The organism is Thalassospira profundimaris (assembly GCF_003326755.1).
In the GTDB taxonomy this organism is placed as follows: domain Bacteria; phylum Pseudomonadota; class Alphaproteobacteria; order Rhodospirillales; family Thalassospiraceae; genus Thalassospira; species Thalassospira profundimaris_B.
Genome location: NZ_JPWH01000001.1, coordinates 115,344 through 170,998 on the forward strand (window position 1 = coordinate 115,344; position 55,655 = coordinate 170,998).

Genomic DNA, 55,655 nt, shown 5'->3' on the forward strand with positions numbered 1-55,655 from the left:
AACCGATGCAAACTGCATCGGGGCCGGATCAATCGCCCAGATATGCCCCAAAAGGTTCCAGGGAAAACCGGTCAGAACATGCCCACGGGCAAATTCGGCAATGGCCCAGAAGGATGCCAGCAAAAAGGCCCGGGCGATCGGCCCCTTGCCCAACTGCCAGCTCCCCCATACCGCCAGCATGGGGAAAATCGCCAATCCGCCGCCAAGGCCAAGCAAAGCAAAGGGGATCATCCAGCCATAAATTTCGGGTTGAACCAAAAAGGCATGGCTGATCCAGTAAAACCCGGCGGCGAAATGACCCGTCCCGAACCACCAGCCCGCCGCCAGCGCACTTTTGCGGGTTTTAACCCCCTCCAGTGACCAAAGCAAAATGGCAAAACCCAGCGGCAATGCAGGAATAATAAAGAAAGGCGGCAAAGCCAATACTGCCGCCGCCCCCGATAACAGCCACACCAAACGGCGCGGCCAGCCTGTTAAAGCGGCCACACGGTTGGCCAGGCGATTCATCATTTAAGCAATTCCTGAGAATTTTCCCCTTCCGGAACAGAAGGAGTGGAGGGATCGGTTCGATGCAAATGAATGCGCAAACGCCGAACACGGCGCGGATCGGCATCGAGAACCTCGAATTGCAGCCCCAGCGGATGTTCGATCAACTCACCGCGCGCCGGCACCCGGCCCGCCAGCGAAAACACCAACCCGCCCAGCGTGTCGATATCCTCGTCCTCTTCTTCGTCCAGCAGGCCAAAACCCAGCTTTTCCTCAAGATCTTCAATCTCGTAGCGGGCATCGGCAATAAAACAGCCATCCGAAAGACGAATCAGCTTTGGCGTCTGGTCCACATCGTGTTCATCATCAATTTCGCCAACAATTTCCTCGACCAGATCCTCGATGGTGATCAGGCCGTCAATGCCGCCAAATTCATCAACCACCAGCGCCATATGGGTGCGCGACAGCCGCATTTCCGACAACAGATCAAGTACGCGAATGGCCGGTGAAACAAACAATACCCGGCGCAACAGGGCCGACAGCCGGTAATCCCGGCCCGCAGCATGGCAGGCCAGCACATCCTTGATATGAACCATGCCAACAATGTCATCAAGGGTATCGCCATAAACCGGCAGGCGCGAATGCGCCTTTGTCACCATTTCATTAACAAGATCGGGCAGGCTGATTTTTTTCGGAACCGCAACAATATCGGTGCGCGGAATCATCACGTCCTCTGCCGTCATGTCGCGCAGGGCAATGATATTTTCAAACAGCGACCGTTCGTGCAGCGACACCGGTTCGTCGTCTTCTTCGGTGCGTTCGGCCAGTTCTTCCAGCGTATCGCTGAGCGAGGCCTCGCCATTGCGGGCGCGCGGCTTGCGCAGCCCCATCACCGAAGCAACATTACCCCAAAACGAAGCCCCATCGGCTTCTTCCTGTAACTCCCCACCTGTGCGGGGCGTCATACTGTCCTTGTCTTCGTCGCGTTCACTTATGTCGTTCATTGTCCTGTTTCGACATCCTGATCTTCGATAGGGGCGTAGGGATCATCAATTCCCATCCCGGCAAGAATATGGCGCTCAAGCTGCTCCATATGTTCGGCTTCATCATCAACCATATGATCATAACCGACAAGATGAAGAGTCCCATGCACCGATAAATGAATAAGATGATGCAAAAGCGGCTTGTTTTGTTCGATCGCCTCACGTTCGCAGGTTTCGCGCGCAATCACAATATCCCCCAGCATCAGGGGCATATCGGATGCCATCGCAAAATCGCTCGCACCCTCGTCACTTTCAAGGGCGGCAAAGGATAACACATTGGTCGGCGCATCCTTGCCACGATAATCCCGGTTCAAATCGCGCACGCGGGCATCGTCCGACAGCGTGACACTCACCTCGATCACACCGGCCTGATCGAGCAGGGATTGGTCACACGCCTCGTCCCACAGGGCGCCATCTTGCGTCGCCGCGCGCAAGGCTGCTTTAACGGCACCCATGATGGCTTCCTGCTCGGCGTCACTCCAGTTTCCCGCCTCAATGGCAACATCAAGATCAAGCTGTGCTGTCATCACCGGCAATCTCTTGTGCATCACGCGGGCCATGCCCCTGACGATAGCTTTTGCCAATCCGCTCGCGTAGGGCATCGGCGGCGTCATAGGCCTTGACAATCCGTGTCACCAGGGCGTGGCGCACCACGTCGCGCTGGTCAAACTGAATGCGCCCCACACCGTCAACATCTTCCAGCGTTTCCATCGCATCGCGCAGACCCGATTTCACACCCGAGGGCAGGTCGATCTGCGTCAAATCGCCGGTAATCACCATGCGTGACCCTTCGCCCAGGCGGGTCAGGAACATTTTCATTTGCATTGGCGTGGTGTTCTGGGCTTCGTCAAGAATGACAAACGCATGTGACAGGGTACGACCGCGCATAAAGGCCAGCGGTGCCACCTCGATTTCACCGCGTTCCATGCGTTTGATCACCACATCGCCCGGCAACGTGTCATGCAGCGCATCATATAGCGGCCGCAGATAGGGATCGACCTTGTCTTTCAGATCGCCAGGCAAAAACCCCAGATGTTCGCCCGCTTCCACCGCCGGACGTGACAGCACGATCCGGTCCACATGCCCCTGGGAGAGCATCTGAACCGCCATTGCCACCGCCAGATAGGTTTTGCCCGTACCTGCCGGACCGACACCAAAAACCAGTTCATGCTCCAGCATCGCCTTGACATAGTTTTTCTGGCGTTTGGAGCGCGGGGAAATCCGGCGTTTTTTGGTCTGAATCACCAGTTCCGACCCGCCAAACATGCCTGCCCCGGGCGATGCCGGGTCATCCCACGGATTACCTTCATCAGGTTCCGACAGGCGAATGGCCGCATCCACCGTTTCTCCATCCACGCGGTCAATTTCCTGATCGCGCAAACGGGCATAAAGCTGGGAGAGCACAGTTTTGGCCTGACTGACCTTTTGCGGCGCGCCGCGCACCACAACAATCGATCCCCGGCTGGAAATTTCCGTTCCTGTGCCTTCGGCAAGGCGCAAAAGGTTCTGCGCCTGCGGCCCGTACAGCAACTGAGACAGGGCGTTGTCGGCAAATTCTATCTGATCGGTATCAAGCGGAGTCTGTTTTTGTTTCCTGATCGGGCCTTTTGCTTTTTCCGTCGATGCACTCACGCAACATTCCTTTCCGAACCGCCCTCTTCAACCAGTTCCCCGGCCAGGGAAAACGGCTTGGCGGCAGTAATTTTCAAACGCACGATGCGGCCCAAATCGGCCTCGGTCAGGCCATTAACGTGAACCGGCTGCATATAGGGGCTGCGACCCACAAGCTGGCCTTCAAATTTGCCGGTGCGATCAAGCAAAACATCCATTTCACGCCCGACACAGTTTTGATTAAAGGCAAGCTGCTGTTCGGCCAAAAGGTCCTGCAAACGGGCCAGGCGTTCGGCCTTGACCTCTTCGGGGACCTGCAATTCCATTGCGGATGCCGGGGTGCCGGGGCGCGGACTGTATTTGAAACTGAAGGTCTGGATGAAGCCAACCTGGCGCACCAGATCAAGCGTATCTTCAAAATCCTTTTCCGATTCACCGGGGAAACCGACAATAAAGTCCGATGACAGGGCCAGATCCGGCTGGGCTTCGCGCAGACGTTTGACAATATCAAAATAGGTCTGACGGTCATGTTTGCGGTTCATCGCCTGCAAAACACGGTCAGAGCCCGATTGTACCGGCAGATGCAAAAACGGCATCACCTTGGGCAAATCGCGATGGGCAAAGATCAGGTCGTCATCCACGTCACGCGGATGCGAAGTGATGTATCGAATGCGCTCCAGCCCGTCGATTTCCGAAAGTTCACGCAACAAACGCCCAAGCGTCCATTCATCCCCGTCGGGCCCCGCCCCATGATAGGCATTCACATTCTGGCCCAGAAGGGTCACTTCACGGGTGCCCTGTGCCACGATCTGGCGGGTTTCATTAACAATATCCATGCCCGGACGCGAATATTCCGCCCCACGGGTATAGGGCACCACACAGAAGGTACAGAATTTGTCGCACCCTTCCTGAATGGCGATAAAGGCGGAATAACCCTGTTGCGAAACCTGGGCGGGCAGGTGGTCAAACTTTTCCTCGACCGGAAAATCGGTATCGATAATGCGGTCATTGCCAATCGCCCGGTTGGCGCGCGCCACCATTTCAGGCAGGCGATGATAGGTCTGCGGACCAAAAACCATATCGACAATCGGTTCACGACGCATCAATTCCGCGCCCTCGGCCTGGGCAACACACCCGGCGACGGCGACAATCATTTTGTCGGTTCCGTTTTCTTCCTTGGCCTTTTTATGTTTGCGAATGCGGCCCAGATCGGAAAAAACCTTTTCGGCGGCTTTTTCGCGAATATGGCAGGTGTTCAGAATCACCATATCCGCACCCTCAGCTTCATCGACCGACTGATAGCCCAGCGGTGCAAGTACATCCTGCATGCGCTGGCTGTCATAGACATTCATCTGGCAGCCATAGGTCTTTACAAAAAGCTTTTTCGTCGCGCTCACTTTAATGATCCGTTTCCGCTCGTTTCATACGCCGAAAGCGGCGTGAACCTCACGCCGCATGTCGAACATGACTGATATCTGAGATCAGGTGGCACAATTTTGCGTTCATGCAACCCGTTTTTCGGCGGAACGGTAAAAAAGCCGACATCGCAACGCGTCAGGGAACCTAGCCAAACAGGCGAAAATCTTCAAAAACAATTGCCAAAGGACAACTGCCAATCAAGTCACCAGATCGCCGCTCTTCAGAAAACGGGACCGGAACCCCGCCTGTAGCACCCGATAATGCCGCCTGATGCCCCTGAACAACCAGCGACTCGCATTTACGGGCCATTTCCTTGCGCGATCCTGCCTGCGCCAGCGTCATTGGCGGATGAACAACCACTTCCACCGTAACCTTGCCGAGGGCGAGAAACTGCCACAAATGCGGCACCAAGTCCATATCCCCATACCAGGAATAAAAGGCCCGCAAATCACGGCCCATCGGTGCCCCGTCCAAACGGGTGGCCGCAATTGACACCGGCTGAACCTTCACTTGGGATCCATCGGGCAAAACCGTCTCGGCGACGCCAAACAAAGTCGATTTGAAGGGCAGCACCCGGTTGCCGTCATTGCTGGTTCCTTCGGGAAACAGGATCAACTTGTGACCATCCGCCAGGCGCTGGCTCAGTTCCGTGGTTTGCTGTTTGGCCCGTGTGGCACGGCGTTCAATAAAACTGCACCGCTGAAGCTTTGCCAACAGGCCAAAAACCGGCCAGCTTGCCACTTCCTTTTTGGCAATAAAGCCGCCTTTGGTCATCGACCCCAAAATCGGTATATCCAGATAAGACGCATGATTGGCAACGATGATACCGCTATCTTCCATCAGCGGTACTCCCGAATAACGCACTTCAATGTGCATGATCTTCAGGCACAGCCCGTGATAAAAACGCGGCAGGCTGTCGGCCAGCTTCAAGCGCAGGGCAATTGCCACCATTTGCACCGGAATCAGAACCAGCGTCAGCAAAGCATAGATCAAAAGTCTGATAGCGGCACAGGGATAGCAGCTCACGACACCCTCGCGGTCCGTTCATAATGCTTGTAATAGCGTTCGGTCACTTTTTCCGTCGGCAGCACGATACAAATATCGGTCGTATTGAACTGATGATCCACCACGGCACCATCGCCCACATAACCGCCCAGTCGCAGATACCCCTTGATCAGCGGCGGCAGATCCCGCAGCGCCTGGCGGGCGTCAATCGCATCAATGCTGGCGCGCGCCATGCTTTCATAGCGTTCGTCCACCGCACGCGGGCGCATGTCTTCGGGGGCCAGATGATGATGATGCAGATAGGTCAGAACATCGCTGAAATCATCAGGGTCGGTACCATGAAAGGACGCACAGCCAAACATCAGCTTGATGTCGTGATCAAAAACATATTTCGCAATGCCCTGCCACAGCAATTGCAGGGTTGGCATATTGCGATAGCCTTCCTCGACACAGGAACGGCCCAGTTCCATGATCTCGCCGGACTTGATGGCCGCAAGCATCGAGTCGATCTGATATTCATCGGCACTGTAAAAGCCGCCATTTTGATTGGCAACAGACTGGCGCAACAAACGGTAGGTTCCAACAACCCCGTCGGCACCGTCACCTTTGCCATGATCAATCACCAGAAGATGGTCGCAAATCGGGTCGTAATGGTCAAAATCCCGTTTGGAGTCGATCATCTCAGCAGAGGGCTGTGCACCGCGTTCTTCGTAAAACACTTTATACCGTAAACGCTGGCTTGCCAGAATTTCCGCCTCGCTTTGCGCCAGACGGACTTCCAGTCGCTGCTGTCGAACGTCGCTCATCGCAACTCCCTTTCGTTTGATCGCGCCAATCTTGCGCAAGAAAATCCTCAAGAGCGAGTGAAGGCTTTGTTAAGAACACGTAACAAAAATGTGAAAAGCCACCCGCACTGTAGCACGGATGGCTTTTATATACACCTATTGTACGTAAACAGTCAGTAAACTGTCATTTTCCGTCTTTAACAGGCACGCCATAAAGTTCCAGCCGATGGCCGACAAGCTCGTAACCCAGCTCGCGGGCGATCTCTTCCTGCAACTTTTCGATTTTTTCGTTTGAAAATTCGATGACCGTACCCGACCGCATGTCAATCAGATGATCATGATGTTCTTCGGTCAGTTCCTCGTACCGGGCACGACCGTCGCCGAAATCGTGCTTTTCAAGGATATCCGCCTCTTCAAACAGGCGCACCGTCCGGTAAACCGTGGCAATCGAAATTTTCGGATCAATCTCGGTGGCCCGACGATATACCAGTTCTACATCCGGATGATCTTCGGACTCCGACAATACCTTTGCAATAACACGGCGTTGCCCGGTCATTTTCAGGCCTGCGTCAATGCACTTTTGCTCGATGGTTGATTCTGCCAACATACTCTTGTTCTCGTTTCCGGTTCCGCCTGTCCCCAAGGCCCGCAGGCAACTTACGCTCTGATGCCCTAAATATCGGGAAATCTTCGCCCGGTCGCAAGACCGATTTCACGAAAATACCCTGGCACGCCTTGCCGTTTTCTTCATTTAACGTTACCCCGTCACCAGATGCCCTGATTACCGAGGTTGGAATGTCCAGCAGCAGCCAAATTTCGACGCCAGATATCACAATAGACATCACAAATGATGTCTGTCCCATGACCTTTGTCAAAACGCGTCTGAAACTCGAAAAAATGACACCGGGTCAAATTCTGGAAGTCCTTCTTTCAGACGGCGAAGCACTTCAAAATGTTCCGCGTTCCGTTACAGAAATGGGCGACGACGTTCTGGACCTGACAAAAATGGCAGATGCCACCGGCATCTACCGGCTGACAATCCGAAAAAATTAAGTCTCCGGACCCCTGAAAACAGGAAAGCCCGTCATGATGATCGGGCAAATATTATAACAATTTCAAGATCAAGACCACACCCTTTATGTGGTTTATTTTACCAATAATATCATATAGTTATTCAAAAACTTTGTGAAATTCAAATCATCCCGGATTTATCTTGGAGACAGGGCCTTACACCCGTTCCATCACCAGTGCGTCCACAGCGGGCCGGTCCTTACGGCGGTAATATCCGCGTCTGCGCCCGATTTCGGCAAAACCCAGCTTGCGATACAGGGCAATGGCAGCGGCGTTATCAATGGCGACTTCAAGCAACAAACGGGTACTGGCCTGATTTTGCAACCGCGCAAACACGCCCTGCATCAAAACGTTCCCCACCCCATGACGGCGGGCTTTTGCATCAACAACAATGGTGTTGATTTCGGCTTCATCCAGAACGGTCTGCACCAGCACAAAGCCCAGCGGCATATCTGACACAATCGTTTCACCCTTAAACAGGTTGCCCTGGGGCACAAAAGCCAGCAAACCAAAGGCCCCCGGCACGGCCAGCAAATCGCAAATTGCCGTTTCATCCCAGCATTCTTCAAACCCTGTCTGATGCAGGGCAGCGGCAACAGCAGCATATGCAGGCGTCAGTTCCACAATTTCAAAAGCGGCCGTTTGCGTTGTCATGATCCATTTCCTTCAATGGCGCGCTGGCAGACACCTTAAACAGGCCTGCCTTCGCGATACCTGCATGCCAGCCTTTGGCGCTGTCAGGCATCATCCTGCGATTTGGCTGCTTTTTCCCGGGCCAGTTCATCCATGCGTTTGGCATCGGGCGCGCGTAAATAAAGCGGCACAGGTGGCAGGTTTTTGCCATTATCCCAGCGTTCGGCAGCGATACGCGCCACATTGCCCGCACGCGGCAGGCCCGGGGCGGTCCCGGCAAAAAAATCACCCCCACTATGTGTTGCAGGCGTCAAAAGCCGTGCGGCCCCATCCCCGACCAGCAGGGTCGGGCCGGGGGGCGGCAACAGCAGGGCCTGGCGCGGCCCCACACATTCGGCCGCACTGATCGGATTTTTTTTTGCATCAAAGGCCTGGGCAAAAATCTCGGTCCGTTTGCTATCCAGGGCGACCAGAATATTGCGGCCCTGATGGTCGCGTTCCTCGACCCCGTAGGCCACCGCCTCAAGCGAACTGACCCCGACCACCGGAATTTTGCGCGCCAGGCCCAGCCCGCGTGCGGTTGCCAGGCCAATGCGCATCCCGGTAAAGGCCCCCGGCCCAACCGTGACGGCAATGCCGTCAATATCGGCAAATTCAACCCCGGCCTCGCGCAGGCTTTTCATAATGAAGGGCAACAGCGACTCGGCCTGTCCGCGTTCCATTTTTTCAAACAGTTCACCGCGTACCTCGCCATTGACCAGCACAGCCGTTGCCAGCGATGTCGATGCGGTATCAATCGCCAGCAAAGTCGGCCCGGCGGGCGTTTGCGCCATTTCCTCGCTGCCGGTTTGCGCCGTGTCGTGATCTGCGCTATGCGATGACTTAATCATCTCGCCGGTCAGCATCTTTTTGATGTAGTCGGTAAACGTCAAGAACAGGGAGCCTCCGCCAATGGCGCTGGTTGAAATTACGCCGCAAGAATATGATGTCGAGATCGACATCGTCTATGCCACCGATCGAAATTTTACCGGGGCACCAATCTATTTGCGGCCAGCATGTTATCTGCATCAGGATGCGGCTGCCTGCCTGAAAAAGGCAAGCCTGATGGCGCGGCGCCAGGGCGTCAAACTTCGGCTGCTTGATGCGTTTCGCCCGCAGGAAGCCCAACGTGCCCTGTGGAACCACACCCCGAATGCCGATTTTGTCGCCAATCCCGATATCGGATCACCGCATGGCCGCGGTGTCGCCATTGATCTAACGCTGTTGGATCAAAACGGCAAGGAACTGGATATGGGAACCGGTTTTGACGAAATGGATCCCAAATCCTATCACGGGGCCGAGGGCATCTCCAAAACCGCAGAATCCAACCGTTTATTGCTGCTTGGCATCATGGTCAGCGCCGGGTTTGAATTTTATCATGTCGAATGGTGGCATTATCAACTGCCCAATGCGCGCACCCGTTATCCGCTCTTTTCCGACAGTTCGCTTAAATACCCGATGATGCGTGCCGCCGGTTAATACCGGCGGCCGGCCTGATCCTTTACCTGCCATTAAAGAGTCATTTCGCCCCGGCTGGTGCAAGCAACCCGGTCGCCAGCACACGAAAGGCCTCTACCGCCTTTGGCAGAATTTCTGCCGGTTTTTCACTTGCCGCAATCCACAATGCCGCATTCAGCGCCGTCCCCGAAAGCAGGCGGGCGGCGGCCTCCGGATCAACCGGCTTTAAAAAGCCCGACGCGACCAGTCTTTCAACCAGCTCCTGTGTTGCCACCAGGCACTGGTTCTGGCTGGGCCATTGCGATGGATCCCCCAAAAAGGCCGGCCCATCCAGCAGCACAATACGCTGCACTTCGGGTTCCAGTGCCATTTCAATATAGGCTTCCGCCTCGGCCAGCAGCCCTTCCCACGGGTCATCCCGGCGGGCACCGATGGCGCGGGCGCGCGCTGCCATTTCACCGTCAATACGGTTGACGACGGCGGCCAGCAGGCCGCGCTTATCCCCGAAATTATGATACAGCGCACCGCGCGTCAGCCCGGCTTCCGCCGTCAATTCATCCATCGAGGCTGCGGCAAACCCCTTTCGGGCAAAGGCCTTGCGGGCAGCCGCAATCAGCTTTTCACGGTTTTCCGCCATCGTTTCCGCACGCTTTTTGGCTGCCAAGTCATCCCCTCCATTCACATACGGGGCGTATATTAATTTGACATACGCCTCGTATTTCGATTATTTAACATACACACCGTATGTCAAAACAGCCCGGAGGGCAAATACGGTGGTGCCAACCGGGCTGTTTTTTTAAATGATCAAGGATTTTACTATCATGACCCAGCGTGAAGCAATTATTCCCCCCGGCCGCGACGCCCTGTATGAAAAACACGGCTATTCGGCCGCCATCCGTTCTGGCGACCTGTTATTTGTTTCCGGCCAGGTGGGCAGTCTGGAGGATGGCAGCCCGGAACCGGACTTCAAAAAACAGGTCGAACTGGCCTTTGAACGGCTAAAGGCGACACTGGCCACAGCCGGGGCGACATTTGAGGACCTGATCGATGTCACCACCTTCCATACCGATCCGGAAAATCAGTTCGATACCATTATGGAAGTCAAAAACAAAATCTTCCCGCAAAAGCCCTATCCCAACTGGACGGCGGTTGGTGTGACCTGGCTTGCCGGGTTTGATTTTGAAATCAAGGTCGTGGCCCGTCTGCCCCAGGCTGCATGACAGCAGCACATCCAAAACTGCGCCGGAACGGAAACCATCCCGTCCGTTCCGGTCAATCTGTTTGCGCCACAATGGCTAAAACGGCACATCCTTACTCATCGTCACGGGCAGCCTTCGGATCGCCCCCAAACATGCGCACCAGAAAAAGCTCGACCGGTTTTAAAACGATCAGCACAAAAAAGGTCAGGATACTTGCCACCAGCACAATGTGCCACGCGGCCAGCGCGCAGGCGATGCCCAGGGCCGCCGTGATCCAGACGGTTGCCGCCGTGGTCAGGCCGGAAACTTTCATTTCTTTTGGCTGACGCAAAATTACCCCGGCGCCAATAAAACCGATGCCGGTCAAAACACCCTGCAAAATGCCCTGCACAACGCGCGACAACGCATCGGGATGATCAATCAGATCCTGAAAATGCACGGCCACAACCGACACCACCGCCGCGCCGAGCGAGACCAGGGCCAGGGTTCGCATTCCGGTTGGCTTGTCATTAATGTCGCGGTTAAGACCAATCAGCATCCCCATGACAGTGGCCGCGACCAGCCGCAAGATCAGGTCAATCAGGCCGATGTCAAAATAGTTTTTGGCTGTTGCAAAATAGGGCATGTCAAACATGTGTTCAGGCTTTCCCGCTTAAGAACCTGAAACCCTAACGTGAGATATTTACCCAATGTTCCATATTGAAACATGCTGCCTGCAATTCAAAACCGCCAGACGATCAATGGCGAGGGGAATTATCAACCATCATCGGGCAGGGGAAACAGCCGATTTGCCTGCGCTGCCGTCTCGGCTGACTGATGCGACAGCCACGTGGCAAAACGGGCAATACGGCCATCCTTTTTCGGGGAATCCAGGGTCAGCATCACATAATCATTGCCCGTCGGGGCCATGCCCAGTGGCGCACATAACCGCCCGGCTGCCAGATCATCAATCACCAGCGGCAGGGAACCAATGGCCGTGCCCAACCGGTTGACCGCCGCCTGAAGGGCAAAAAAGAAATGATCAAAATACTGTTCACTGGCCGGGCGGCCTTCATAGCCGCTGGCTTTTTTCCAAATTTCCCACGCTTCAGGCCGGGTGCGGCTATGAAGCCAGCGGGCCTTGCCCAAATCGCGGGCCAAAATGGTTTGCCAGCAGTCCGGGTCGCAAACCGGGCCGGCCAGTTCCGCCCATAACGGGGTCACAACATAATCATCTGGCACACCAAAATCCTGGCGGCGAATGGCAATGTCATAACCCGATGCCAGTAAATCCACCGGCCCGCCCGCCATGTGCATTTCAATATTCAAATCCGGGTTATCCTCGCGAAACCGGCCCAGACGCGGCATCAGCCAGCGCATCGCCAGGCTCGGCTCGCATGATACCGACAGGATCGGCGAATGCACATCATGGCGATGGATGTCCTCGACCGTGCGATCAAGGGCCGCCAGCATTTCATTGGCCGTTCGTAACAAACGCTGACCGGCACGGGTCAGGTAAACCCGCCGGTTTCGCCGCACAAACAGGTCAACACCCAGCCGATCCTCGATCTGTGCTACCGCCCGGCTGATCGCGCCATGTGTGAGGTTCAATTCCTCTGCCGCGCGCGAAAAACTTTGATGACGGGCGGCGGCCTCAAAGGCGGGCAGGGCGGCCAGGGGCAAGAACCCGCGTTTTATGTGAATATTATTCACCATAAATCCCATTTTATTTCGATTTTCCGGCGCATATTTCGCCGTGATAATTGATTTTCTCACAGATCAAGGAAAATCAAAATGGCCGATACTGTTTCTGTCGAAATGATTGCGGTGGCCGTGATCACCGTCCTCGCCGTCATCAGCCCCGGCCCCGATTTTGCGATGGTAACACGCATTGCCCTGTCACGCGGGCGCAAGGCAGGGGTTTTATGTGCCATAGGCATTGGCACCGGCATTTCGGTGCATGTGGCCTATACCATGATCGGCCTTGGCGTCATTTTTGCCAACAATGTCTGGGTGCTCAATACCATTCGCATTCTGGGTGCGTGCTACCTGATCTGGCTGGGTATCAGCGCCTTTTGGCCCGATCTGGCCAAAGTTCTGAAACGGCGTAAAAATGACAGGGCAAAAAATATCGAAATCGAAACAACAAAGAATGCCAAAACCCCAACGGCAAAAGGAAGTTCAGCGTCATTCTGGAGCGGCTTTGTCTGCAATGCCCTCAATCCCAAGGCGATGCTGTTTATTGTATCCCTGTTCAGCCAGGTTATTTCCAGCGACAGCAGTGCCGTACTGCAAATCGGCTACGGCGTATTCATTGCGCTTTGCCACATGGTGTGGTTTGCGATTGTTGCCCTGGCCCTCACCCTGCCTGCCATACAGGCCCGCATCGAAGGGGTAAAAAGCTGGATCGAACGCGGGGTAGGGGCATGCCTGGCGGGCTTGGGTATTAAAATCCTGACCAGCAACTAACCGGCACAGTCCCTGATCATCACGTCAGATAAACAGCATATCCCCGTCCTGGCGGGCATCATTTAAAAATGTCACCACACCGCCCACTTCAATATCCAGATCATGACGGCGTTTTTCATGTTCCAGGCCCAGGGCGCGCAGACCCATTTCACAAACCATGAATTTGGCCCCCAAATCGCCACAGGCCGACAGCAGCTCTTCAAAAGTGGCAACACCGCGTTCGGAATAGCCAAAATCAAGGCTGGTGGCCGTGGCCCCCTGGGCATCGGTGCGTAAATGCCGCCAGCCCGACGGGGCCAGCAGGGTGCGGCTGGCCTCCATCGTGAAAAACAGGGTCACATCGCGCCCGGTTGCCAAAGCCGCACTTGCCATTACCAAGGCGTAATGAACTTTTTCATAGCTGCCGGAAAACACCACCAGCGACAATTTTGCAACGGAAGCCCCGGGGCCGGTCTCAGTGCTCATGACAGCTTAAATCCTTGATTGTTGCCTTTTCAGAACAAATTGGGCATCCCGGATCGCGCGGGACGCGAATTTTGCGGAAACTGGCAGACAGGGCATCCACGATCAACAGTTGGCCGCTCAGGCTTTCGCCAATGCCCATCAGCTCCTTAAGCACCTCTGTCGCCTGCAAGCCGCCAATGGTACCCACAACCGCGCCCAAGACACCGCCTTGCGAACAGGAGGGAATGGCATCCGCCGGGGGCGGCGCATGATAAATGCAACGATAACACGGATTCGGTGCGCCCAAATGGGCCTTAAAGGTTGAAACCTGCCCGTCAAAGCGCAATGCCGCCCCGCTGACCAGGGTTTTACCGGCAAAATAGCAGGCATCATTCAGCAAAAACCGGGTTTCAAAATTATCTGAGCCATCGGCAATCACATCATATTGCGCAATCAAATCCAGCACATTGCCCGCCGTCAACCGCATCTGATGGGCCTGAACCGTAACTTCCGGGTTCATATTGATCATGGTCTGCCTGGCACTTTCAACCTTGGCGGTACCAAGGTCGCGCATGCCATGTGCGATCTGGCGTTGCAGATTGGAAAGTTCCACAACATCGTCATCAATAATGCCAATGGTGCCAACCCCGGCCGCTGCCAGATACATCGCCAGGGGCGAGCCCAGTCCGCCAGCCCCGACAATCAGCACACGCCCCTGTTTCAACTTCATCTGACCCGTTCCGCCCACATCCTTTAAAACGATATGGCGGGCATAACGCTGTATTTCGCTATCACTAAAGTCAAAATCCATCTTCAGGCCTCACTGGTTACTTCCCTAGAGATAGGGTGCAAGACCCTGTTGCTCAATCATAAAATTGCCGGATAACTGTTTTATAAAACGGCCAAACAAGCGGACATTTATCCGGACATAATATACGCATCATGCCGATCAAGCATTTGTAATATAAAGATATTCATTCGATGATGAAGCGGACATAGAAACGGCCCGAAACCATGAATGCTCCGGGCCGCCTTATGAAATTTGAATCACATCTGAAAATATCAGGCTGTCTTAAAGCCCTTCAAACAGCGGGGTCGAAAGATACCGTTCGGCAAAGGACGGAATGATCACGACAATCCGTTTGCCTTCATTTTCCGGCATCTGGCCCAGTTCGATGGCGGCAGCCACCGCCGCGCCCGACGAAATACCGGTCGGAACACCTTCAAGGGCGGCCAGCTTGCGCGCTGTCGAGAACGCGGTTTCATTGCCAATCGTCATGATCTTGTCGATCAGTTTGGTATCCAGGTTGCCCGGAATAAACCCGGCCCCGATACCCTGAATTTTGTGCGGTCCCGGTGCGCCACCGGAAATCACCGGGCTATCTTCGGGTTCAACGGCAATCACCTGCACGCCAGGATTTTTTTCCTTCAGCACACTGGCAACCCCGGTCAAAGTGCCGCCTGTGCCCACACCGGCGACAAAAATATCAACCTTGCCATCGGTATCCTTGAGGATTTCCTGGGCCGTGGTGTTGCGATGAATTTCCGGGTTGGCTGGGTTGTCAAACTGCTGGAGCATGATGGCCCCGTCAATTTCATTTACCAGTTCTTCGGCACGGGCAACCGCCCCCTTCATGCCTTTGGCCGCCGGGGTCAGGTCAATTTCCGCCCCCAAAAGCATCAGCATCTTGCGACGTTCCAACGACATGCTTTCAGGCATGGTCAAAATCAGCTTATAGCCCTTGGCCGCCGCAACAAAGGCCAGTGCAATGCCGGTATTGCCCGAGGTCGGCTCAACCAGGGTTGCGCCCGGTTTAATGCGCCCGTCTTTTTCAGCAGCCTCGATCATCGCCAGGCCAATGCGATCCTTGACCGATGCCAGCGGATTGAAAAATTCCAGCTTGCCGAGAATTTCGGCCTTGGCCCCTTCGGCATCGGCGATACGCGACAGGCGCACCAGCGGTGTGGCCCCAATGGTATCAATGATGCTGTCATAAATCTTGCCGCGAAACTCAGTCATGATTTCCTCGCATTTTTGTGTGTATTACAAGTCAACACATATTGTATTTGTATTTAATCCGAGTTTACCCCAAGTCAAAGAGTCTACAAGGAATATTTACATTTCTGCGCTACCGCATCGCCACTTGCCAATGTGCAATCTCTACAAATTGCCAAATATTTCTGTGATTTAATGGCGTGCGACACCATAGCCGGACAAAAAGTCAGATAATAAAGTCCGGCGATTCTTCGATCCCGCTGCGCAAACCGGCATCGCGCGCCCGGTTACACAAATCTTCAACCGTAATATGTTCCAGTTGCTTCATCATGGTTTCCTGAAGCTCGCGCCATAGCGGCCGTACCACTTCCTTGCCCAGCGGCGATCCTGCCGGATCCTCGATCGGATCTTCCGATGTTTCCATTGACCGAATCACCGCAACAATATCGGCAAGGGTAATACGGCGGCGTTCGCGCGCCAACCGATAGCCCCCGCGCGGGCCGCGCACACCGGTCAAAATATCGGCCCGCACAAGCTGTTGCAGGGTCTGTTCCAGATAGCGTTTGGGAATACCCTGTCGGGCTGTAATATCCCGGCTCTGGACGGGTTCACCCGCCGCATTATAGGCAATGTCCACCACAGCTTCGATGGCAAACAGCATCTTTTTTGAAAGTTTAAGCATCGTTTCTCGTTTGCTCCCTCGATTATGCCTGTCATCGCAGCCACGAGATCTGCGCTGAACATATTCAGTCAGGTTTCGGGTCAGGCCACACCTGTTGACCCGAAACCATCTGCACCGCGCTCGGTGGCGTCAAGGTCCGCCACCACATTCCATCCAACCTGGGTCACGGGCGCGATCACCATTTGCGCAATGCGCATGCCCCGTTCAATGCGAAAATCCCCGTCGCCAAAATTGACCAAAATGACTTTGATTTCGCCGCGATAATCCGCATCAATCGTGCCCGGGCTGTTTAACACCGTCACACCGTTTTTCGCCGCCAGCCCCGAACGCGGGCGAACCTGGGCTTCAAACCCGGCGGGCAGGGCAATGGCAATGCCGGTTTCGATCATGGCGCGCTTGCCCGGCGCAATCACCACATCGGCCTCAATGGCGGCCAGCAAATCCACCGCTGCCGCCTGTGCCGTGGCATAGGCGGGCAGGGGCAAATCCCGGCCATGATCCAAAACCTTCAAATCAACCGACAAAGTCGTCATTCATCAATCCTGTTTCATCATTACATGTTCCGCACACGGCACCAGACCGCGCCGGGATATATTCCGGGCCATATTTACGTGTCAAAATGCCGGGCAATGCGAGAAACCAGTGTTCTTGCCACCGCGATCTTGCTTTGTTTGGGCCAAAGCTCGTCACTTTGCACATCATTTCCGGCAATCAGATGGATCTCATTATCCTCGCCGCCAAAGGTGCCGCTATCAGGCGCAACATTATTGGCCAATATCCAGTCACATCCCTTGCGCGCCCGTTTGGCACGCGCATGGTCAACAACATTTTCGGTTTCGGCGGCAAATCCCACCACCAGCGCCGGGCGCAGCGGGCCGCTCTGGCTGATGGTTGCCAAAATATCGGGATTTTCGGCAAATTGCAGAACCGGCAAGGCCCCGTCACCGGCCTTCTTTATTTTCTGCCCGGCCTGGTCCTTAATGCGCCAATCGGCAACGGCAGCGGCGAAAATGGCAATATCGGCCGGCATGTGCGCCTGCACCGATGCCAGCATATCGCGCGCCGTTTCCACCCGTACCACATTTACACCAACAGGGTCGGGCAGATTGACCGGGCCGGAAACCAGCGTTACATCGGCCCCGGCACGCGCCAGTTCGGCGGCAATGGCATGGCCCTGCTTGCCCGATGACCGGTTGGCAATATACCGCACCGGGTCAATTGGCTCGTGGGTGGGGCCGCTGGTCACAACGGCCTTTTTCCCGACCAACGGTTTTGGCCCGTCCTGACGGGCGAAAAAATCCTGCACGGCAGCAATAATTTCGGCCGGTTCGGCCAGCCGCCCGGTGCCGGTTTCCCCACACGCCAAATCGCCGCCAGCCGGGCCAATCCGCAAAATGCCCCGGCTTTCCAGCGTGGCAATATTGGCCCGGGTGGCGGGGTTGTTCCACATTTCGACATTCATGGTCGGCGCGACCAGAACCGGTTTGTTGGTCGCCAAAAGGGCGGTTGTCGCCAGATCATTGGCCATGCCCGCCGCCATCTTTGCCAGAATATCCGCACTGGCGGGTGCCACCAGCACCAAATCCGCCTCGCGCGACAGGCGGATATGGCCCATTTCGGCCTCATCGGTCAGGGAAAAAATATCCTGATATACCTTGTTTTCGGTAAGCGCGGCTACTGACAGGGGGGTCACAAATTCGGCCCCGCCCTGGGTCAGGATGGCCCGGATCGAGGCCCCCTGATCGCGCAAACGGCGGATGACTTCCAACACCTTATAGGCGGCTATCCCGCCCGAGATGATTAAAAGGATGTTTTTTCCTGTCAGCACTGTGGATAGCCATTATTTACGTTATCAAACTGTGGATAACCTAGCGCGTTGCGGTTCAACACGCAATAGGCGTTATTCAGCCACAAAAAACGAAAATGATACGTAAATAAGGGAAAACCCCGGAATTAACCGGGGTTTTCAATGCCTTTGGGAACGGTATAAAGCATCCCGAGCCAGCGCCAGCGGCCATCCGGGCCGGCAGCGGTACAATTAATCCGCCAGCGCCCCGGTGACACCGGACCGTCAAGGCGGACTTCCACCCGTTCCTCGCCCAGACGGCTGAGGGTTGCGGTCCCGTCAGACGGATAACATTGCACATCCCTGGCCGGTTGCAACAGGGTAAAGCCAAAGGCGGGCGGATTGCGTTGCAGGGTATAATCCGCCGGGGTCACATCGGAAACATCCAGCGGCAGGGAATTTGCCGCCAGTTCAAACCGGTCGAGTGACCCGTAATGTTCATTAAGGGCAAAGCGCGGCAGATAGAACATATCAGCGGTTTTATCAAACCCGCCGCTTTGCTGGCCAAAGGCGGCCTTATAGCCCGCATCGCGCACCGCCTGCTGCACATCGCTGCTGGCTTCGCCATAGGGGTAAGCAAACAATTCAGGCACAAAGCCCAGCTCCTGTTTGAACCGCTGGGCCGATTTTGCCAGTTCCGCCTTCACATCCGCAATCGGGATAGAGGATAAATGGGCGTGGCTGTCGCTATGACCGCCAATTTTTACCCCCTGCTTGACCAGATCGCGCACCATGTCCCAGGTCATGTAGCTTTCATAACCATCATCAAGCTGGCTGGTGGAAACAAACACCGTGACCGGCAACCCCGCCTTTTTGAACATTGGCCAGGCCTGGGAATAAAAACTGCGATAGGCATCATCCACCGTAATGCCAATGGCACGATCTGGCAGGGCCTTGCCATCGGCAATCGCTGCAACGATGTCTGCCACATCCATCACATGATATTTGGGTTTTTCCAGTTCGGCGATATGGGCCGAAAGCTGGTCCAGCGTAATATTGGTCGAGGGATAATCACTTTCGCCAAAACGGTGATACATGAAGACCACCGCCGAGGAATCGTCCTTGCTCGCGGAGGGCTTTGCCTGCACATCGCTGCTGGCACTGCCACCAGAATTGGCGCTGACATCCGCCGCCTTTTGCGTCGCCGTATCCGACTGCGCCCAGGCAGGAACCGCCAAAGCGAAAACCAGCACACCGGCAACGCCCCAAAATGCGTGACGCATTTTGGCATAAGGACGTTTTTCTGCTTTTGCCCGTGCGTCAAGCCGCAACGTATTTTTAGTCATCTGCATTGGTTTTTCCATGCCATTCAATAATATGTGCATCGATTGGCGCCATGAAACAGCGCCATTATCGCGATATTGTGGCAAAGCACGATGACGCCCTTGCCGGTCCCCCAAATGTTTTTTGGTTTTCGGCATTTTCCTGCCGTTGAATATTGTAAAACCTGTATTCATGACATTTGACACAGGCACCTTTACACTGGCACGGATGTTGCTGTCCTGTTCATTCCAGAACCAAAACAGGTGCGGCCTCTGGGGCATCACGGGTCCAGCCTTCTCATTGCCATGTAAATTGCATAGGCTATTCTTAAGAGGTTGATTACTCTTGAATTCTGAACAATCCGGAAAGTTTTCGCAATGATTGATCAAAAAGCGCTCGATATTCTGTTTCATGACGCACGCAGCCATAATGGCTGGCTCGATAAAAAGGTGGACCGCGCCCTGTTGAAACAGGCCTGGGATATTGCCGTGATGGGCCCTACCAGCGCCAATTGTGAACCGATGCGCGTTGTGTTTGTCGAAAGCAGCGACGCCAAGGCACGCCTTGAACCGCTGATGGCGGAAGGCAATCGCGCCAAAACCATGACGGCCCCGGTAACGGCGATTATCGGCCAAGACATGGAATTTTATGAAAAGCTGCCTGCATTGTTCCCCCATGCCGATGCCCGTTCCTGGTTTGTTGGCAATGAGGAACTGATCCAGGCCACCGCCTTTCGCAATGCCAGCCTGCAAGGGGCCTATCTGATTATGGCATTACGCGCACTTGGCCTGGATTGCGGGCCAATGTCCGGCTTTGATGCCGATGGGGTTGACCGCGAATTTTTTGCCGGTACCGCCGTCAAAACCAATTTCATGATCAATATCGGCTATGGCGACCCTGCAAAACTGTTTGATCGCAGCCCCCGCATGAGTTTTGACGACGGGGCCAGCATCATTTAACGGGTTTTACGATACGACTCGGCCCAATGCCGCCCCGTTTTCAAACGCGGCGGCATTTTTCACATGAAAAATCCGATATTTTTCAACGAATTGAAAACTGTCATCTAAAGTTGATTTGATATTCACTCTTACATCATCATGGTAGGCCAAATTTATATCGCCATTTTAAGGCTGGCGTTTTGATCTGGAGAAACCCTTGGGCTTTCGGCAACTGCTCGCAACCGCGTTTGCACTCAACATTCCGCCTACGGCCATTCTGGTATTGCTCGCGGCATCCGACCAGATTGCCTGGGGGCTTGCCATTATTGCCGCCGGGGCGTCCTGGCTGGGCGTTGTCGGACTGCTGCGTATCTATTTCAAGGACTTGCGGGCCGTGGCGCGCTATGCGGCCACCCTGCGCGATCATTTTCGCGGCACCCCGCCCCAGCGCATGACATTCGAGGCCGCCGCAGAGCTTTCCTCGCTTTATACCCAGATCACAACCGCCTTTCGCGAACGCATCATCACGCTGGAAGCGCAAACCAGCACCGATGCCGAAATTCTCGATCATTTGCCCAATCCGGTGATTATGGTCAATCGCCAGCGCACCGTTACCGGCTTTAACCAGGCGGCAAAGTCGCTGTTTCACAATCTGGAAACCGGTTATGACCTGACCCGCTTTATCCGCGATCCCATTTTGCTCGATGCCTTTGATACGGTATCATCGGGCCGTCGCAAAATGCAGCATACCGAATTTGTGATGTCGAGCGACGCCCAGCGCCATTTTGATGTTCTGACCGCCCATTTGCCCGCCGAAACCGGCAACCGCAATTTCGTGCTGTCCTTTAGTGATTTGACCGAACTGCGCAAGGTTGAACAGATGCGCGCCGATTTTGCCGCCGATGCCGGGCATGAATTGCGCACCCCGCTTTCGGTCTTGCTGGGTTTTATCGAAACCCTGGAAGGCCCGGCCAAGGATGACCCCGATGCCCTGGGGCAGTTCCTGCCGGTGATGCGTGATCAGGCGCAACGCATGCAAAGCCTTGTTGAAGATCTGCTCTCGCTGGCCCGGATCGAGCTGAATGAACACACACCCCCCTCGAACGATTGTGATGTCAGCACCATTATCGACAAGGTGGCAATGGCCCTCAAGGTCAAGGCGGATGCCAAAAACATGGATATCCGTGTCACCACCAATCTCGAAAACACCCACACGATTGGCGAAGAAAAGGAACTGATCCAAGTTTTCCAGAACCTGATCGAAAATGCCATCAAATACGGGCATCAGGACAGCACGGTCGATGTCAAAATTGATCTGGCGAAAAACCCGCCTGCCGCTCTGGCGCGCTATCGTCACAGCCGCATCATGTCGGTTTCGGTCTGTGACCAGTCCGATGGCATCGCCCGCGAACATTTACCCCGCCTGACCGAACGTTTTTACCGGGTTGATACCGCCCGCTCACGCGCAGTCGGCGGCACCGGCCTTGGCCTGGCGATTGTCAAACACCTGGTTCAGCGCCATCGCGGCACCATGACCATCGAAAGCGAAGTGGGCAAGGGATCGGTCTTTACCGTCTATCTGCCTGCCCGGACCGGCGATAATGTCCATAAACTTCATCGGGCGTGACAAAAACACCTATCGCGACAGATCCGCATCGTAGGTTGTCAAAACCCAGTTTGGCAGGATCGGCGCAGCCTGCACAAGGCGGCCATCGGCAAACAGCAAAACCTGCTGCGGCGGCTGATTAAGCCTGGAATTATCAAAAACCATACCCCGATCCGCCCGCAAAACGGCATCCCTAATCAAGGGTTTCCCCCGATCATAGCGCGCCCGGATTTTATCCTCGGGCACATCATGTCCGCCTTCCCGGGTGCGTTCCCTGACCCGTGCCACCGAAAGATCGGCACTCTCCACACCCACATGTGCAACGATAACGATATAACCCCGCCCTTTGGCGTCATCGATAAACTGCAACTTGGAGGGATGGGAAAAAACGGTTTCCGTTGCGAAACTTTTGCGCAGTTCCAGCATTCGGGATCGACGATCATCCGCAATCCTTGCCGCATCGTAAGAAGCTTCAGGCGACCGATCCTTTAGCTCGTCACGCTGAATAATATCGGCATTGATAAAAGGACCGGCAAAATGCGGCGCAATACGGGTTTGATAAAAGGTGGACTTGCCCGCACCGTTTGGCCCGGCCAACAAAACAAGGCTGGGTTTCATGCCACATCATCATTTTTGGCAAAACACAAATTACCGCCTGCATCCAGGCCGACACCCTGTCCCAGCTTTCGGCGTTTGGCAAAAAACGCCTGTTCCGAATCAGAGGGTTGCGCCATTTGCGTGACAAAACCATCAAGCCAAAATGCTTCTTCTTCGCTGCTCAATTCGGTTGTATCGCGGGCACCCTCAAGTGCTGCCGTAATTTTGGCATGGTCAAAACTGCCGGAATGTTCAATTGCCCGTCCGATTTTCAGCCAATGAGTGATCTGCCCGGCAACAGAACGACTGTGAATATCCGCCTCATGCCGAACCAGGGCCATAATCTCGTCAGACAGTTTCACAGATTGCGGCATGATCACCTCCTTGCGCTCATCTGACCAAAAGTGGCAAAATGCCACCTGAATAAAAGGTAGCAAAATGCCACCTCCCTATCAAGATTTCGGCACGCCGTTCGCCAAAAGTGCTTTTTTAGCAAAAGCAAACGCAAAAGGCCGACGCGATAAATGCGCCGGCCTTTTAAAGTTAATCATGCAGGTCGAAAAACCCCGACCATTACGGTTAGAGAATGAATTTCGATAGATCGGTGTTTTTCGACAGTTCCTCGACCTGATCGCGCACATATTGTGCGTCAATCACCACCTTTTCACCCGAACGATCGGTGGCGGTGAAGCTGATATCATCAAGCAGCTTTTCGAGAACCGTATGCAGGCGACGGGCCCCGATATTTTCAACCGTTTCATTCACCAGCGCCGAAATGCGGGCGATTTCGTCAATCGCATCATCGCTAAATTCCAGCGACACATCTTCGGTGCCCATCAGGGCGATATATTGCTTGATCAACGATGCTTCCGGTTCCAGCAGGATGCTGCGGAAATCGGCTTCCGTCAGCGCCTTCAGCTCAACCCGGATCGGCAAGCGTCCCTGCAATTCCGGCAACAGGTCCGACGGTTTTGCCAGATGGAACGCCCCCGAGCAGATAAACAGCACATGGTCGGTTTTCACCGTGCCATGCTTGGTGGAAACCGTCGTACCCTCGATCAGGGGCAGCAGGTCGCGCTGTACGCCTTCGCGCGACACATCTCCGCCGCGTTCGGACCGCGCGGTGATCTTGTCGATCTCGTCCAGGAAGACAATACCGTTCTGCTCGACATTCTCGATGGCTTCGGCTGTCACCTTTTCCATGTCGAGAAGTTTGTCGGATTCTTCCTCGATCAAACGCTCAAAGGCTTCGGCCACGCTCATGCGTTTGGCCTTGGTCTGGCCGCCAAAGGCTTTGCCGAACATATCGGACAGGTTCAGCATCCCCATCTGCGCGCCCGGCATACCCGGCACATCAATGGTCGGCATCGAGGTCGAGGCACTTTCCTGCACCTGAATCTCGATTTCCTTATCCTGCAATTCGCCTTCACGCAATTTCTTGCGGAATTTCTGGCGCGTCTCGGCAGAGGCATTTTCACCGACCAGGCTGTCAAGGATCCGTTCCTCGGCCTGGAGTTCCGCCTTGGCGGTAACTTTGCGTTTCATCATCGAGCGGGTCAGATCGATGGAAACTTCCAGAAGATCGCGAATGATCTGTTCGACATCGCGCCCGACATAGCCGACTTCGGTAAATTTGGTCGCTTCGACCTTCAGAAAGGGGGCGTCGGCCAGTTTGGCAAGGCGGCGGGCGATTTCGGTTTTACCCACCCCGGTCGGGCCGATCATCAGAATGTTTTTCGGCAGAACTTCGCCGCGCATCGGCTCGGTCAGTTGCTGGCGACGCCAGCGATTGCGCAGGGCCACCGCAACGGCGCGCTTGGCCTCTTTTTGTCCGATGATATGGCGATCAAGTTCTGAAACAATTTCGCGCGGGCTGAATTGCTGTGTCATGTATTTTGGTCCGGTTTGTAACGCGATGATCCCCATAATGGGCAATCACGGCGCGGATGACAGACGTCTCGCTCAGGCGACGTCCTTTGCCTCATCAAGTTTTTCAAGGGTGATACTGCCATTTGTGTAAACACAAATATCACCGGCAATTTTCATCGCCCGGCGGGCAATTTCCTCGGCATCCATGTCCTGGTCAATCAGGGCACGGGCCGCCGACAGGGCATAATTCCCGCCCGATCCAATGGCGATAATGCCGTCTTCAGGTTCCAAAACGTCGCCCATGCCCGTCAGAACCAGTGAAATATCACGGTCAACAACGGCCATCATGGCTTCAAGACGGCGCAAATAACGGTCGGTCCGCCAGTCCTTTGCCAATTCGACACAGGCGCGCATGGTCTGGCCGGGATGGCGCTCCAGTTTGGCTTCCAGCCGTTCAAGCAGGGTAAAGGCATCGGCGGTGGCCCCGGCAAAGCCGACAATAATGTCCTGCTTCTGGCCGATACGGCGCACCTTGCGGGCATTGCCCTTGATCACGGTCTGACCCAGGGACACCTGCCCGTCACCGGCAATCACCACCTGATTACCCTTGCGAACGGAAAGAATTGTCGTCCCGTGCCAGCTTTGCTGCGATTGATCGCTCATGAAAACTTCCTGAAATTGGCCTTTACATGTTCCGGTCAAGAGTTAGCACGTAGAAAGGCAGGGTCAAGGGGTTGGGCGTTGCCGGCCTGCCGGACTGTGCTGTTTTTAACCCTGGATGTTTTTTTGCGGCCATTGCGTATGCGGTTAAACTGGCAATTCAGATGCGATGTTGCTAAATAACCAGCAGACAGACGCATTGATTTTGCAGGAAAGGAGCCTTTGCATGCGCAAGGCCCGCGTAGAGCGCAATACCAACGAAACCCGGATCACCGCAGAGGTCAATCTGGACGGCACCGGTGTCTATGACATCAAAACCGGTGTGGGGTTTCTGGATCACATGCTTGAACAGCTTTCACGCCACAGCCTGATGGACCTGACGGTTCGCGCCGAGGGCGACCTGCATATCGATTTCCACCATACCACCGAGGATTCCGGCATCGCCATTGGACAGGCCTTTGCCAAGGCCCTTGGCGATAAAAAGGGCATCACCCGGTATGGAAGCTGCCTTCTGCCAATGGACGAAGCCCTGACCCGTGTTGCGCTGGATATTTCCAGTCGTCCGTATCTGATCTGGAATGTCACCTTCACCCGTGACAAGATCGGCAATATGGATACCGAACTGTTTCGCGAATGGTTTCAGGGCTTTGCCCAGGCGGCAGGCATCACGCTGCATGTCGAAAACCTGTATGGTGAAAACAATCACCATATTATCGAAAGCAGCTTCAAGGCGCTGGCGCGGTCGCTGCGCGATGCGATCGAAATTGATCCGCGCAAATCCGATGCCATTCCGTCAACAAAGGGTGTTCTGGGCGGGTCACTGTAAACGTCCCGTTTTCCGGCCTGCCGTCCAGGCCAATCCATTCCGGGGCCGATTAACCGGTTCCGGGACGAAAGTCTGAATTTCGATGAAGGTTTATACCGTTCATATCAATCCCGGCCAGGCCGATCCGATCGAAGATGCGGTGCTGGTACGTGAAGGTTTCAATTTCTGGGCCTTTCTGCTGACCGGCCTGTGGGCGCTGTTTCACCGGCAATGGCTGGCTTTTATCGCTCTGCTGGTGGTTTCCGGCCTCGTCAATCTGACGATTCATCTCGCCAATGGCGGGCCAGAAATGGAGTTTTGGCTCAATGTCGTGGTTGCCATCGGCTTTGGTCTGATTGCCAATGACCTGCGCCGGCGCAAACTGGCAAAGCAGGGCTGGAAAATGGTGGATATCATTGCCAGCAGCAGCGAAAAAGATGCCCTTTACCAATATGTGCATCGGGCGGTGAAACATACCGCCGTAACTCCGACCCCTGTTTCGTCCTATTACGGGAGCACCCCCACCCCATGACCGTCGCGATTATTGATTACGGTTCAGGCAATCTGCGTTCTTGCGCCAAGGCATTCGAGCGGGCGGCCCGCGAAAACAGCCTTGCCCTTGATGTTGTCGTCACCGACAACCCGCATCATGTGCGCGATGCCAGCCATATCGTCCTGCCCGGTGTTGGTGCCTTTGCCGATTGCCGGGCTGGCCTGGATGCGGTCGAAGGCATGGTGGACATGCTTGAAGAACAGGTCATTAAGGGGGGAAAACCCTTTATGGGCATTTGTGTTGGCATGCAATTGATGGCAAAGGTTGGCCGTGAATTTACCGACACCGAAGGTCTGGGCTGGATTGACGGTGAGGTTGTTGCCATTGAACCCGATGACCCGTCCCTTAAAATTCCGCATATGGGCTGGAATGAATTGCGCCTTGATGATACCGGAGAAAACCACCCGGTTCTTACGGGCATTTCCAGCAGCGATCACGCCTATTTTGTCCATAGTTTTCATATGCGTATCACCAGCCCGTCACAGCGTTTGGCCCGGGTTGATTACGGAACCGAAATTACAGCCATTGTCGGGCGTGACAATATGATCGGGACACAGTTTCACCCGGAAAAAAGCCAGAAAACAGGATTGACCCTGATCGGGAATTTCCTGGGATGGAGACCATGAGCGGACCCAGCGTCACCCTGAACCCGAATGTTTATGCCGAACATGTCACCGAGCTTTCGCCCGGCGACCTGTCGGACATTGTGGATGCCTGTATTCAGGCTATTGTCGAAGGCGGCGGCTTTGGCTGGTTAACCCCGCCCGGTCGCCCGGAAATGGAAAAATACTGGCGCGGCGTTTTGATCATGCCAGGACGGCATTTGTTTGTTTCACGCGTGGACGGGGTCATTTCGGGGGCGGCACAACTTATTGAAACGCCAGCCAACCTGGAATCCCAACGCCATTCCGCGCAAATTACCGGGCATTTTGTTGCACCCTGGGCACGGGGCCGGGGCAATGGCAAGGCGATTGTGCGCGCGATTGAATATTTCGCCCGGCAAAAAGGTTACAGCGTGCTGAAACTGGATTTGCGCGAAACCCAAACGGCGGCCATCGCCCTTTATCACAGCATGGGATATGTGCGCTGGGGCATTAATCCCTATTACGCCATGATCGACGGCAAAATGGTCGAAGGCTATTACTACACCAAGAAAATACAGGAATCCGAACAGTGAACCTTTATCCGGCAATTGACCTGAAAGACGGGGCCTGCGTTCGCCTGTTGCGTGGCGACATGGACAAGGCCACCGTCTTTAACGACGATCCCGGCAGCCAGGCAGCGGAATTTGTCGATAAAGGATGCCATTGGGTCCATGTGGTGGACCTGAACGGGGCCTTTGCCGGTGAACCGGTCAATGGGGCGGCGGTTGATTCCATTCTGGCCGCCGTTGGCACACGCGCCAAGGTGCAGCTTGGTGGCGGTATCCGCAATATGGAAACCGTTGATTACTGGCTGAACAAGGGCGTTCACCGCGTCATTCTGGGCACGGTAGCGCTGCGCAACCCGGACTTTGTCAAGGAAGCCTGCGCAAAATGGCCGGGACGTATTGCTGTTGGCATTGATGCCCGCGATGGCTTTGTTGCCGTTGAAGGCTGGGCCGAAACATCGGAAATCACCGCCCTTGAGCTGGCCCGGAAATTCGAGGATTGCGGGGTAACGGCCATCATCTTCACCGATATTGACCGTGACGGAGCCATGGGCGGCCCGAATATCGACTCAACCGTCGCCCTGGCCAAGGCAATTTCAACCCCGGTCATTGCCTCGGGCGGGGTTTCCTCGCTGGAAGACCTTCTTGCCATCAAGGCCCGGGCCGATGCTGGAATTGACGGCGCCATTTCAGGCCGTGCGCTGTATGATGGCCGCATTGACCTGGCCCAGGCCATTGCCGCGCTGGCATAACGACAGGAAAACGACATGCTGAAAACCCGTGTAATACCCTGCCTGGATGTCAAGGATGGCCGCGTGGTCAAAGGGGTGAATTTCGTCGATCTGATCGATGCGGGCGACCCGGTCGAACAGGCCCGCATCTATGATGCCGAAGGGGCGGACGAGCTTTGTTTCCTGGATATCACCGCATCAAGCGATAACCGCGATACCATTTTTGATGTGGTGGCCCGCACCGCCGAGGCCTGCTTTATGCCCGTGACGGTGGGCGGGGGTGTGCGCACCCTTGAAGATATTCGCAAATTGCTGCTGGCCGGAGCGGACAAGGTTTCAATCAATACCGCCGCGGTGAAAAACCCGGATTTTGTGCGCGAGGCTGCGCGCAAATTTGGCTCGCAATGTATTGTGGTTTCCATCGATGCCAAATCCACCGGACCGGACAAATTCGAGATTTTCACCCACGGTGGTCGTAACGAAACCGGAATAGATGCCGTTTCTTTTGCGAAACAAATGACGGAATATGGTGCCGGTGAATTGCTTGTGACCTCGATGGACCGCGACGGTACCAAGTCGGGCTTTAACATTCCGCTAACCCGCACCATTGCCGATGCCGTGTCGGTTCCCGTCATCGCATCGGGTGGTGTTGGCACACTTGACCATATGGTTCAAGGGGTTACAGAGGGCCATGCCTCGGCGGTGCTGGCAGCATCGATTTTCCATTTTGGCACCTATCGCATCCGCGATGTCAAAAATCACATGAAGGCAGCGGGCATTCCGGTCCGCGACGCATAACATTTCGGAAATAGAACATTTTTCTGGATATTGTGATTCAGCCACGCTTTGCCAAGGGCCAGAACAATAAGCAGGACGGAAAAAATGACCACAGCACTGAATGGCGACATTCTGGATCGTTTGTATGAAACCGTGGCCGCCCGCAAGGGGGCAGACCCCGAAGAAAGCTATACCGCCAAACTGTTTAGCAAGGGCACGCGCAAAATCGCGCAAAAGGTAGGCGAAGAGGGCGTTGAAACCGTGATTGCCGCCCTGGCGGAAGGCCCGGAAAATGTGGCCTCCGAAAGTGCCGACCTGTTATATCACCTGATGGTGCTGTGGGCCGATCAGGGGGTGAAGCCCGAGGATGTCTGGGCCATTCTTGCCAAACGTGAAGGCATTTCCGGTATTGCCGAAAAGGCATCGCGTCGCCAATAATCCGGGTCATATCCCGTCTGTTTCAGGAGATTTCCGATGGCCGTAAAACCCTATGATCCCGAAAATATCTTTGCCAAAATCCTGCGCGGGGACATTCCGTGTAACAAGATTTTTGAAGATGAGCATGTGCTGGCCTTCCACGATATTGCCCCGCAGGCCCCGACCCATATTCTGGTGATTCCCAAGGGGGCCTATACCTCCTATGACGATTTTGCCCAAAATGCGTCGGATGCGGAAATTATCGCCTATACAAGGGCGATTGGCAAAATCGCGGCAGCGGCTGGTGTTGCCGAGGATGGCTATCGCCTGATTGCCAATACCCGTGAACACGGCCGCCAGGATGTGCCACATCTGCATATTCATATCATTGGCGGTAAAAAACTGGGCCTGATGCTGCCCAAGGACTGATCCGCTTTTATGCCCGATCCGATCCGGGCTGGTATATCCACTTTCATCGACAATCAAATGGCATGTCCCTGATGAGAATCATACATGCCATTTTGCTATCGAAATAAAATAAACGGGGTCTGGATTTATCCTGCACCATTCTGCCAGACACGTTCGCAAGCCACTAAAGGACCGTTATGGCCACCAAACCCGACCTTCCCGTCCATCGCGTTTTTAACAGTCTGCACGGGGACTGGAATCTTGAACGTGACATGGGGGATATGGGGCACTTCATGGGGACAGCACGGTTTTTTATCGCAACTGACAGTGCCAAAAACAGTCTGCGCTATCGGGAAGAAGGGGTTTTGCACCGTTTTGACGGACAAAAATTCGAGGGCTACCGGGAATATGATTTTGTGCTGCACGACGATGCCATCGAATTGCTGTTTCGCGACCCGGTCGGTTTTGGCAATCGCTATGTGCTGCTGAGTTTCAGCCCGGCGAACATATCCAATAGCAATAACCCGGAAAACAGCCTTTTCGCCCAGGATCATCACCCGTGCGGCAATGACATGTATCATCATCGCATGATCTGGCAGGACACCAATCATTTTGAAACCAGAATTAAAGTCACCGGTCCCAACAAGGATTATGAATTACACAGCCTCTATCAGCGCCAGACCACACAGAATTAAACCACGTTCAGCAAAGTCCCGTGTTTGCTGAACAGAGGAAACGGGGCAGGGCCGATTTCAGGCTTTGTCGCTGTTATCATTCTGATTTACAGTCACAAGCAAATATCCTTCATTTTCCGGACAGTAACGTCATGAAGATCCCGCCCTTTCATCTGGCCTTCCCGATCAAGTCCATTGCCGATACCCGCGCCTTCTATATTGACATCCTTGGATGCGAGGAGGGGCGTTCGACTGAAAACTGGATCGATTTTGACTTTTTCGGCCATCAGCTTTCGGCCCATGTCCGCGCCGATGCCGGGCAAAATGCCGGTCATGGTACCGTGGATGGCGATGCCGTGCCGATCCCGCATTTTGGCGCGGTGCTGGAATGGCAGCAATGGCATGACCTGGCGGAGTGCTTGAAAAATGCCGGCATTCCCTTCCTGCTGGAACCCAAAATCCGCTTTGTTGGCGAACCGGGCGAGCAGGGCACGTTCTTTGTCAGTGATCCGGCGGGGAATGGCCTGGAATTTAAAACCTTCCGCGATCCGGCAATGATTTTTGCCCACTGATAGTATTTCCCCAGCGATCCAGTCAAATGGTCCGGGAACGCAGCCTTACCCCGTTGCGTTATATAAATACACCGCAACAAAACCAAAAAAAGGAGAGCAGCCATGTCTGCGTCTGCGCCACGCAAAATTCTTATCGCCTCGCAAGGCGACGAAACCCGCTGGAAAGAGGCAATGACGACGCGGCTGCCCGACGCCACCATTTACACCCAGGACGAGGATTATAATCCGGCGGAAATTGACTATGCCCTGTTGTGGAAACAACCCCAGGGCATGATCAAGAATCTGGAAAATATCCGCGCCATTTTCTCGCTTGGCGCCGGGGTGGAACATGTGCTTTCTGCCCCGTCACTGCCCGAGGATGTCCCGATCATTCGTTTGGAAGATGCCGGCATGGCCCAGCAAATGATTGAATATCATATTTATGCCACCCTGCATTTCATGCGCGATTTTGACCATTACCTGCGCCATGAAAAAGAGGGCGACTGGCACCCGCATGATGTGGCCGAAATCAGCGACTTTCGTGTGGGGGTCATGGGCCTTGGTGCGCTGGGGGCGGCTGTTGCCACCAGCCTGTCGAACCTTGGTTTTCATGTGTCGGGCTGGAGCCGCCGTATGAAAGCGATTGAAAATGTCGCCACCTTTGCCGGGGATGAAACCCTGGACGAGTTTTTGGGCCAAAGCGATATTCTGATTTGCCTTCTGCCGCGCACCCGCCAGACCGAGGGCCTGCTTGACAGTGCGCGCCTGTCCAAACTGCCCGCCAATGCCGCCATTATCAATGCGTCCCGCGGGACCGCCATTGTCGAAGAGGACCTGTTGCGCCTGGTCGATACCGGCCATCTGCGCGGGGCATTTCTGGATGTCGCGCGGAACGAACCGCTGCCAAAGGGCCATCCCTTCTGGAATCATCCTAAAATAAGATTAACACCGCATATTGCCGCTGCCACCCGCATCGGCCCGGCGGTGGACCAGATTGCCGATAATATTGACCGCCTGGAAAAGGGCGAAACCCCTGCCGGTCTGGTGGATCGTGACACCGGTTATTAAGTCCGGTCTGGCGCAAATTCCCTGCCAGATACGCGGTTGGCAGGGCATTTGGCTGAAACACTGTCATCCCCCCACCAATTATCGCCAAACCGTGCGTCTTTTTACCGGGAATGCCCATGCAGAATCTGATGTTTCGTTATGCTGTCCGCTCGGACCTTCCGGCCATCGTGGCCCTTTTGGCCGATGATGAAAAAGGCAAAACCCGCGAGCAGATTTCCGACCCGCTGCCCGAACTTTATTACCGCGCCTTTGAGGCGATGGAATCGGTCAGCAGCGATTCCCTGCCCAATAAATATCTGCTTGCCATTCTCGATAGCGAAATCGTTGGCTGCCTGCAACTGACCCTGATCCCCGGCCTGTCGCGCCAGGGGCGTTTGCGTGCGCAAATTGAAGGGGTGCGGATATCATCGCATCATCGCGGCAAGAAAATAGGTGAAGCATTGATCCTGCATGCAATAGACATCTCGCGTGCGCTGGGGGCCAGCCTGATGCAGTTTACCACCGACAAAAGCCGCAAGGACGCCCACCGCTTTTATGAAAGGCTGGGTTTTGTTTCCAGTCATGAAGGCATGAAGCGCGACCTCTGAGCCAGACACGGCAAACGCATCTGCAGGCAAGGTCCAACTTTTCCTGATGCAAGGATTGTTTGACGAAACTGACAGCGGAATGCCACATTTAAATGTAACACTGCACCTTAAAGCGCGTCATCAACAATCAGGAACTATCGGGAACACAAGGCACGCTAGAACGTTAAAAACGCACGATAACCAGCCAAGGAGAGCGTTATGAACCTGTCCGAGCTACAGAACAACGCCGTAGAACATGGTTTTACCCATAATTTTGTCTGTACCGACACAGGCGTGCAGCGTGATGGCGATGGTCCGGTCTATCCGGTGAGCGATTTGCGTATTGTTCACAGCAGAAGCGTTGATACCGGCACCGACCCTGGCGATGATGCCACGATTTACATGATCGAAGCCAAAGATGGCAGCAAAGGCACCCTGATCGTACCAGCCAGTTTTTATGCCGATCCGGGCAAGGCAAAAATCATTGATCAACTGCTGAACCGCCACTAGGTTGAAAACCATGATCGGCTGCACGATGGCATCAGGGACAATCGGGCAATGACGTCTGCAAAAATTGGTAAATTTGCCGCAAAATCACCACCTTCTGGCGAGCATATATCAGCGCCTGATAACAAATGCCAAGCGGTTCCCCCCGCTTCCGGAAGGATGGAAAACCCCATGTCCGATCTTTTGCCGTTTTTACGCGCCTGGGTTGCTGATCCCCGACGTGTTGCCGCCATCAGCCCCTCCGGGCCCGCCCTGACAGAACTTATGACCCGGGAAGTAACCCCGGAAAATGGCCCGGTTCTGGAACTTGGCCCGGGCACAGGGGTATTTACCCGTGGCCTTCTGGCCCGCGGCCTTGATCAACATGACCTGACACTGATCGAGGCAGGAAAAGATTTTGCACAAACCCTTGCCAATCGCTTTCCGCAGGCGCGGGTTGTGTGCATGGATGCCACCCGGCTGGGTCGCGCCAATCTTTACCCCGAACAGAATCTGGGTACAGTCATAAGCGGTTTGCCGTTGCTTTCGATGAATCCGCGCCAGGTGATGGGGGTTCTTGGCGGCGCATTCCGCTATCTGCGGCAGGGCGGACATTTTTATCAATTTACCTACAGCCCGCGCTGTCCGGTCCATGCCAGCATTCTGGATCGACTGGGCCTGAAAGCCGCACGCGTTGGCCATACCATACGAAATGTACCGCCATCGAGTGTTTACCGATTTTCCCGACTTGAAGATGACGAAACCTGGTTTGGCTGAATTCCTTTCAAGCTGTCCGGTACAATTGGTAAAATATCTCCAACACTCCCGCCTGAACGCCTTTCTGACCTGTCCAGTTATCCCTCCCGCCTTTCTCTTTGAAAAAAAGCCTGCTTATCCGCGACGATAGACCATCTGTCGGTACATCAATGCTTCGGCAATATGTGTCCGCCGGACAATATCGGTTTCGGCAAGGTCGGCGATGGTGCGCGCCACCCGTAAAATACGGTGATAGCCACGGGCTGAAAGCCGCAATCGTTTTGTTGCATCCTGAAGCAGGCCACGGCCTTCTTCATCGGGCGTGGCGTGACGCGTCAAAAGGTCGCCATCGGCCATTGCGTTGCAACTGACCTTGCGATCATCGCGGTAACGGTGTTGCTGGCGGGCCCGGGCCGCGAGCACACGGCTGCGCACAATGGCCGTGGTTTCGCCATTTGCAGGTGCATCCAGTTCCTCTGCCGTGACGGCGGGAACCTCGATCTGAATGTCAAAACGGTCAATCAGCGGGCCGGAAAGACGGTTTTGATAATCCTCGCCACAGCGTGGGGCCCGGCTGCACGCCATGTTTTCATCGCCCAGATACCCGCAGCGACACGGATTCATTGCCGCCACCAGTTGCACCCGGGCCGGATAGGTGACATGGGCATTGGCACGTGCCACCGAGACCTGCCCGGTTTCCAAAGGCTGGCGCAGGGCATCAAGCACATTGCGCTGGAATTCCGGCAGTTCATCCAAAAACAACACGCCATGATGGGCCAAAGAAATTTCGCCCGGCCGCACCCTGTGCCCCCCACCCACCAGGGCAGGCATGCTGGCCGAATGATGCGGGGTACGATAAGGCCGCCTTCGCACCAACCCGCCTTCTGGCAGAATGCCCGAAACCGAATGGATCACAGTGCTTTCCAGTGCTTCGGCGGGGGACAGCTCGGGTAGCAAGCCAGGCAGGCGGGCTGCCAGCATCGATTTGCCGGAACCGGGCGGCCCATTCATCAAAAGGTTATGTCCGCCCGCCGCCGCAATTTCCAGCGCCCGTTTGGCACTTTCCTGGCCCTTGATGTCGCGCAAATCGGGCTGATCTTCGGCACATACCGGTGCTGCGAGCGCAACGGGCCGGGGCAAAATCTGGCTGCCCTTGAAATGATTGATCAGGGAAATCAGGCTGGGGGCGGCCAGAATATCCAGTTCGCCCGCCCACAGGGCTTCGGTGCCATTCCGTTTGGGGCAGATAATGCCGCAGTCCCGTCCTGCCGCCTCCATCGCCGCAGGTAAAACACCGCCCACCGGCGAAATCGAGCCATCCAGCCCCAATTCCCCCAAAACCACCCAGGATGAAACATCTTCCAGGCTGATCACATCCATCACTGCCAGCAGCCCCAAAGCAATGGGCAGGTCAAAATGCGAGCCTTCCTTTTGCAAATCGGCCGGAGCAAGATTGATGGTGATGCGTTTGGGCGGCAATGCAAGACCCATTGCCGACAGGGCGGAACGTACCCGTTCGCGGGCTTCGGACACCGCCTTGTCGGGCAGGCCGACAATGGTAAAGGCAGGCAGGCCGCTGGCCATTTGAACCTGAACATCCACCGCAATGGTTTCAATGCCGGCAAAGGCCACGGTTGTTACATGTGCGGTCATGATGCTGCCTGTTTAATCCCCCAAGACGCCTACTTTGGCGGCAAAAACGGCAACAGGCAACCAGCACGTGCAATTTTGAAATGCTTTACCGACAGGTTCGCGGTAAATGGCAAATCTGTCATCACATCAAAATATACCAAATATATCTAAATTGATATTCACTGGCATATTTGATAAATGAAATCTCACATCAGGATTAAATTAAAAATTCTGATTACGATTTTTTCTCGTTTTCTGAATTTGCTTCTTCTTTATCGGCAATCGCATTGTTTTCCGAAGCAGGGTCCGTCGCCTGATCTTCGGCCTGCGGTTTCAGGAACTCCTTGCGGCAGGGCACGGCTTTGCCCTCTACCACGGTCCAGCCAAAATTGCGCATTTTGCCAAAGCTGGCCCGTTTCATGGTAATGCCACTGGCCTTGTGCATCCGTACTTCATCGGGGTTTTCACCCTCGATCCTTTTTGCCTTCGCCCAGGCACGTTCACGAACCGCACGGGAAATTTTTTCAGTCATGTACTAACAATCCAATCATTGCGAGGGCCAGATGAGGCAAATGGGGCAAAGTTCCGGCCCTTTGTATAACCGATTTTACCAATATCACAACGCGCCCCGTCAAATTTCCAGATCCGGCCCCAAACCGGACTGTTCAAGCCGCCAATTGGCCCGCCAGAGGGATTTTTGCCGGGTTAACAGCAAATAATTGCGTTCCGCGACATAAACGCTGTTCTGACCGGGCAGGGGGCGTAACCGTGTTGGGCGACCCGGCAACGGGTTTTCGCCCAGCCAGGCCAAAAAGCCAAGACAGCGGGCAAAAAGACCCGGTGGCGCCTGATGGGCAATGCCCGATGCCACCAATTGGTGAATGACCCGCGATCGAACGTCAAAAGTACCGCGCGTTGCCAAATGGATTTCCCCCGAAAGCAGGGTGATGTCGTGATCATTTTCATTCGCGACAGCTTCAACCAATTCCAGAAATCGGCACCATTCGCGCCGATGGGCACGGCTTTGCCACTGGTCGCGCAGGTCATCCTCATATTTCTGGGCCTGCGGCATGATGCCCAACATCTTTTCGACCACCGACAGGCGCGGGCCGATCACCGGCACACTCGACATCAGTAAAATACGATTGCCATCGGGGATATGGGCCAGCATTTTTTCCATCACCTGCCAGCCCGTTTCGCCCATCACGGCATCACGTCGCCGTTCGGACCGCAAATCCGGCGCAATCACGGTAAAACCGGGATAATCATAGCGCCAGCCAAAGGAATGGGCCGTGCGATCATACACGCCACCGGGCATCTCCGTGCCATCAGGGGCGATACATAACTGCATCAGCATAAAGGCATAACGGGCCGCCTGAAACAGGCCCCGCGGCACATCCATTTGCTGAAACCCGCCCGGATGGCTGCCCCAGCCATCAAAAATATCGTGATCATCCCACATCATCAAAGACGGCACCCGCGCCATCAGATAGGCAATCTGGGGCAGATTATAAATGGTCAGATAATGGTCCAGATAAAACTTCAAAGCGGCATCGGCCATCCCGTCGGTAAAAACCGTCGCCCGTTTTTCCCGGGTCGAGGCGCTTTGAAAGGCTGCAATATCGGGGTGGCATTGCCAGACCTTATCGGCATAAATCTGATCCCCGCCATGCAGCAGCAGAGAAAGCGGCTGCACATCATGGCGGTCACACAAATCCGCCCACAGGGCATTTCGATCCTCAATCGGGCGGTCAAGATCGCCATCTTCCTGACCATTGCAGGAGACAAACGCCAGACGAACATCATCATCCAGATCGGTACATACAGGGAAGTGACAATCCTCAAGCGTGTACCAGGCCCCGGCCTGTTGGGGCAGGCCAAAATCATAGCGCCAGTAAATCCGGCCAAATTTTTCCGCCAGCTTTAAAGGCCGAACCGCCCCGTTGCCCATTGGCGCCAAAAGCGGGGCTGAAACATCGTTGCCCGTCACAACAAGAGCGGAAATTCGCGCCATACCGGCATGGCACCCGCGACCAAACAAAAAAGGCCCTGCCAGCCAGGAACCAGAAGTTTCGTCACGTGCTTCGTTCATACTGCCGCCTTTTGCCAATTGTGCCGCATCCTGGAACAAATAATACGCCCTGAAACAGGGACAGGTTCCGGAAAAATTAACCCTGACGAGCCGCTATGACATTATCGTGGCAAAGATCAATAATCCCCATGCCCTGCAAACAAAAAACCCCTTTGACCATCGGGTAACGGTCAAAGGGGTTAAAATGTCGATCAAGACCCGTCAGGACAGGCGCGTTTCAATGGCATCCCAAATCAGACCTTCGAGTTTGGAACCATCAAACCGGTTGATTTCCTGAAGACCGGTCGGTGAGGTCACGTTGATTTCGGTCAGATAATCGCCAATCACATCAATGCCGACAAAAATCAGATCACGCTTTTTAAGCTCCGGCCCGATGCGTTCACAAATTTCGTTTTCGCGATCGGTCAGCATCGATTTTTCGGCAACACCGCCAACGTGCATGTTGGACCGTGCCTCGCCATCCGCCGGTACACGGTTAATCGCCCCCACCGGTTTGCCATCGACCAGAATGATGCGCTTATCCCCCTTGCGCACGGCCGGCACATAGGCCTGCACCATCAGCGGTTCGCGCGACTGGGCGGCAAACAGTTCAACAAGCGAGGCGATATTTTCATCATCGGGCTTGATATGAAACACGCCTGCGCCGCCATTGCCAAATAACGGCTTTATGATCAGGTCTTTGTGCTGCTTGCGAAAATCGCGGATCCGTTCAAGTGACCGGGTGATCATGGTGGGCGGCATCAGGTCGGGAAATTCGGTGACAAACAGCTTTTCCGGCGCATTGCGCACATAGCCGGGATGATTGACCACGAAGGTTTCCGGGTGGATCGCTTCAAGCAGGTGGGTTGCCGTGATATAGTTCATGTCAAAGGGCGGGTCCTGGCGCATCAGGATCACGTCGGTTTCACGGGCCAGATCAATGATCTTTGCGTCGCCCAAATCATAATGATTGCCTGCTTCATTACGCAGGATCAGCGGGCGCACCTTTGCCTTTACGCGGCCCTGATCGTAAAACATGTCATCAGGATGATAGTGATAAAGCTGATAACCTCGTGCAAGTGCTTCAAGACCCATGACAAAGGTTGAATCACCCTTGATATTGATATGTTCCACCGGGTCCATCTGGATGGCGACAATACGGCTCATCTTCCGGGTATCTCCTTGTCGCGGCGGCCAATTCAGGCAACTTTCCGCCAATTGTGATCATTTGCAGGCATTACTTGACCGGGCTGGCCTTGAACGCCAAATGATGCGATATGATTACTGAAATAACTATCACCTGCCGCTGGCCTTTCGCAATTGCCATTGCATCAAGCGGTTCTGACAAACAGGCTACTTAAATGGGTTTAAATTTGCGCTTCGCCACAACTGCCAAAAAAATTGCCTCTGCGGTTCGTCCGCTTGCGCTAACAGCCCTGTTGGCCGGGACCGCCATCACCGGTTTGCCTTTTGTCGGCACCGGCATGTTTGCACCGGCCAGTGCCCAGGCTGACGAAGCAATAAAACTGACAAGCGACCAGCAAAAAGACGTTTCCCGGATCGAGGATTACATGAACGGGATCACGACGCTAAAGGCCGACTTTGTCCAGATCTCGTCAGATGGCGGAGCCGCCAAAGGTGAAGTTTACATGCAGCGACCGGGCAAAATGCGCTTTGAATATGCGCCGCCCTCGCAAATTCTGCTGGTCGCGACCGGGCATGATTTCATCTATTACGACAAGGAAATCAACGCCCCGACCTATTTCAACATTGATGAAACCCCGGCAGGGCTGATTCTGGCCGACAAGGTTTCGTTAAGCCGTGATGTCGAGATTACCGATTTCCGCCGCACAGCCGAAACCATTCGCATCACGCTGATTCGCAAATCCGACCCCGGTGCGGGCAATGTGACCCTGGTTTTCCAGGATAATCCTTTGCAATTGCGCCAATGGGTTGTTGAAGATGCGACCGGGATTGAAACAACGGTAACGCTTTATAATGCCCAGGAAGGCATGAAACTGGACCCCGAGCTGTTTAAATTCAAACGGATCTGGGTGGGCCGGGGTAACTAGGCCCGGAATTTTCACACCAGGTCATAAGCCGTTTTTCGCATCGCCATGCGTTAAATTAATGGCCGCCATGTCGGCACATATACTGGCATTCCGGCCAGTTCATTCCCATATGAGTCGATGTTACAAGGCTTCCCGAATTTCGGGAAGACCTCTGGTGAGGATCCGGTTTCCCCTGCCGGTCCTCGCGCTCCGCAAGATACGGAGCTCTGGCGTCCGGTTATCCCCCTGACCGGGCGTCTTTTTTGTCTGCAATAATCCTGATGCCGTGTGTTCCACCATCACGAATCATGAAACCCGGTGGCGGCAAAAACGATATAAAAATAACGATTATTTGCATCTTTTCGCCGTTATTGGCAAAAGAAGACGCGGGCTTCACCGGCTGTTAATTTTCATTGCCTATCACGGTAAGACGTCATGAAAATCACCTCCCGTGGATCTGTCCTTACAGATGGAAACGGGCGGATTTGGCAAATGACCAATTGCATAAACACAGGACCCAACCCGAAAAAATGATCAATGATTTCATGAAATCCCTGGCCCAGTTTTCCGATCCCCGGTTTCGCCGGGTGGTTCTGATCGGGGTGGGCGGTGCGATTGTCACCATTATCGCCCTGTGGGCGGCGATTGGCTTTACCCTGAATTCAATTGATTTTTTTACCAATGGCGGATGGCTTGAAACCGCTGTTGACTGGCTTTTGGGGGTGGGCCTCGCGGTTCTGGTGTTGCTGTTATTTCCCTCTGTCACGGTTCTGATCAGCAGCCTGCTGTTGGACCAGATTGCCGAGGCAGTTGAAGAAAAACATTATCCTGATCTGCCACAACCGCGCGAACAACCGATTGTCGAGGCACTGATCAGCGGTCTCAAATTTGCGCTGACAGCATTGTTCCTCAATATTCTGATTTTGCCGCTGCTCATTACAGGCCCGTTTTATGTCATCGCCTTTTACGGCATGAATGGTTATCTGCTCTCGCGCGAGTATTTTGAGCTGGTTGCCGCCCGGCGCTATGATATTTCCACCATGACGGCCTTTCGCAAACGCCGCCAGATGAAACTTTGGATTGCCGGCATTGGCCTGACTTTCCTTATGACGATTCCGATTGTCAATCTGATTGCACCCATCATTGCAACGGCCTTCATGGTGCATTACAGCATCCGTCTTGGTGCGTTCCAGCCCGGTGCCATCGCTTAAGGGCGACAAAGCCCGTTTTAATGTCACACCCATCATGGCGCTGCCTCTCGCCATAAACTGCAAGACAAGGATTGGTCAATCCCATGTTCGGTAAGAAAAAAGCCAACAAAACAGTCGACAGCAGACCCGCTTCGTCCGATACATCTTTGGAACCGAAAGAAACCGGCGCAAAGAATGATACGTCGATTGCCCGGCCTGAGGTAACATCAGCATCATCACCGGCAGAAAAACCGGAAAATACACCTGAAAAACGCAGCGAACCGCGCCTGTTTACCCAGACGCGTACCAAGGATGAACCCGCAATGTCCAGCAAACCGCATTCTACCAATTTCCGCCCGGAAATCCCGAAACGTCCGTTGGAAATTCCGACCCGCGGCAGTGCTAACCGTCCCAGCAATCCGGTTTCCAACAATGATGGCAAAAAACTGACGGTCGGGCGCGACATCCGCCTGTCGGGTGAAATTGGCTCGTGCGACATTCTGGTTGTTGAGGGCCATGTCGAAGCCCAGATCAATGATTGCCAGCGCATTGAAATTTGCGACGGCGGCACCTTTGTCGGCACGGTGACGGTGGATGAAGCCGAAATCAGCGGCACCTTTCAGGGCGAGTTGAATGCCCATCGCGTCTCCATTACGGGAACGGCAGACATCCAGGGCGCGATCAATTATGGCAGCCTGCAGGTTGCCAGCGGCGCGCGCATCAAGGGCAGCCTTGATTATGTTGAAGGCAACGATGACCCGGCCCATCGCCAGGCACCGTCTGCTGCCATCACCATTCCGCGTAAAAGTGACGATTCCTGATCCGTGGCTGCGTCAGTTCGTGTAAAAAACCTGCCTGGCATTTCCGGGAAGCTGCCTCTCAGTTCCCGGAAAAGGCTGTGTGCCGTTTTATCCGTTCTTGGTCTGTCCGTTTTGCTGGCAGCCTGTGCCGGTAATGCCGTTCCCCCCGGTGCGACAAACAATACTTACGGCAACCAAACCCTGAACGGGGCATCCTATAGCGACGGAACAACACCCGGTCATCAAGACAAAGTCAAAGATGACACGGTGCAGAAAGCCAATAATCAGGCTGCCGCACTTGCAGCACGCAAGCCGCCTGTCAAACCGGCCAAACCGAAAAAAACCGCCGCCATCCCCTTTGTACGGATCCCAGCGGCATCGCTTGCCAATCTGGATGGCAAAGCAGTCGAGGCCAAACTGGGCAAGCCTGAGATGCAACGCGGGGAAGGATCGGCAAAGGTATGGCAATATCGTTCCGACCGATGTGCGCTGGATGTTTTCTTTTATCCGCAGGGCAACAGTAAAAAACCGGTTCTGGTGCATATGCTGGCCCGGTTGCGCAATGGCGACGGCAAAATAGACCTTCAGGAATGCCTGGACGAGATTGTAAAATCCCGGAAACCGCACCAGGGGTGAAAATTGGGTCGGAAAATACATCCGCCAATGGTGAAAAAGCTGTGATTCCTTGGTCGAATCTTTACCTTTCACGGCCACATTGGTCGGTAATGATTTAACCGGTTTATAATGTGATCAAAATGGCCCGGCAAAACCACCCCCGTGGTGCGGATGTCCATTTTAGTCGCAATGTACGCCTGCTGACCTCAGGCCAGCACCAAGATCCTGATAACCACAGATTAGTTACGCGGATACAATGGAAAAAGCAGTACATCGTCTCGTCAAAAGCACCGTTATTGGCGCCATCGCCATGATGGTCTCCGTGACCAGCAGCAGTTCGGCCTTTGCGCAGAATTCCCCGGAATTGATCGACGTCTACAACAAGTGGGAAGCCTATACCTATACGGAAAAGGGCAAAAAAGTCTGTTATATGGGCAGCCAGCCAACGTCGGCCAAAGGCGACTATACCAAGCGTGGCAAAATTTACGTGATGGTCACGCATCGCCCCGCCCTGAAACTGTTTAACGAAGTCAGCTTCATCACCGGTTATACCTACAAGAAAAACAGCGAAGTTGACGTCCGTGTCGATTCGAATCGTTTTAAACTGTTCACCTATGATGATTCAGCCTGGGCCGTAAACAGTGAAGAAGACCGCAAGCTGGTCAAGGCGATGAAAGCCGGCATGAAAATGACCGTCGTGGGCTATTCCTCGCGTGATACCAAAACGACGGACACCTATTCGCTTTCCGGTTTTACCGATGCCTATAACGCCATTTCAAAGGCTTGCAACGCAAAGACCGTCGATTAATATCGAACAAGACGGCTTGCGAGGCCCGGAACGCTGATGATGGCACAGACCCGAAACGCTCCGGCCCTGTTTGGGCCTGATGGCTGCAATGTGAAATTTATCGTTTATAAATGATCGTCGCTCCGCTATATGCGGGGCGACTGCTTTTTAGAATTGGCGTTGATCATCTTGATTGCGTGTTTTTAAGCCATTCATAACATCGAATTTTCTGCCAAATATGCACTGGCATTTGCATTGGCAACGGCCATGCCCATATGAGGCAGCACGCAAATATGTTATGTCTGGCTGCCACGAATACCGCAGAAACCAGGCCAAAGCACCAAAGCACCACAGCATCCCTTGCAGGACAAGAGAGAGACCGGAATGACCGACAGCGATGTCTTACACACCGCCACTAGCGATATGGCCCCGTCGCATCAGCATCCTGATGTCGCCACGGCCCGCACTGCGCCCGCAGCGGTTAAGACTGACGCCGGGGTTGCTGATGCGTCAAAACCCGGTCTGGCCGATTTTGTCGCCCGGGCCAAAGGCGGATTAACCGCCGATGGCCGCAAGGACCTGATTGGCATGACCCGCGAGGAACTGACCGAAGTTCTATCGGGTATGGGAGAAAGCAAGTTTCGCGTCAAACAGCTGTGGAACTGGATGTATAATCGCGGTGTCACCAGCATTGATGGCATGACCAATATTTCGGTCAAACTGCGCGAACGCTTAAGCCAGGATTACGTTATTGGGCGCCCGGTTCTGACCGCAGATCAGCTTAGCGAAGATGGCACCCATAAATGGCTGATGCGCTTTGGTGACGGTAACGAGGCCGAGGCCGTTTACATCCCCGACCGCCACGAAGAACGCGGTGCGGTATGTGTTTCCTCCCAGGTGGGCTGCACGCTGACCTGCAAGTTCTGCCATACCGGTACCCAGCTTCTGGTGCGCAACCTGACACCGGGCGAAATCATCAGCCAGTTCATGGTGGCACGCGACAGCTATGGCGAATGGCCGACCCCGGCCAATGGGGTACGTCGCCTGTCCAACATCGTCATGATGGGCATGGGCGAGCCGCTGTTTAACTATGAAAATGTCCGCGATGCCCTGCGCATTGCGATGGACGGCGAAGGCATTTCGATTTCGCGCCGTCGTATCACGCTGTCCACCTCTGGTGTGGTGCCCGAAATTGTCCGCGCGGGCGAGGATCTGGGTGTTGGCCTGGCAATTTCACTGCATGCGCCGGAAGATGATCTGCGCAATGAAATCATGCCAATCAACAAGAAATACCCGCTTAAGGAACTGATGGATGCCTGCCGCCATTATCCCGGCATGTCCAATTCGCGCCCCATCACGATGGAATATGTGATGTTGAAGGGTGTCAATGACCAGCCGGAACATGCGCGGGCACTGGCAAAACTGGTGAAGGGCGTTCACTGCAAATTCAACCTGATTCCGTTTAATAAATGGCCGGGATCGGATTATGAATGCACGCCGACATCGGGCATCAAGAAATTTGCCAATACACTTAATGAATATGGTTATGAAGCGCCAATCCGCTGGCCGCGTGGCCGCGATATTCTGGCAGCCTGTGGTCAGCTAAAATCGGAAAGCCAGCGCCAGCGTAAATCACGCGCCTGTAAAGGCGATACAGCGCCAACTGCCAATAACGACACGGTTGCCGCACAGTAAAACGGCACTGATCGGAAAAAACCGCAAAATAAAACCCGGGCAGGAAATTGATCCTGGCCGGGTTTTTTATGCCGCCCTCATATCAGACTAACCCCAGCTTGCCTGCAATTTGCGGGGTCGTTCCGGTCCGGCAGGTTCATCTGGCCCTACCGGGTCCAGTTCCATATTCATCACCAGAATACCGCCAAGCCCGCCTTCGGCCAATTTGGTCAGCCGATTGCCTGCATTGTTTTGATCCAGGCTGGAAAGGTAATCATTTTTAGCGGCAATATTGACAAAATCAATGGTCAAGGCATGGGTAAATCCCTGATGCAGGCCATCTTTTTCCAAATTGCGACCAACTGAAAATGCCAGCATACCGGGCGTTTCCAGGGCAATTTCCTTAAGGGCTGCAAAAACTTTGTCCCTTTCAGCCGGATCGGCATGATAGGGCACCTGCACCAAAACAATATGACGGATCATATCAAAGGTTCGTACCTGACAACGGGAAAACAGAACCGGATAGAATTTTATCTTAGCTGTTATCCTGCCGGTTTGTTGCCGGGTCATCAATGGAAATACTGCGTGGTAACAAAAGATACGTTTGCCCCTGGCGGTTCATATGACCGGCATGCAACGCCGCCTTTTCTCCGGGGCCGAAAAAAATATCGCCGCGCACCGGACCGCGAATGGCCCCGCCGGTATCCTGGGCAATCATCAATTGATGAAAATTGCGATCCGCATTCATCGCATCCCGGGTTTCAAGCCAAATCGGAACCCCCATCGCATGAAAACGCCGGTCAACCGCCAGCGACCGTTCGGTTTCCAGTGGCACCCCCTGTGCCCCGATCGGACCGGCATCGGGATCGCCGGGTAATTGCCGGAAAAAGACATAGGATGCGTTCATATTCATCACGTCATCGGCCTGGTCGGGATTGTCATGCAGCCATTGACGAATGGTTTGAAGTGAAACGGTTTTGGGCGTCAACGCCCCGCGTTTAATCAGCTCGCGCCCAATGGCAAAATAGGCCTGACCATTGGTGGCCGCATAACCCACCTTTAAAATACTTCCATCATCCAAAACCACCCGGCCGGAGCCCTGGATTTGCAGGAAAAAGGCATCCACCGCATCATCAACCCAGACAAGTTCAAGATCACGGTTTGACAGGGCACCTGCCTCGATCTCGCTGCGGTTAAAATAGGGAACCACCTTCTTCCCCGTTAACCGGCCAACCGCCTTTTGCCCCTTCAGATCCTCGCGAAAATCCCCCAGATCAATATCGATCATGTCATCGGGCTTGAGATAAAGCGGGGTTTGATAGGCATCATGCCGGGTCAGGCTGCCTTGAAGTTCCGGTTCGTAATAGCCGGTAAAAAGCCCGACCGGATCATGGTTATTCCCGGCAAGATAAGGCGTAAAATAGGTTTGAAAATAGGTTCTAAGATCTTCGCTGCGAATGGTTTGGGCATCAATTTCCAGGGCCGTTTGGCAGGCTGGCCGCCAGTCTGCAACCGTGCCCATGCGCGGATCAGGACCAATATTTTTATCGTCAGCACGCTTTAACATGCGCTCACAGGAGCGTTGGAACGCAATCAGGGCCGGCTGCATATTGTCGCTTTGCCAGCCATCCAGATCGGTAAAACGGGCAGGGGACAGGGTTAAGTGATCCGGCTTTTCCGGCGGCGTAATATATTGGGAAATTTGCGGCCAGAAAAACCATGCCGCCCCCCCTGTTACCAGAAGGGCGATAAAGCCGACAAAAATACCACGGAGCAGGAAAGAAGATTTATGGGTCAAAAAAGCCGCCATGTAACAGACCGGAACCAAAACTTTATCGGCACAGTGTCACCAGAAACGGTTAAAAAACCAGAATCAGAGGCAGTAGATTTCACAAAAAAGGCGGACCTGCACATGACAGACCCGCCTTTCAATCAAAATCAAACCTGCCAAACCCGGGAAAGGTAATCAGCCTTCATCACCAGGCGTTTCGGTCGCAACAAGCAGCCAGTTCGGATCGGAACTTTCAAGATTACGGGCAAAGGTCCACAAATCTTCGGCTTCAATCACCTGATTGGGATCACCAGAAACGACATCACCCGCCTTGTTACGCACGATCGACACTTCTTCGGAAACGAACTTCACCGTGATATAGGCGGTGCGCCCTTCAATATTTGCATCATCGATAACCGCTGACTTAATGCCGACCAGGGTTGTTTCTTCATGCTCGTCACTATTGGCACGGGCATCAATCGCACTGGAAAAATTCTTGTAAACCTCGGGCGACAGCAGGGAATTCAGCGTATCCTTGTCACCCTTGGCAAAGCTTTCAACGATCATTTCAAAAGCCATGCGCGCGCCATTCAGGAAGTCCTGCTGGCTAAAGGAACTGTCCGCAAGCTGGATTTGTGTCAATGCCGGACTGGAGACCGGGTTATCAGCCGCATTCCCCTTTTGCGCATCCGGCAAACGATACACATTATCGCTGCTTTGTGTGCCAGAATTCTCGCGCGGCGACACGCCGTTTGCATCATCGCGGGTGCGACGCCCGTAAATGTCGGTTGGACCCTGCTTCTCATTGCCGGTTTTACGGCCCAGCACACTGCGCAGGCGCAAAATCAGAAAAACAGCAATCAGAGCAAATAGAATTATATCAAAATATTGCAATTCCGGACTCATGCTTTTGGGGTGTCGACGGACGGCAACCGCCATCATACAGCCTGTGTTCGTGAAATGGTATGGCCTTATCTGAATGCAAGGGCAACTGTCCAAACAGGAAAAATGTGATCAACTTCACCAGAACATCGATAAACGTGTTAAAACAACATCAGATTGCTGGCGCGATGCCGCATTTTTGTCCAGTTATGTCGGTATCGCAATAGCTTGACAGCATTTGATACAAAATGTTGCGTTATAGACAATTCTGTTTGTTTACAAATAGCCAGCGCCAGACGGAGCAATTATGGGCTTTATTCTTTTTGGCATTTTTGTCGTCATGCCGATCATTGAGATCGCCGTTTTTATTCAGGCAGGCGAACTGATTGGATTATGGCCAACCATTGCAATTGTCATTTTGACGGCAATTTTGGGCACATCATTAATGCGGGTGCAAGGCCTGCAAACCCTTGCCCGCGCCCAGCAGGAGCTGGACCGTGGCGAAATGCCCATTGGCCCCCTGTTTGACGGTGTCTGTATCCTGATTGCCGGTATCCTGCTGTTAACGCCCGGTTTTGTCACCGATACAATGGGCTTTTTGCTCCTGATTCCGCCGTTGCGCCGTGCCATTGGTGCCGGTGTGATTTTGAAATTGATGAAATCGGGAAAAATGCGCATGTCCTTTGGGGCAAATGCGCGCCAGGGCGGCCACAAACCTGGTGGCAATCCGTTTGGCTCGGCTGGTCCCTCGTCATCTGGCGGGCGCCATCGCCCGGGCAGCGGCCCGATCATTGACGGGGATTACGAAGATCTTGATCAGCGTAATGGCAATTCCGATGAAACGTCATCTGACCCGGATGATCAAAATCGCAATCTGCCACCCCGTGACTAAGTGCATCCCGGATAACAACCCGATATCCAATATCGGACACGCAAAATGCAATATACGGGGCCGGGCCGCAAACCCGGCCTTTTTATATGATCAGTAAAAGGTCATCGCATTGAAATAACTGATTTAAAACCGGTTTTTCCGGCGATATTTCCAAAAGGTTTACCCCTCTTCGTGTTACCCGGTACGGTCAGCAAAACAGGCAAAAACGGCGTTGTCCGCGCCTTGATCTTGCCCGTCTGATCCAGACATGCTAGGCCATCAGGCGTTATTTTCGTATGCCCCTTGGGGGCACCGAACCTTTGATGTCAGAAAAAAGCCGGTTTCGCGACGGGTTCTGAAAAAGGCGGGAACAGGTCAAATGACAGTCTCTTGCCCGACCAGAAGGAGGCGGCTTTTTTCTGACCAATTCCAGGATTTGAGGGAGTTATCTTTTAATGGCTGAAAATACCACCGGTGCAGAAGGCACGGAAGCAGCACAACAGCAGGCTGGCAATCCGATCACCATTCATGCCCAGTATATCAAGGATTTGTCGTTTGAAAATCCGAATGCGCCGGAAAGCGTTGCCCTGCAACAGCAGCCCAAAATCAACATTGATGTTGATGTTCAGGCCCGGACAACCGAAGACCAGCGCCTGCATGAAGTGGTGTTAAAAATCGACGTTCAGGCAGAAGTCGCCGAAAAAGTCGCCTTCATTGCCGAACTGCAATATGGCGCTGTTGTTACCCTGAATGTTCCCGATGAACACCGCCTGCCGGTTCTTCTGATCGAAGTTCCGCGTTTGCTGTTCCCTTATGCCCGTAAAATCATTGCCGATCTGACAGCCGATGGCGGTTTCCCGCCACTGATGATGCACCCGATCGATTTTACCGACCTGTTTCGCAAAAAATACGCGCAAGCCGCCGAAAGCACCCCGGCCGGTAACGCCTGATTTATAGAATTAGATATTTATAAAATATCTTAAAACAAAAAAAACCCCGTTTTTCATAACGGGGTTTTTTCTATTTTGGTCGTTCCGATATTCTGAAATAAAATCAGAAGGGCTTTCCGATGACCATAAAGACGATAATGATCATCAGGATCGTCGGTACTTCGTTCAGGATACGATAAAATTTTGCCGGTTTGGTATTGGCACCCGCCTCAAAAACGCGACGATATTTTGCCAGCATCATATGAGTAATCGTCATCAGGACAACACATAGCAGTTTCACGTGAAACCAGCCTTCGGTCATGGCACCGGTCACGCTGATCAGATATCCCCCAAACAGCCAACTGGCAATCATGGCCGGGTTCATAATGGCGCGTAACAAACGACGTTCCATGATTTTGAATTTTTCATCAGCTTCCGAGCCTGGTGCAACGTCGCAATGATAAACATAAAGACGTGGCAGATAAAGCATACCCGCCATCCAGGCAATGATGCTGATGACATGTAATGACTTGATAATGCTATATAAATCCATCGATCTCTCGGTTTTGATTTTTCAAAGCAGCCGGATCAATGTGTAGAGCCCGGCTGTTTGGCTGTTGCACAAACATGATCATCCGGGCACCACCAGCCACGGGTCTGGGCACTATCACTATCCGCACCATTTTGGTCGAGGGCTGTTTGGGTTTCATTGATCACATTTACGAGACCACCAATAAATTTGGGATGCGAACACACTGTTCTGACCCGCTGATAAACCGGGATATTCAAATGATCGGCAATTTCGCGATATTCAATATCCAGTTCCACCAGGGTTTCGGAATGTTCGGTTACAAATGCAATTGGTACAATCACCAAAGGCACGCCATCTTTACCGGCCCGTTTGATCTCATCCTCGGTTGACGGACCAATCCATTCCATCGGACCAACACGGCTTTGATAACTAACCAGCCAGTCCAGACCCGGAATGGCCATTTCATTCACCACTGCCTGGGCCGATTTTTCAATTTGCGACTGATAGGGGTCTTGACGCTTGGTAATGACTGCCTTGGGCACGCCATGTGCGGAAAACAAAAGACGCGGCGCCCCTTTATTTTCAGCCAACGCCTTTTCATAGCCTTCACGTACCATTTCTGCCGTGGCACTGACAAATCCGGCATTGGTTGGGTAACAGCAGGCGGTTTTCATCGGCACATTCAAACCGATTTCCCGGCAGGCCCGTTTCCAGTCCTTGACCGATGATCCGCTGGTTGTGGTTGAAAATTGCGGATAAAGCGGCAGCAAAATCATTTCATCAGCACCCCAGGCCTTGACCGCACGGGCTGTTTCATCGGCAAAGGGTTTCCAATAGCGCATGGCAATGAAACAGCGATTGTCAAAACCGTCATCAAGGTCGTTCAGGCTGGTTTGCAAGGCATTGGCCTGATCCTGGGTCAGCTCCAGCAGGGGGGATTTCCCCCCAAGATGGGCATAAATTTCCTGTGCGACCGGCTCGCGCCGCGATGAAATCAGCTTTGCCAGTAAAAACCGAAACGGATTGGGCAGGCTGATAATAGCCGGGTCATTGAAAAGATTGAACAAAAACGGTTTTACGGCATCAGGGCCATCCGGACCACCAAGATTAAACAGGATGATGGCACGTTTTTTTTGAACTTGATCGGGCATAGACAAAATCCTTCCGTCATTCCGCCTTGGCGAAATGCACCATTTGGCCGTAAATCAAAAAATCCGCTCTGATCCTGCGCACAGGATGACAGGAACCCTCAATAAAGCAATGAAGTTGCGTTTCATTACGAATTGATTTTTCCAATGGATTTCATTGATGAAATAATTCATCCACCGCGACGAATGAAATCCACCAGCTTGGCAACATTTTCAGGGGAGGTTTCCGGCGTAATTCCGTGACCCAAATTGAAAATGAAAGGCCCTTTGCCCAGCGTATCGAGAATACGACGGGTTTCGGCCAACATTTCATCACCGCCCGTAATCAGATACATCGGATCCAGATTACCCTGCACCGGACCCAGTTTTTGCAGATTTTCGGCAACCCATTTCAGCGGAACACCACTATCAAGGCCAACAGCATCCACCCCGGTCAGATTTTTGAAATCCGTCAAATGCAAACCCGCACCCCTTGGAAAGCCAATAATCGGCATATCCGGGTGCACGGCCTTGATGTTTTCAACAATCTTGCGGGTTGGTTCAATTACCCAGCGATGAAAACCGTTTTCCGACAAAACACCACCCCAGGTTTCAAAAAGCTGGATGGTTTCCGCCCCGGCCTTGATCTGTGCCAACAGATATTGTGTGGTGGCTTCTACCAGAATATCGATCAGTTTTGAAAAACCAGCCGGATCGCCATAAGCAAAACGACGAATATTGGCAAAATCCTTGCTGCCCTTGCCTTCAACCATATAGGTCGCCACCGTCCAGGGGGCACCGGCAAAGCCAATCAGGGCTGTATGCTTGGGAATGGCAGACGAAAGTTTGCTGACGGTTTCGTAAATTGGGCCAAGGACATCATGAATGCCATCGATATTCAGGCGTGAAAGGCCTGCTTCATCGCGAATGGGGTCAAGCTGGGGGCCTTCACCCTGCTTGAAGGCCAAATGCTGCCCCAGCGCCTGGGGAATGACGAGGATGTCGGAAAACAGAATGGCGGCATCAAAATCATAACGGCGCAGCGGTTGCAGTGTTACTTCACAGGCCAGATCCGGGTTATAACAAAGATCAAGAAACGAACCGGCTTCTGCGCGGGTGGCACGATATTCCGGAAGATAACGACCGGCCTGGCGCATCAGCCAGATGGGGGGCGTTGGCAGTGTTTCGCCAGCTAACGCACGCAGAAACAGCTTCTTTTGTTCAGGCATATGTTTGTCCAGTTCCTGTTTTTCGATCCCCGGTCCACGGTGCCCAAGATGGGCCGTGACCTATCCAGGCCGTTTTTCCACCGTTCTCCTAACAAAACCCCTTTAAAGAAAAAAGGATGTTGTTTGTTAGTGGTTTCCTGTGGATAACCGGGATTAAATTTGGTTCACATCTTATCCACATTGCGACTCGGATAATTTGATCCGTCGCAATCAATCTTGGGGAAAACTGGGGACGACTCTGAACGACTCTCAGACTCTGCCTTGGGAAAAGGCGATTTTGAATAATGGGGATAACGGGGAATAAACTGGTTTTGTGCCCGTTATCCCTGCTATCACGGGAGAAATTTTTCGGTTATCCCGAATGGGACAATTGGTTTGAGCAATTTTGTAAAGGGCTTGGGATAAAATTCGTCTGATGAATTTTGCCGGAGTCGCACCCGTTATGCACATTTATCCACAGGCCCGACTCCGATTCAGGAAAAGTACCTTTTGAGACTGCGTAAAAAACAGGCATTCGCGATGGAGCAGATATGAACGACAAGACCAGCATTTTTCATCTGCACCTTGTGTCGGATTCAACCGGGGAAACCGTGGACGGGGTTGCGCGTGCCTGTGTTGCCCAGTTTCCCGATGTTCAGGCCCATGAACATGTATGGCCGCTGATCCGCACCGATGCCCAGCTTGCCCGTGTTCTGGCCGATATTGAACGTCATCCCGGCATTGTTCTTTATACGGTGTTTAACAGCGATATTCGCCGCAAGCTGGAAGAAGGGTGCCGGCGCATGCAGGTGCCGCACAGCCATGTGCTTGATACCACCATCACCATGATGGCCGGTTATCTGGGCCAGCAGTCGCACGGACGGATTGGTGCGCTGCATAAAATGGATGAAGATTATTTCAACCGGATCGAAGCAATTGATTACGCGCTTAGCCATGATGACGGGCAGGCAACCTGGGATCTGGAGGATGCCGATGTGGTAGTGGTTGGCGTATCGCGAACATCAAAAACACCGACATCGGTTTATCTGGCCAATCGCGGGATCAAAACAGCCAATATCCCCTTTGTGCCGGGATGTCCCTTGCCGCCGGAACTTGATCAGTTGAAAAAACCGTTGATTGTTGGCCTGATCAAGGATGTGGATCAGCTTGTTTCCATTCGGAAAAACCGGTTGCGCCAGATTGAACGCGGTGAAGGTGGCGATTATGTTGATCCGGTTGCGGTACGTGACGAGGTTTTTCAGGCCAGACGCTATTTTACGCAGCGTAATTGGAAAATTATCAATGTAACGCGCCGATCCATCGAAGAAACGGCAGCCATGATTATGGCGACCCTGAATGACCGCCGGGAGGAAAGTGAATGAACCGTCTTGTTTTGGCATCTGGCAGCAAGGCCCGATTAACGATGCTGCAAAATGCCGGCATTGATTGCGAAGCCGTGGCATCGATGATTGATGAGGATGGTTACAAGCAGGCGATGAAGGCCGAGGGGGCATCGGCAATGGAAGCTGCCGAAACCCTGGCGGAAATGAAGGCCCTGCGCATGTATCGCCAGCGCTCCGATGCCATTGTGATTGCGGCTGACCAGATGCTGGAATGTAACGGGATCTGGTTTGATAAACCCCGGAATCGGGACCAGACCCGTGCGCAGCTTCAGGCGTTGCGTGGTAAGCGTCATCAGCTTGTATCGGCGGCTGTGGTTTACAAGGAAGGGTCGCGCATTTGGGGCAAAATCGATACCGCCCATTTAACCATGCGCAATTTTAGTGATGACTGGCTGGAATGGTATCTTGACCAGGCTGGCGAGGAAATTTTTCATTGTGTCGGCGGCTATCAGTTGGAAGGGTTGGGCGCACAGCTTTTTACCGAGGTAAAAGGGGATTATTTTACCGTATTGGGCATGCCACTTTTGCCCCTGATCGGTTTTTTGCGTGATCATGGTGTTCTCAAGGCCTGATTGTTGTTCTGTATTTGCCCGACGGATTTATGATGGATTTTGACAATTCAAATAATATTCGCACTTTGTCTGGAACGTCGCGCCTGGCCGGGGTGATGGGCTGGCCGGTTGCCCATTCCAAATCGCCACGTTTACAGGGTTATTGGCTGGCAAAATATGGCGTTGATGGTAGCTATATGCCTTTGCCGGTTGCCCCGGAAAATTTTGTGTCTGCTGTTAAATCTTTGCGCGATCTGGACTTTGCCGGGGTGAATGTGACGATCCCGCATAAACAGGCTGTTTTTGATGTTTGTGATCAATTAAGCGATCGTGCGCAACACATTGGCGCGGTGAATACCGTGACATTTACAGATGACGGTAAAATACTGGGCGATAATACCGACGGATTTGGTTTTATCGAAAATTTGCGTCAAAACGCGCCGGAAATCGATTTTACTTGCGGGCCAGCCGTGATTTTGGGGGCAGGTGGGGCCTGTCGGGCGATTATTGTGTCACTGTTGGAGGAAAATTGCCCGGAAATTCGCCTGTTAAACCGCACAAAGGCCCGTGCTACGGCCCTGGCAGGTGAAATCAATGATCCGCGTATCAGGGTTATTGATTGGGAACAGGCCAATCATTGCCTTGATGATGCGGCATTACTCGTTAATACCACCAGCCTTGGTATGGTTGGGCAGCCGCCATTGGAAATTGACCTTGCCGGTTTGGCTGCGCAGGCAATTGTCACCGATATTGTATATGCACCGCTTAAAACCGGGCTTTTGACCCAGGCAGAAGCCCGTGGAAACCGGATTGTTGACGGGTTGGGCATGCTTTTGCATCAGGCCCGGCCAGGATTTCATCGCTGGTTTGGCATTGATCCGGCTGTTAGCGCTGAATTACGCGATTTCGTCTTGGGCGTATCGCAGGAATAATGGGATTTTCGTAAATGGAAATTCTCGGTCTTACCGGGTCCATCGGTATGGGCAAGTCAACGGCGGCGGGCATGTTCCGCCATCTTGGTGTGCCGGTTTATGATGCCGATGCAAATGCCCACAGCCTAACCCGACCGGATGGGTCGGCCTTTGCCGATATTGCCGCACTTTTTCCGGATGTGATTATGGATGGTAAAATTGACCGTCAATTATTGGGCGCCCGGGTTTTTGCTGATCAGACTGCGTTAAAGGCGCTGGAGGGCATTTTGCACCCTCTGATTCGTGCCGCACGAAATGATTTTATCCGCAATTGCCAGCGGGCGGGCTTTGCTCTGGTGGTTCTTGATATTCCTTTGCTGTTTGAAACCGACGGCCAAAAGCAGTGCGATTATGTTGCGGTGGTATCAGCCCCAGCCTTTATTCAACGGCAGCGGGTCCTGAAACGCCCGGGCATGACCTCGCAAAAATTTACCGAAATCCTTAAAAAACAAATGCCTGATCGGGAAAAACGGCGGAAGGCCGATTTTATTATTCCGACGGGTTTGGGACGTGCAGTGACATTTCGGGCAATTCAGTCCATTATCCGCCA

At 53.8% G+C, this 55,655-nt stretch carries 66 protein-coding genes (2 of these 66 cut by a window edge); 32 read left to right on the forward strand and 34 right to left on the reverse strand.

What is annotated here, in order from left to right; all coding sequences use genetic code 11:
* From lnt to TH25_RS00490, 8 genes are all read right to left on the reverse strand, one after another.
* Positions 1-510, reverse strand: partial view of an apolipoprotein N-acyltransferase gene (gene lnt, locus TH25_RS00455; RefSeq protein WP_114086471.1) — the beginning only. 1,074 nt of this gene lie to the left of the window's left edge; 510 of the gene's 1,584 nt are visible here — the first part of the coding sequence; its start codon is at positions 508-510; its stop codon lies off the left edge, out of view.
* Positions 507-1,490: a hemolysin family protein gene (locus tag TH25_RS00460; RefSeq protein WP_258548965.1), complete on the reverse strand. Its 984-nt coding sequence runs from the start codon at positions 1,488-1,490 to the stop codon at positions 507-509. Before TH25_RS00460 ends, lnt begins: the two co-directional genes overlap by 4 nt.
* On the reverse strand, positions 1,487-2,056 hold the full coding sequence (ybeY, locus tag TH25_RS00465; protein WP_114086472.1) for an rRNA maturation RNase YbeY: 570 nt from the start codon (positions 2,054-2,056) through the stop codon (positions 1,487-1,489). The genes TH25_RS00460 and ybeY overlap by 4 nt, the downstream gene beginning before the upstream one ends.
* Entirely contained in the window at positions 2,040-3,161 is a 1,122-nt protein-coding gene (locus TH25_RS00470; RefSeq protein ID WP_114086473.1) for a PhoH family protein, read from the reverse strand. Before TH25_RS00470 ends, ybeY begins: the two co-directional genes overlap by 17 nt.
* On the reverse strand, positions 3,158-4,537 hold the full coding sequence (gene miaB, locus TH25_RS00475; protein WP_114086474.1) for a tRNA (N6-isopentenyl adenosine(37)-C2)-methylthiotransferase MiaB: 1,380 nt from the start codon (positions 4,535-4,537) through the stop codon (positions 3,158-3,160). The genes TH25_RS00470 and miaB overlap by 4 nt, the downstream gene beginning before the upstream one ends.
* 166 nt (positions 4,538-4,703) lie before the next feature.
* Complete coding sequence (locus TH25_RS00480; RefSeq protein ID WP_114086475.1) at positions 4,704-5,585, reverse strand: lysophospholipid acyltransferase family protein; 882 nt, start codon at positions 5,583-5,585, stop codon at positions 4,704-4,706.
* A complete protein-coding gene (gene olsB, locus TH25_RS00485) occupies positions 5,582-6,370 on the reverse strand; it encodes a l-ornithine N(alpha)-acyltransferase (protein ID WP_114086476.1) in 789 nt (262 codons plus the stop codon). The genes TH25_RS00480 and olsB overlap by 4 nt, the downstream gene beginning before the upstream one ends.
* A 163-nt stretch (positions 6,371-6,533) precedes the next feature.
* Complete coding sequence (locus tag TH25_RS00490; protein WP_101265437.1) at positions 6,534-6,956, reverse strand: Fur family transcriptional regulator; 423 nt, start codon at positions 6,954-6,956, stop codon at positions 6,534-6,536.
* A gap of 188 nt (positions 6,957-7,144) precedes the next feature.
* Here TH25_RS00490 and TH25_RS00495 point away from each other — a divergent pair, with 188 nt between their 5' ends.
* Entirely contained in the window at positions 7,145-7,402 is a 258-nt protein-coding gene (locus TH25_RS00495; protein ID WP_114086915.1) for a sulfurtransferase TusA family protein, read from the forward strand.
* 174 nt (positions 7,403-7,576) lie between these two features.
* Here the strand turns inward: TH25_RS00495 and TH25_RS00500 are convergent, their stop codons facing one another.
* Together TH25_RS00500 and tsaB are read right to left on the reverse strand one after the other, a co-directional pair.
* Positions 7,577-8,074, reverse strand: a complete 498-nt coding sequence (locus tag TH25_RS00500) for a GNAT family N-acetyltransferase (protein ID WP_114086477.1) — start codon at positions 8,072-8,074, stop codon at positions 7,577-7,579.
* Positions 8,075-8,157: 83 nt separating this feature from the next.
* Positions 8,158-8,985, reverse strand: coding sequence for a tRNA (adenosine(37)-N6)-threonylcarbamoyltransferase complex dimerization subunit type 1 TsaB (tsaB, locus tag TH25_RS00505; protein WP_114086478.1), 828 nt, complete (start codon positions 8,983-8,985; stop codon positions 8,158-8,160).
* A 19-nt stretch (positions 8,986-9,004) separates the two neighbouring features.
* On the opposite strand from tsaB, the gene ddpX reads away from it, so the two are divergent.
* Positions 9,005-9,571, forward strand: a complete 567-nt coding sequence (gene ddpX, locus TH25_RS00510; RefSeq protein WP_114086479.1) for a D-alanyl-D-alanine dipeptidase — start codon at positions 9,005-9,007, stop codon at positions 9,569-9,571.
* 40 nt (positions 9,572-9,611) lie between these two features.
* Here the strand turns inward: ddpX and TH25_RS00515 are convergent, their stop codons facing one another.
* Complete coding sequence (locus TH25_RS00515) at positions 9,612-10,214, reverse strand: TetR/AcrR family transcriptional regulator (protein WP_220151322.1); 603 nt, start codon at positions 10,212-10,214, stop codon at positions 9,612-9,614.
* A 157-nt stretch (positions 10,215-10,371) separates the two neighbouring features.
* Between TH25_RS00515 and TH25_RS00520 the strand changes: the two genes are divergently transcribed.
* Positions 10,372-10,770, forward strand: coding sequence for a RidA family protein (locus tag TH25_RS00520; protein WP_114086480.1), 399 nt, complete (start codon positions 10,372-10,374; stop codon positions 10,768-10,770).
* 91 nt (positions 10,771-10,861) lie between these two features.
* Here the strand turns inward: TH25_RS00520 and TH25_RS00525 are convergent, their stop codons facing one another.
* Both TH25_RS00525 and TH25_RS00530 read right to left on the reverse strand, forming a co-directional pair.
* A complete protein-coding gene (locus TH25_RS00525) occupies positions 10,862-11,383 on the reverse strand; it encodes an MgtC/SapB family protein (RefSeq protein WP_114086481.1) in 522 nt (173 codons plus the stop codon).
* Between the two features lie 122 nt (positions 11,384-11,505).
* Positions 11,506-12,453 (reverse strand): LysR substrate-binding domain-containing protein, encoded by a 948-nt coding sequence (locus TH25_RS00530; RefSeq protein ID WP_258548966.1) that lies wholly within the window; start codon positions 12,451-12,453, stop codon positions 11,506-11,508.
* Positions 12,454-12,522: 69 nt separating this feature from the next.
* Here TH25_RS00530 and TH25_RS00535 point away from each other — a divergent pair, with 69 nt between their 5' ends.
* The gene (locus TH25_RS00535) at positions 12,523-13,197 is read left to right on the forward strand and encodes a LysE family translocator (protein ID WP_114086482.1); all 675 of its coding nucleotides are present in this window, start codon (positions 12,523-12,525) and stop codon (positions 13,195-13,197) included.
* Positions 13,198-13,221: 24 nt separating this feature from the next.
* Here the strand turns inward: TH25_RS00535 and TH25_RS00540 are convergent, their stop codons facing one another.
* From TH25_RS00540 to TH25_RS00570, 7 genes are all read right to left on the reverse strand, one after another.
* The gene (locus tag TH25_RS00540) at positions 13,222-13,662 is read right to left on the reverse strand and encodes a DsrE/DsrF/DrsH-like family protein (protein ID WP_114086483.1); all 441 of its coding nucleotides are present in this window, start codon (positions 13,660-13,662) and stop codon (positions 13,222-13,224) included.
* Entirely contained in the window at positions 13,652-14,452 is an 801-nt protein-coding gene (locus TH25_RS00545; protein ID WP_114086484.1) for a HesA/MoeB/ThiF family protein, read from the reverse strand. Before TH25_RS00545 ends, TH25_RS00540 begins: the two co-directional genes overlap by 11 nt.
* Before the next feature lie 261 nt (positions 14,453-14,713).
* Positions 14,714-15,661, reverse strand: a complete 948-nt coding sequence (gene cysK / locus TH25_RS00550; protein ID WP_114086485.1) for a cysteine synthase A — start codon at positions 15,659-15,661, stop codon at positions 14,714-14,716.
* A gap of 202 nt (positions 15,662-15,863) precedes the next feature.
* Positions 15,864-16,319 carry an RrF2 family transcriptional regulator gene (locus tag TH25_RS00555; protein ID WP_114086486.1) on the reverse strand — a complete coding sequence of 152 codons (456 nt, stop codon included), beginning with the start codon at positions 16,317-16,319 and terminating at the stop codon, positions 15,864-15,866.
* An 80-nt stretch (positions 16,320-16,399) separates the two neighbouring features.
* Positions 16,400-16,852: a dUTP diphosphatase gene (dut, locus tag TH25_RS00560; protein WP_114086487.1), complete on the reverse strand. Its 453-nt coding sequence runs from the start codon at positions 16,850-16,852 to the stop codon at positions 16,400-16,402.
* A gap of 74 nt (positions 16,853-16,926) precedes the next feature.
* Complete coding sequence (coaBC, locus tag TH25_RS00565) at positions 16,927-18,147, reverse strand: bifunctional phosphopantothenoylcysteine decarboxylase/phosphopantothenate--cysteine ligase CoaBC (RefSeq protein ID WP_114086488.1); 1,221 nt, start codon at positions 18,145-18,147, stop codon at positions 16,927-16,929.
* A gap of 125 nt (positions 18,148-18,272) precedes the next feature.
* On the reverse strand, positions 18,273-19,451 hold the full coding sequence (locus tag TH25_RS00570; RefSeq protein WP_258548967.1) for a polysaccharide deacetylase family protein: 1,179 nt from the start codon (positions 19,449-19,451) through the stop codon (positions 18,273-18,275).
* A gap of 354 nt (positions 19,452-19,805) precedes the next feature.
* Here TH25_RS00570 and TH25_RS00575 point away from each other — a divergent pair, with 354 nt between their 5' ends.
* Complete coding sequence (locus TH25_RS00575; protein WP_114086489.1) at positions 19,806-20,387, forward strand: malonic semialdehyde reductase; 582 nt, start codon at positions 19,806-19,808, stop codon at positions 20,385-20,387.
* Positions 20,388-20,583: 196 nt separating this feature from the next.
* The gene (locus TH25_RS00580; RefSeq protein WP_114086490.1) at positions 20,584-21,993 is read left to right on the forward strand and encodes an ATP-binding protein; all 1,410 of its coding nucleotides are present in this window, start codon (positions 20,584-20,586) and stop codon (positions 21,991-21,993) included.
* Between the two features lie 9 nt (positions 21,994-22,002).
* Here TH25_RS00580 and TH25_RS00585 read toward each other — a convergent pair whose 3' ends face one another.
* The 4 genes from TH25_RS00585 to hslV all read right to left on the reverse strand — a co-directional run bounded on the left by TH25_RS00585 (position 22,003) and on the right by hslV (position 25,101).
* On the reverse strand, positions 22,003-22,590 hold the full coding sequence (locus TH25_RS00585) for an ATPase (RefSeq protein ID WP_114086491.1): 588 nt from the start codon (positions 22,588-22,590) through the stop codon (positions 22,003-22,005).
* Positions 22,587-22,943 carry a TA system antitoxin ParD family protein gene (locus TH25_RS00590; protein WP_114086492.1) on the reverse strand — a complete coding sequence of 119 codons (357 nt, stop codon included), beginning with the start codon at positions 22,941-22,943 and terminating at the stop codon, positions 22,587-22,589. The genes TH25_RS00585 and TH25_RS00590 overlap by 4 nt, the downstream gene beginning before the upstream one ends.
* Before the next feature lie 205 nt (positions 22,944-23,148).
* The gene (gene hslU / locus TH25_RS00595; protein ID WP_114086493.1) at positions 23,149-24,459 is read right to left on the reverse strand and encodes an ATP-dependent protease ATPase subunit HslU; all 1,311 of its coding nucleotides are present in this window, start codon (positions 24,457-24,459) and stop codon (positions 23,149-23,151) included.
* Positions 24,460-24,531: 72 nt separating this feature from the next.
* A complete protein-coding gene (hslV, locus tag TH25_RS00600) occupies positions 24,532-25,101 on the reverse strand; it encodes an ATP-dependent protease subunit HslV (protein ID WP_114086494.1) in 570 nt (189 codons plus the stop codon).
* 223 nt (positions 25,102-25,324) lie between these two features.
* Here hslV and hisB point away from each other — a divergent pair, with 223 nt between their 5' ends.
* The 14 genes from hisB (at position 25,325) to TH25_RS00670 (ending at position 34,061) form a co-directional block, all read left to right on the forward strand.
* The gene (hisB, locus tag TH25_RS00605) at positions 25,325-25,924 is read left to right on the forward strand and encodes an imidazoleglycerol-phosphate dehydratase HisB (protein ID WP_114086495.1); all 600 of its coding nucleotides are present in this window, start codon (positions 25,325-25,327) and stop codon (positions 25,922-25,924) included.
* An 82-nt stretch (positions 25,925-26,006) separates the two neighbouring features.
* Positions 26,007-26,435, forward strand: a complete 429-nt coding sequence (locus TH25_RS00610) for a DUF2628 domain-containing protein (protein ID WP_114086496.1) — start codon at positions 26,007-26,009, stop codon at positions 26,433-26,435.
* Positions 26,432-27,082 (forward strand): imidazole glycerol phosphate synthase subunit HisH, encoded by a 651-nt coding sequence (hisH, locus tag TH25_RS00615; RefSeq protein ID WP_114086497.1) that lies wholly within the window; start codon positions 26,432-26,434, stop codon positions 27,080-27,082. The genes TH25_RS00610 and hisH overlap by 4 nt, the downstream gene beginning before the upstream one ends.
* A complete protein-coding gene (locus tag TH25_RS00620) occupies positions 27,079-27,633 on the forward strand; it encodes a GNAT family N-acetyltransferase (RefSeq protein WP_114086498.1) in 555 nt (184 codons plus the stop codon). Before hisH ends, TH25_RS00620 begins: the two co-directional genes overlap by 4 nt.
* Positions 27,630-28,358, forward strand: coding sequence for a 1-(5-phosphoribosyl)-5-[(5-phosphoribosylamino)methylideneamino]imidazole-4-carboxamide isomerase (gene hisA / locus TH25_RS00625; RefSeq protein WP_114086499.1), 729 nt, complete (start codon positions 27,630-27,632; stop codon positions 28,356-28,358). Before TH25_RS00620 ends, hisA begins: the two co-directional genes overlap by 4 nt.
* 15 nt (positions 28,359-28,373) lie before the next feature.
* A complete protein-coding gene (gene hisF / locus TH25_RS00630) occupies positions 28,374-29,135 on the forward strand; it encodes an imidazole glycerol phosphate synthase subunit HisF (RefSeq protein WP_073955064.1) in 762 nt (253 codons plus the stop codon).
* A gap of 84 nt (positions 29,136-29,219) precedes the next feature.
* Positions 29,220-29,552, forward strand: coding sequence for a phosphoribosyl-ATP diphosphatase (locus TH25_RS00635; protein ID WP_114086500.1), 333 nt, complete (start codon positions 29,220-29,222; stop codon positions 29,550-29,552).
* Between the two features lie 36 nt (positions 29,553-29,588).
* On the forward strand, positions 29,589-29,960 hold the full coding sequence (locus TH25_RS00640) for an HIT domain-containing protein (RefSeq protein ID WP_114086501.1): 372 nt from the start codon (positions 29,589-29,591) through the stop codon (positions 29,958-29,960).
* Between the two features lie 176 nt (positions 29,961-30,136).
* Positions 30,137-30,634, forward strand: coding sequence for a DUF6314 family protein (locus TH25_RS00645; protein WP_114086502.1), 498 nt, complete (start codon positions 30,137-30,139; stop codon positions 30,632-30,634).
* A gap of 131 nt (positions 30,635-30,765) precedes the next feature.
* The gene (locus TH25_RS00650) at positions 30,766-31,185 is read left to right on the forward strand and encodes a VOC family protein (RefSeq protein ID WP_114086503.1); all 420 of its coding nucleotides are present in this window, start codon (positions 30,766-30,768) and stop codon (positions 31,183-31,185) included.
* A gap of 102 nt (positions 31,186-31,287) precedes the next feature.
* Entirely contained in the window at positions 31,288-32,232 is a 945-nt protein-coding gene (locus tag TH25_RS00655) for a 2-hydroxyacid dehydrogenase (protein ID WP_114086504.1), read from the forward strand.
* Positions 32,233-32,348: 116 nt separating this feature from the next.
* Positions 32,349-32,819 (forward strand): GNAT family N-acetyltransferase, encoded by a 471-nt coding sequence (locus tag TH25_RS00660; protein ID WP_114086505.1) that lies wholly within the window; start codon positions 32,349-32,351, stop codon positions 32,817-32,819.
* A gap of 198 nt (positions 32,820-33,017) precedes the next feature.
* Positions 33,018-33,308, forward strand: coding sequence for a phosphoribosylpyrophosphate synthetase (locus tag TH25_RS00665; RefSeq protein ID WP_114086506.1), 291 nt, complete (start codon positions 33,018-33,020; stop codon positions 33,306-33,308).
* Between the two features lie 168 nt (positions 33,309-33,476).
* The gene (locus tag TH25_RS00670) at positions 33,477-34,061 is read left to right on the forward strand and encodes a class I SAM-dependent methyltransferase (RefSeq protein WP_114086919.1); all 585 of its coding nucleotides are present in this window, start codon (positions 33,477-33,479) and stop codon (positions 34,059-34,061) included.
* A 114-nt stretch (positions 34,062-34,175) separates the two neighbouring features.
* On the opposite strand, the gene TH25_RS00675 is transcribed toward TH25_RS00670, so the two are convergent.
* The 4 genes from TH25_RS00675 to gshB form a co-directional block, all read right to left on the reverse strand.
* Positions 34,176-35,693, reverse strand: a complete 1,518-nt coding sequence (locus TH25_RS00675; RefSeq protein WP_114086507.1) for a YifB family Mg chelatase-like AAA ATPase — start codon at positions 35,691-35,693, stop codon at positions 34,176-34,178.
* Positions 35,694-35,907: 214 nt separating this feature from the next.
* Positions 35,908-36,204: a hypothetical protein gene (locus tag TH25_RS00680; protein ID WP_181847305.1), complete on the reverse strand. Its 297-nt coding sequence runs from the start codon at positions 36,202-36,204 to the stop codon at positions 35,908-35,910.
* A 99-nt stretch (positions 36,205-36,303) separates the two neighbouring features.
* Positions 36,304-37,764, reverse strand: a complete 1,461-nt coding sequence (locus TH25_RS00685) for an alkaline phosphatase D family protein (protein ID WP_114086920.1) — start codon at positions 37,762-37,764, stop codon at positions 36,304-36,306.
* A 201-nt stretch (positions 37,765-37,965) separates the two neighbouring features.
* The gene (gene gshB / locus TH25_RS00690; protein WP_114086508.1) at positions 37,966-38,910 is read right to left on the reverse strand and encodes a glutathione synthase; all 945 of its coding nucleotides are present in this window, start codon (positions 38,908-38,910) and stop codon (positions 37,966-37,968) included.
* Positions 38,911-39,104: 194 nt separating this feature from the next.
* On the opposite strand from gshB, the gene TH25_RS00695 reads away from it, so the two are divergent.
* The 6 genes from TH25_RS00695 to rlmN all read left to right on the forward strand — a co-directional run bounded on the left by TH25_RS00695 (position 39,105) and on the right by rlmN (position 44,881).
* On the forward strand, positions 39,105-39,815 hold the full coding sequence (locus tag TH25_RS00695; protein ID WP_258548968.1) for a LolA family protein: 711 nt from the start codon (positions 39,105-39,107) through the stop codon (positions 39,813-39,815).
* A gap of 509 nt (positions 39,816-40,324) precedes the next feature.
* Complete coding sequence (locus TH25_RS00700; RefSeq protein ID WP_114086922.1) at positions 40,325-41,005, forward strand: EI24 domain-containing protein; 681 nt, start codon at positions 40,325-40,327, stop codon at positions 41,003-41,005.
* A gap of 146 nt (positions 41,006-41,151) precedes the next feature.
* Entirely contained in the window at positions 41,152-41,805 is a 654-nt protein-coding gene (locus TH25_RS00705; RefSeq protein WP_258548969.1) for a bactofilin family protein, read from the forward strand.
* 3 nt (positions 41,806-41,808) lie between these two features.
* Complete coding sequence (locus TH25_RS00710) at positions 41,809-42,420, forward strand: hypothetical protein (protein WP_147252959.1); 612 nt, start codon at positions 41,809-41,811, stop codon at positions 42,418-42,420.
* A gap of 235 nt (positions 42,421-42,655) precedes the next feature.
* Complete coding sequence (locus TH25_RS00715) at positions 42,656-43,207, forward strand: invasion associated locus B family protein (RefSeq protein WP_114086511.1); 552 nt, start codon at positions 42,656-42,658, stop codon at positions 43,205-43,207.
* A 363-nt stretch (positions 43,208-43,570) separates the two neighbouring features.
* On the forward strand, positions 43,571-44,881 hold the full coding sequence (rlmN, locus tag TH25_RS00720; RefSeq protein WP_258548970.1) for a dual-specificity RNA methyltransferase RlmN: 1,311 nt from the start codon (positions 43,571-43,573) through the stop codon (positions 44,879-44,881).
* A gap of 87 nt (positions 44,882-44,968) precedes the next feature.
* On the opposite strand, the gene TH25_RS00725 is transcribed toward rlmN, so the two are convergent.
* The 3 genes from TH25_RS00725 to TH25_RS00735 form a co-directional block, all read right to left on the reverse strand.
* Positions 44,969-45,343 carry a Dabb family protein gene (locus TH25_RS00725; protein WP_181847306.1) on the reverse strand — a complete coding sequence of 125 codons (375 nt, stop codon included), beginning with the start codon at positions 45,341-45,343 and terminating at the stop codon, positions 44,969-44,971.
* Between the two features lie 52 nt (positions 45,344-45,395).
* Complete coding sequence (mltA, locus tag TH25_RS00730; RefSeq protein ID WP_258548971.1) at positions 45,396-46,658, reverse strand: murein transglycosylase A; 1,263 nt, start codon at positions 46,656-46,658, stop codon at positions 45,396-45,398.
* Between the two features lie 168 nt (positions 46,659-46,826).
* Entirely contained in the window at positions 46,827-47,573 is a 747-nt protein-coding gene (locus tag TH25_RS00735; protein ID WP_258548972.1) for a Tim44/TimA family putative adaptor protein, read from the reverse strand.
* 247 nt (positions 47,574-47,820) lie between these two features.
* Here TH25_RS00735 and TH25_RS00740 point away from each other — a divergent pair, with 247 nt between their 5' ends.
* Together TH25_RS00740 and secB are read left to right on the forward strand one after the other, a co-directional pair.
* Positions 47,821-48,405, forward strand: a complete 585-nt coding sequence (locus tag TH25_RS00740) for an FxsA family protein (protein ID WP_114086514.1) — start codon at positions 47,821-47,823, stop codon at positions 48,403-48,405.
* A gap of 434 nt (positions 48,406-48,839) precedes the next feature.
* Positions 48,840-49,334 (forward strand): protein-export chaperone SecB, encoded by a 495-nt coding sequence (gene secB, locus TH25_RS00745; protein ID WP_114086515.1) that lies wholly within the window; start codon positions 48,840-48,842, stop codon positions 49,332-49,334.
* A 103-nt stretch (positions 49,335-49,437) separates the two neighbouring features.
* On the opposite strand, the gene hemJ is transcribed toward secB, so the two are convergent.
* From hemJ to hemE, 3 genes are all read right to left on the reverse strand, one after another.
* Positions 49,438-49,866, reverse strand: a complete 429-nt coding sequence (gene hemJ / locus TH25_RS00750; protein ID WP_114086516.1) for a protoporphyrinogen oxidase HemJ — start codon at positions 49,864-49,866, stop codon at positions 49,438-49,440.
* Between the two features lie 35 nt (positions 49,867-49,901).
* Positions 49,902-50,996 carry a ferrochelatase gene (gene hemH / locus TH25_RS00755; RefSeq protein WP_114086517.1) on the reverse strand — a complete coding sequence of 365 codons (1,095 nt, stop codon included), beginning with the start codon at positions 50,994-50,996 and terminating at the stop codon, positions 49,902-49,904.
* A 167-nt stretch (positions 50,997-51,163) separates the two neighbouring features.
* A complete protein-coding gene (gene hemE, locus TH25_RS00760) occupies positions 51,164-52,201 on the reverse strand; it encodes a uroporphyrinogen decarboxylase (protein WP_114086518.1) in 1,038 nt (345 codons plus the stop codon).
* A 530-nt stretch (positions 52,202-52,731) separates the two neighbouring features.
* Here hemE and TH25_RS00765 point away from each other — a divergent pair.
* The 4 genes in view from TH25_RS00765 to coaE are tightly spaced (at most 32 nt apart) and all read left to right on the forward strand, a layout consistent with a single transcriptional unit that may run on beyond the window.
* A complete protein-coding gene (locus TH25_RS00765) occupies positions 52,732-53,562 on the forward strand; it encodes a pyruvate, water dikinase regulatory protein (RefSeq protein ID WP_114086519.1) in 831 nt (276 codons plus the stop codon).
* On the forward strand, positions 53,559-54,155 hold the full coding sequence (locus tag TH25_RS00770) for a Maf family protein (protein ID WP_114086520.1): 597 nt from the start codon (positions 53,559-53,561) through the stop codon (positions 54,153-54,155). The genes TH25_RS00765 and TH25_RS00770 overlap by 4 nt, the downstream gene beginning before the upstream one ends.
* 32 nt (positions 54,156-54,187) lie before the next feature.
* Complete coding sequence (locus tag TH25_RS00775) at positions 54,188-55,066, forward strand: shikimate dehydrogenase (protein ID WP_473243018.1); 879 nt, start codon at positions 54,188-54,190, stop codon at positions 55,064-55,066.
* 14 nt (positions 55,067-55,080) lie between these two features.
* Positions 55,081-55,655, forward strand: the 5' portion of a protein-coding gene (gene coaE, locus TH25_RS00780) for a dephospho-CoA kinase (RefSeq protein ID WP_114086522.1). 19 nt of this gene lie beyond the right edge of the window; 575 of the gene's 594 nt are visible here — the first part of the coding sequence; it begins with the start codon at positions 55,081-55,083; its stop codon lies off the right edge, out of view.

Coding starts and splice junctions, on each gene's coding strand:
- TH25_RS00460 (WP_258548965.1), bottom strand. CDS start 1,490: ATGAACGACATAAGTGAACGCGACGAAGACAAGGACAGTATGACGCCC.
- ybeY (WP_114086472.1), bottom strand. CDS start 2,056: ATGACAGCACAGCTTGATCTTGATGTTGCCATTGAGGCGGGAAACTGG.
- olsB (WP_114086476.1), bottom strand. CDS start 6,370: ATGAGCGACGTTCGACAGCAGCGACTGGAAGTCCGTCTGGCGCAAAGC.
- TH25_RS00490 (WP_101265437.1), bottom strand. CDS start 6,956: ATGTTGGCAGAATCAACCATCGAGCAAAAGTGCATTGACGCAGGCCTG.
- TH25_RS00495 (WP_114086915.1), top strand. CDS start 7,145: ATGTCCAGCAGCAGCCAAATTTCGACGCCAGATATCACAATAGACATC.
- TH25_RS00500 (WP_114086477.1), bottom strand. CDS start 8,074: ATGACAACGCAAACGGCCGCTTTTGAAATTGTGGAACTGACGCCTGCA.
- ddpX (WP_114086479.1), top strand. CDS start 9,005: ATGGCGCTGGTTGAAATTACGCCGCAAGAATATGATGTCGAGATCGAC.
- TH25_RS00520 (WP_114086480.1), top strand. CDS start 10,372: ATGACCCAGCGTGAAGCAATTATTCCCCCCGGCCGCGACGCCCTGTAT.
- TH25_RS00525 (WP_114086481.1), bottom strand. CDS start 11,383: ATGTTTGACATGCCCTATTTTGCAACAGCCAAAAACTATTTTGACATC.
- TH25_RS00530 (WP_258548966.1), bottom strand. CDS start 12,453: ATGGGATTTATGGTGAATAATATTCACATAAAACGCGGGTTCTTGCCC.
- TH25_RS00535 (WP_114086482.1), top strand. CDS start 12,523: ATGGCCGATACTGTTTCTGTCGAAATGATTGCGGTGGCCGTGATCACC.
- TH25_RS00540 (WP_114086483.1), bottom strand. CDS start 13,662: ATGAGCACTGAGACCGGCCCCGGGGCTTCCGTTGCAAAATTGTCGCTG.
- TH25_RS00545 (WP_114086484.1), bottom strand. CDS start 14,452: ATGGATTTTGACTTTAGTGATAGCGAAATACAGCGTTATGCCCGCCAT.
- cysK (WP_114086485.1), bottom strand. CDS start 15,661: ATGACTGAGTTTCGCGGCAAGATTTATGACAGCATCATTGATACCATT.
- TH25_RS00555 (WP_114086486.1), bottom strand. CDS start 16,319: ATGCTTAAACTTTCAAAAAAGATGCTGTTTGCCATCGAAGCTGTGGTG.
- dut (WP_114086487.1), bottom strand. CDS start 16,852: ATGACGACTTTGTCGGTTGATTTGAAGGTTTTGGATCATGGCCGGGAT.
- TH25_RS00570 (WP_258548967.1), bottom strand. CDS start 19,451: ATGACTAAAAATACGTTGCGGCTTGACGCACGGGCAAAAGCAGAAAAA.
- TH25_RS00575 (WP_114086489.1), top strand. CDS start 19,806: ATGATTGATCAAAAAGCGCTCGATATTCTGTTTCATGACGCACGCAGC.
- TH25_RS00585 (WP_114086491.1), bottom strand. CDS start 22,590: ATGAAACCCAGCCTTGTTTTGTTGGCCGGGCCAAACGGTGCGGGCAAG.
- TH25_RS00590 (WP_114086492.1), bottom strand. CDS start 22,943: ATGCCGCAATCTGTGAAACTGTCTGACGAGATTATGGCCCTGGTTCGG.
- hslU (WP_114086493.1), bottom strand. CDS start 24,459: ATGACACAGCAATTCAGCCCGCGCGAAATTGTTTCAGAACTTGATCGC.
- hslV (WP_114086494.1), bottom strand. CDS start 25,101: ATGAGCGATCAATCGCAGCAAAGCTGGCACGGGACGACAATTCTTTCC.
- hisB (WP_114086495.1), top strand. CDS start 25,325: ATGCGCAAGGCCCGCGTAGAGCGCAATACCAACGAAACCCGGATCACC.
- TH25_RS00610 (WP_114086496.1), top strand. CDS start 26,007: ATGAAGGTTTATACCGTTCATATCAATCCCGGCCAGGCCGATCCGATC.
- hisH (WP_114086497.1), top strand. CDS start 26,432: ATGACCGTCGCGATTATTGATTACGGTTCAGGCAATCTGCGTTCTTGC.
- TH25_RS00620 (WP_114086498.1), top strand. CDS start 27,079: ATGAGCGGACCCAGCGTCACCCTGAACCCGAATGTTTATGCCGAACAT.
- hisF (WP_073955064.1), top strand. CDS start 28,374: ATGCTGAAAACCCGTGTAATACCCTGCCTGGATGTCAAGGATGGCCGC.
- TH25_RS00635 (WP_114086500.1), top strand. CDS start 29,220: ATGACCACAGCACTGAATGGCGACATTCTGGATCGTTTGTATGAAACC.
- TH25_RS00640 (WP_114086501.1), top strand. CDS start 29,589: ATGGCCGTAAAACCCTATGATCCCGAAAATATCTTTGCCAAAATCCTG.
- TH25_RS00645 (WP_114086502.1), top strand. CDS start 30,137: ATGGCCACCAAACCCGACCTTCCCGTCCATCGCGTTTTTAACAGTCTG.
- TH25_RS00650 (WP_114086503.1), top strand. CDS start 30,766: ATGAAGATCCCGCCCTTTCATCTGGCCTTCCCGATCAAGTCCATTGCC.
- TH25_RS00655 (WP_114086504.1), top strand. CDS start 31,288: ATGTCTGCGTCTGCGCCACGCAAAATTCTTATCGCCTCGCAAGGCGAC.
- TH25_RS00660 (WP_114086505.1), top strand. CDS start 32,349: ATGCAGAATCTGATGTTTCGTTATGCTGTCCGCTCGGACCTTCCGGCC.
- TH25_RS00665 (WP_114086506.1), top strand. CDS start 33,018: ATGAACCTGTCCGAGCTACAGAACAACGCCGTAGAACATGGTTTTACC.
- TH25_RS00670 (WP_114086919.1), top strand. CDS start 33,477: ATGTCCGATCTTTTGCCGTTTTTACGCGCCTGGGTTGCTGATCCCCGA.
- TH25_RS00675 (WP_114086507.1), bottom strand. CDS start 35,693: ATGACCGCACATGTAACAACCGTGGCCTTTGCCGGCATTGAAACCATT.
- TH25_RS00680 (WP_181847305.1), bottom strand. CDS start 36,204: ATGACTGAAAAAATTTCCCGTGCGGTTCGTGAACGTGCCTGGGCGAAG.
- TH25_RS00685 (WP_114086920.1), bottom strand. CDS start 37,764: ATGAACGAAGCACGTGACGAAACTTCTGGTTCCTGGCTGGCAGGGCCT.
- gshB (WP_114086508.1), bottom strand. CDS start 38,910: ATGAGCCGTATTGTCGCCATCCAGATGGACCCGGTGGAACATATCAAT.
- TH25_RS00695 (WP_258548968.1), top strand. CDS start 39,105: ATGGGTTTAAATTTGCGCTTCGCCACAACTGCCAAAAAAATTGCCTCT.
- TH25_RS00700 (WP_114086922.1), top strand. CDS start 40,325: ATGATCAATGATTTCATGAAATCCCTGGCCCAGTTTTCCGATCCCCGG.
- TH25_RS00715 (WP_114086511.1), top strand. CDS start 42,656: ATGGAAAAAGCAGTACATCGTCTCGTCAAAAGCACCGTTATTGGCGCC.
- rlmN (WP_258548970.1), top strand. CDS start 43,571: ATGACCGACAGCGATGTCTTACACACCGCCACTAGCGATATGGCCCCG.
- TH25_RS00725 (WP_181847306.1), bottom strand. CDS start 45,343: ATGATCCGTCATATTGTTTTGGTGCAGGTGCCCTATCATGCCGATCCG.
- TH25_RS00735 (WP_258548972.1), bottom strand. CDS start 47,573: ATGATGGCGGTTGCCGTCCGTCGACACCCCAAAAGCATGAGTCCGGAA.
- TH25_RS00740 (WP_114086514.1), top strand. CDS start 47,821: ATGGGCTTTATTCTTTTTGGCATTTTTGTCGTCATGCCGATCATTGAG.
- secB (WP_114086515.1), top strand. CDS start 48,840: ATGGCTGAAAATACCACCGGTGCAGAAGGCACGGAAGCAGCACAACAG.
- hemJ (WP_114086516.1), bottom strand. CDS start 49,866: ATGGATTTATATAGCATTATCAAGTCATTACATGTCATCAGCATCATT.
- hemH (WP_114086517.1), bottom strand. CDS start 50,996: ATGCCCGATCAAGTTCAAAAAAAACGTGCCATCATCCTGTTTAATCTT.
- hemE (WP_114086518.1), bottom strand. CDS start 52,201: ATGCCTGAACAAAAGAAGCTGTTTCTGCGTGCGTTAGCTGGCGAAACA.
- TH25_RS00765 (WP_114086519.1), top strand. CDS start 52,732: ATGAACGACAAGACCAGCATTTTTCATCTGCACCTTGTGTCGGATTCA.
- TH25_RS00770 (WP_114086520.1), top strand. CDS start 53,559: ATGAACCGTCTTGTTTTGGCATCTGGCAGCAAGGCCCGATTAACGATG.
- TH25_RS00775 (WP_473243018.1), top strand. CDS start 54,188: ATGGATTTTGACAATTCAAATAATATTCGCACTTTGTCTGGAACGTCG.